This window comes from Methylobacterium sp. NEAU K (assembly GCF_030700285.1).
Taxonomy (GTDB): Bacteria; Pseudomonadota; Alphaproteobacteria; order Rhizobiales; family Beijerinckiaceae; genus Methylobacterium.
Window position 1 is genome coordinate 55,906 of sequence record NZ_JAUYZJ010000019.1, and the last position, 53,183, is coordinate 109,088.

Genomic DNA, 53,183 nt, shown 5'->3' on the forward strand with positions numbered 1-53,183 from the left:
CAGGAGATCAGAGCCGCGAGGGCGTCGATGAACAGCACCACGGCGATGAGCCGCGCGCGGGTCGACCAGCCCGCCCACGGCCAATTGCGCGCGCGGCCGCCCGTCGGCGCGGACGTCGCCTCGGGAATCGGGAGCAGGGTCGGTCGGGTATCCACGCCGAGACGCATAGCGACCGCGCCGGCGAAGTCCATGCCGCGCCTTTGCGCCAGCACGACCGGCAGCCTTAGGTCGAGCGACTACGGAATCTTAAGCGCCCGCGTCTCATCTTGTGGATAGCCGAGCCACGACTGGCCGGGCGCGCAATTCGGACCGACATCTTTGCGCCGTATTGCGGTTTCTCTATCGCCGACAGAGTCGAACCACCTCCGGATCATCGGGGGGAGGCGGCCGGTCGTGGGGAGCCCGGTCGCGCGCGTCGTGCATCGTGTCAGAGACCCCAGACCATGATCGATCTCGCCCTGGACCCGTCCGATACCAGACCAGCTCGGGCGCCGGACACGCAGCCTGGGCGTGTGCTCAACCTGCGTGTCGTCCTGTTCAGCGTGGTCGGAGCAGGCGCGCTCGTTGGGTTCGGCGTCGCCGCAACGACTTTGATGGCTGGGATCGCGGCACCACAGCCCGCCAAGATCGCCTCTTCGAGCCGCGCCGCCGACTGGCCCGAATTGAAGGACGGTCTTCCCGTCGTGGCCGGCACGAACCTGCCGGCGGCCCCGGCTGCAAAGCCGGCGGAACCTGAATTGCCGGCCCCGCGCATGGCGGCCCTGCCCGATGGGATGTCGGCCTTCACCGCTCCGTCCAAGAGCGCGCCGGCGCCCGCGAAGGTCGTGGCTGCGCCGGAGGCACCGACCAAGCGCATTCCGACGCCTGTCCCGGTGGCGCTGGTCGCGCCCGGCCGGCAGGTCGTGCCCCTGCCGCCGGCCCGCACGGCCGCACTGCTTCCGCCGCGCGCATCCGAGACGGTGCGGGCGCGCGAGCTGGCCGAACCAGCCGCACTTCCCGCGGCCAAGCCGGTCGCTTCGGCACCCGGAGCCCCGGCCGCCCTGCTTGAAAGGACCGAGAAGGCGCGCAAGGCTGCGGCGGCGCGCAAGATCCCGGCAGCGGCGAAGATTGCGGAGAACGGCAAGGCTGCCTCGGCCGTCGCGCAGGCCGAAGCGCCGGACGCTGAGGAGACAGAGGTGCTCGGGATCAAGCTGCCGTCGCTGGCCCCCGCCGGACGGAAGCTGAAGGAGAGTGTCGACGCGCTCGGCGACGCGGTCAAAAAGGTGTTCTGATCGCCGTCCGGGGGCGCCGCTGACGCCCCCGTCGGTGCCGATCAGCCGCGGCCCGTGTTCCGGCCCGGCTTGTTCTCGGGCCTGGGACCGGACCGCTCGACCTGGCGCTGATGCTTACCGGCGCGAGGGCTGGCAAACCCCTTCGGACTGTCAGGACGGCCCTTGCGCTCGGCCGGGGGCGCGTCACCCGAGATCGCCTCGATCTGGATCTCCGGCGAGCCGTTGCGGGCGAAGGCCTCGGCGAAGCGCGCCGCAGCGTTGCCCCGTACCTCGAACTTGGTCTCCCGGTCGAAGATCCGGATCGCCCCGATCTCCTGCCGGCCGATGCCGCCCCGGCGGGTGAGCATCGGCAGGAGGCGGCGCGGATCGGCGTTGTCGCGGCGGCCGAGATTGAGCCGGAACCAAACCGCCGGCCCCATGGCGGCGATCTTCTCGGGATCCATCGGGTCGTAAGGCGGCCGCTCGCCACGCGGGGCCCGCCCCTCGCCGGGGTCGCTGACCTCCTCCGGCGCCGGCAGGCGGGTGCGATAGACCCGGGCCAGCAAAGCGGCGAGTTCCTCGGGGGCCTTGCTGGCCAGCAGCGCTCCAGCGAGGGCGACATCCTCTTCGGCCGGGGGCTCGGAGAAGAGCGGGTCGGAGAGCATGCGCTCGCCGTCGAGCCGCCGGATCTCGTCGGCCGAGGGCGGCCCCGACCAGTCCGGGCTGACCTTGGCGATGGCGAACATCTGCTCGGCGCGGCGGCGGCGGGAATTCGGGATCAGGAGCACGGACGTGCCTTTGCGGCCCGCGCGGCCGGTGCGGCCGCTGCGGTGCTGGAGCACCTCGGCATCGTGCGGCAGGTCCGCGTGGATCACGAGGCTCAAGCTGGGCAGATCGATGCCGCGGGCGGCCACGTCGGTGGCGACGCAGACCCGGGCCCGGCCGTCGCGCAGGGCCTGGAGCGCGGCGTTGCGCTCGCCCTGGCCGAGCTCACCAGAGAGCGCCACCACGGAGAACCCGCGCTCGGTCAGGCTTGCCTGAAGATGGCGCACCGCGTTCCGGGTGTTGCAGAATACGATGGCGGTCGGCGCATCCGCCTCGCGCAGGAGGTTGAGCACGACGTGCTCGGTCTCCCGGGGCATGATCCGCACCGCCCGGTAGGCGATGTCGGCGTGCCCCTTGCTCTCGCCCTTGATCGCCAGCCGGAGGGCGCCGCGCTGGTAGCGCTCGGCCAGTGCCTCGATCGCTTTCGGCAGGGTCGCGGAGAACAGGTAGGTCGCCCGCTCCGCTGGGGTCCCCGAGAGGATGAACTCGATGTCCTCGCGGAAGCCGAGATCGAGCATCTCGTCGGCCTCGTCGAGCACCACGGCGCGCAGGGCGGTCGGGTCGAGGTTGCGCCGCTCGAGGTGGTCGCGCAACCGTCCCGGCGTGCCCACCACGATATGTGTGCCGTCGGCCAGCATCCGGGCCTCGCGCCGGGGGTCCATGCCGCCGACGCAGGCGGTCACTCGGCCGCCGGCCGAGGCGTAGAGCCACAACAGCTCGCGCTGGACCTGGAGCGCCAGTTCGCGGGTCGGGGCGATCACCAGGGCGAGCGGCGCGCCGGGGGCTGGGAGCATCTCCCCGTCGCCGAAGAACATGCCCGCCATCGCAAGACCGTACGCTACGGTCTTGCCCGAGCCGGTCTGGGCGGAGACGAGGAGGTCGCGGGCGCCGGCAGCCGCCTCAAGCACCGCGGCCTGCACCGGGGTGGGATCAGCGTAGCCGCGCTCGGACAGGGCCCGCGCGAGGGGGGCGGGCAAGGTCGGGAAAGGCAAGTGACGGGAACTCTCAACAGCCGCGCCGCGCCCGGCAGCGCGCCATCGCGCGGCGGAGGAATCAGGCACCGGACTTTATTCGGGTGCCTTGAAAATAGCGCTAACCAGGCCGACTGACTACTCCCACCACGGCATGGGCCGGTTGCGCGCGCTCACACCGGCGCACCAAGAGACAATCCTGCCTCCTGCCGGTGCCATCCACCTCAAATTGCCCAGTCCAACGCGGCGACCCCGGCCTTGCCACTTGGCCGAACCACGTGCACCTCACAAGGCTCCCGCTGCGCCGTCGCGCTCAGGGTGAGAACTCCCGGTGATCGGGAGTTTTGTGCAGGGCTCGAAGAGTTGCCCGAGTTCTGCGCAGCGTCAACGCGATCCGACCGGAGACGACCACGAACATGATGGGAGCCCTGCGGTTGGCGGTGGTGTGGGCGACGGTTCTCGCCTTCGCGTGGTTCGGCAAGACGTGGCTCGGCGACCTGTCGCATCCGCTCTTGGCAGGGGGGCTGTTCGCGTGGCTGCTCGCGGTCATCGTCTGGGCGGCCTTCGGCGTCGTGCACGAGGCGGAGGACCTGGCCCACCGGCTGGGCGAACCGCTCGGCACGCTGGTGCTGACGCTGTCGATCGTGATCATCGAGGTGGCCCTGATCTCCGCTGTCATGCTGTCGGCCAAGGACGCACCGACGCTCGGACGGGACACGATGTTCGCCGTGCTGATGATCGTGCTGAACGGCGTGGTCGGTCTCGGGCTCCTGGTCGGCGGGCTGCGCCACAATCAGCAGCGCTACAACCTGCAGGGCGCCTCGGCCTTCCTGTCGGTGATCATCCCGCTCACCACCGTCGCGCTGATCATCCCGAACTTCACCAGTTCGACCAGCGACGGCACCCTGACGAAGGTCCAGGCGGTGACGTTCTCGGCGTTCACACTGGCCCTCTACGGCGTGTTTCTGCTGATCCAGACCGGCCGGCACAGCGAGTTCTTCCAGGACGCGGAGACCGTGACCGCACCGGAGCCCGCCTCCGGCACGGCTCCGGTCACGGGCGGCGGCATCGCCACGCACATCGCCCTGCTGCTGGCCAACGTCGTGCCGATTGTGCTGCTGGCGAAAAGCCTCGCGGTGATCCTCGACCACGGCATCGCGGCGCTCGGCGCTCCATCGGCGCTCGGCGGCGTGCTGATCGCCGCGATCGTATTCACCCCGGAGGGGATTTCGGCCCTCAAGGCGGTCGCCCGCAACGAGCTTCAGCGGGCGATTAACCTGTGCCTGGGAGCCGTCACCTCCACGGTCGGCCTCACCGTGCCGGCGGTTCTCACCATCGGCCTGCTCACGGATCAGACCGTGGTGCTCGGCCTGAAGCCGACCGAGATGACACTGCTCGCCGTGACCCTGATCCTGAGTGCACAGACCTTCTCGGGCCTGCGCACGACGGTGCTGGAGGGCGCGGTGCACCTCGTGGTGTTCTTCGTCTACCTCGTCCTGATCTTCAGCCCCTGAACGGTCGCGGGGTTCAGCCGCCGAAGCGCTCGGTACGGATCACGCCCGGGGCGATGCCCGCCGCCACGATCAGGTCCGAGGCGGCGCCGACGAAGCGGTTCGAGCCGCAGATGAAGACCTTCTCCGGCCGCCCAAGCCGCAACAGCGCACCTGCCACCAGGGCGGCGTCGATGCGCCGGCCGCCGGTCTCGCGCGTCGTCGCGAGATGCAGGTCGAAGCCGGCGCCCTCGCGGTCGAGGCGTTCCAGTTCGGGGAGCGCGATGGCCTCCTGACGTGTGCGGACGGAGTAGATCAGCGCCGCAGGGATTTCCGGCCACGCCTGCACGCGCCGCCGCAGCATCGCCAGCAAGGGCACCACGCCGGAGCCGCCGGCCGCCAGCAGCAGCGGTCCGCCATCGGAGCCATCCCAGGAGAACGAGCCGCCGATCGGCCCGCGGAGCTCGACCCGGTCGCCAACCTCGGCACAGAGCGAGAACCACCCCGAGACCTCACCATCGGGCAGCGCCTCGACCATCAGCTCGAGGGTGCCGCTGCCATCCTGGACCGAAGCGATCGAATAGCTGCGCTGGGCCTGATAGCCGTCTTCGGCCGTCAGGCGCACGTCGACGTGCTGGCCGGCGCGATAGTTGTGCGCGAGGTCGCAGCGCAGCCGAAAACTCTTCACCCAAGGGGTGACGGGCGCGATCGCGATGATCTCGGCGGGCTGCCAGCGGAAGACGATCGGCTCAGTCACCGAGATAGCGCTGCTCACGCCAGGGATCCCCGTACATGTGATAGCCGCGCAGCTCCCAGAAGCCGGCGGTGTCGGTCTGGGTGAAGCGCAGGCCCTTCAGCCACTTGGCGCTCTTCCAGAAATAGAGATGCGGCACGAGGAGGCGGGCCGGGCCGCCGTGATCCGGGTGGATCGGCTCACCCGCATAGCGGGTCGCCACCATGGCGCGTCCGCCGACGAGGTCGGCCACCGGCACGTTCGTGGTGTAGTCGTCGTAGGATTCCGCGAGCAGGTAGCCGGTCGGCGCCGCGGTGGCGGCATCCGCCAGCAGGTCGTCGAAGCTCACGCCCTCCCAGCCCGTGTCGAACTTCGACCACTTGGTGACGCAGTGAATGTCCCCGTGCCACGCGGTGCGGGGCAGCGCCTCGAATTCCTGCCAGCTCCACGACTTGATCGGCCGCGCGCCCTCGCGCAGCGTGAAGCGCCAGGTCGACAGATCGACCGTCGGGTTGGGGCCTATCTGCAGGATTGGGAAGTCGTCGGTCAGGTACTGACCGGGCGGAAGGCGCGCCCCGGTCTCGGGCGGCTGCCTGCGCCCGACGAAGCCCCGTGTCACCATGCCGGCCTCCGATTCAACCCGTTGTGCGGGTTTGGTGCGTCGGAACACCCCACGTCAAGGCGTCCTGCGCGGTCGAACAAACGCCCCAAAGCTGAGATGGTGTCGCCCGCCCAGGCCGGCCCGACCGGCGCGAACCGTATCCATCAGGGGGATTCCATGAAGTACCTTCTCGCGACGAGCCTTGTCGTCGGGAGTCTCGCCACCCTCGCGCCGGCCGCCCAGGCCCGCGACGGGATCGGCGCCGGCGGCGCGGCCGCCCTCGGCGTGCTCGGCGGCCTCGCGGTCGGCGGCGCCATCGCGTCGGCCAACAACGGCTACTATCCCGGCCGCCCGGTCTACCGCGCGCCGCCGCCGGTCTACGTGGAAGAGGATTACGGTCCGGTCTGCCACTTCGAGCGGCGCCGCACCATCGACGCCTATGGCGACGTCTACGTCCGCCGCGTCCGCGTCTGCGAGTAGGCGCCCTCCGGCGTCGCCTCCACGGCCAGCGCCGGCTTCAGGCGCTCGGCACAGGCGATGCCCGCGAGCACCAGCGCCAGGGCGATGCCTTCCGTCGCCCCGAACGGCTCGCCGACCAGCAGGACGGCGAGGATCGCGCCGAAGATCGGCACGAGATTCACGAACAGGCCAGCGCGGTTCGGGCCGATCTGCTCGACGCCGCGCATGAAGAACAGCTGTGCCAGCAGCGAGGGTCCCAGGCCGACGAAAGCCACCATCGCCCAGCCCTCAGGCCCCGGCCAGACGGCGTGACCCGCCGCCCATTCGACGGCGAGCGGCGGCAGCGACGTCACGAAGGCGGCGACCGCCATGGCGGCGAAGAAGGCCAGGGCCGACACCTTCGGCCGCGTCGGCAGGAAGATCGTGTAGCCCGCGTAGAGCAGGCAGGCCCCGAAGACGAGGACGTCTCCGCGGTTGAAGGCGAGATGCGTCAGCACGGCCCAATCGCCACGGGTCGCGGCCACGCCTGCCCCGACGAGCGTCAGGACCACGCCGATCACCTGCCCTTGTGTCACCGCCACCCGGTAGGCCAGACGGTTGAGCAGGATCACCAAGACCGGGATCGCCCCCTGAAACAGGGCCAGGTTGACGGCACCGGTATAGACGCCGGCCGCGTAGAACAGGCAGTTGAAGGCGGTGTAGCCGAGGCCGCCCATCAGCAGGATGCGCAGCCAGTGGGGGCGCAGCAGAGGCCATTCCGCGGCGAGGCGGCGGGCCGCGAACGGCGTGAGCACCGCGCAGGCCACCGCCCAGCGCAGTGTCGTGATGACCTGAGGCGAGACGTGTCCCGGCGCCCAGCGACTGGTGACTGCGTTACCGGCCCAGAGGAGCGCGGTGACGGTGAGCAGCAGGTAGGCCGGCGCGGCCGAGGGAGCCCGCGCCGCGCGCTCGGCCCTCAACGTCGGCGGAACTGTCCGCCCCGCACGGGGGGCCGCGGACCGGAGGAGCGCTCGTCCTTGTGGCGGAACACGAGACGGCCCTTTTCCAGATCGTAGGGCGACATCTCGACCGTGACGCGGTCACCCGCCAGCGTCTTGATGCGGTTCTTCTTCATCTTGCCGGCCGTGTAGGCCACGATCTCGTGGCCCTGGTCCAGCTGCACGCGGTAGCGCGCGTCCGGCAGGATCTCGATCACGAGACCGTCGAACTGCATCAATTCTTCTTTCGCCATGCACCTTCTCCAGTCGGACCGTCCGGCAGCAGGCGTTCCGGCAAATCTATTTCGGCTGTCATCGAGCTCGGGAAACGCCGAAAGGCGCGGATCCGATCCGGCGGATGGTCCGCGCCAACAACGACGCAGCTCGCATTTAGTCGCCGCATGAACGCGCCGCAAGTCGCGTACGGGGCGTCCACGGATTCATCGACACGATTCGTCGCGTTTCACCGTGAGTAACCGTCATTGCCGGCATAATCGAGACGGCCTTCGGGCGTCCGTCGCCAGATCCGCAGCGTGACGGCATCGGCGGACCGGTCGCCGCGGGCGTCGAAGCCCATGGGGCCGAGAACCGTGCGCAGCGGCTCTGCGCCGCGCAGAGACTCCGCCACCTTCCGAGCATCGGCGATCCGGCCTGTCTTCGGGTCCGCCGCGTGGGCATGCTCCACCGCCTGGGCCAGCAGCTCGACAGCCGCGTAGCCTGCGGCGGACACGCTCGCGGCCTCTGCGCTTCGCGCCGCGGGCTTCCCGCCCTTTGGATCGGGCAAGCGCGGTAGATCGGGCGCCAGGGTCATCACGGTCCCCTCCCCGGCCGCGCCGGCAGCGGCCGCGAACGCGGGATCGAGGATGCCGTCGCTGGCGACCAGGGTCGCGCCGAGCCCGGCCTCGCGCATCGCCCGCACCAAGGACGCGGCCTCCGGTGCAAGGCCCCCGAAATACACGGCCTCGACCCGGGCCGCCTTCAGCCGGCCGACGAGATCGGAGAGGTCCTGGGTCCCCCGGGGGAAACTGTCGAACAGCACGTCCGGCGCACCCAACTCCTTGAGCCGCGCCGCCACCGCATCGGCGAGACCGCGGCCGAAGGTCGAGCGGTCGTTGAGGATTCCGACGCGGCGCCCGGCGAAGACCTTCGCGAGATACGCTCCCGCGGCCACGCCTTGCTGCGCGTCGCTCGGGCAAAGCCGGAACAGGTTCCAGTGGCCCCGCGCGGTCAAGGGTGGGTAGGTCGCGCCCGGCGTCACCAGCACGGTGCCCGACTCCTCGTAGGCCGGTGCCGCGGCCGAGACCGCGACGGACTCGAAGGGACCGACGACGAGGCGCACACCATCCGCGGCAAATTTCCTGGCCACCGCGACAGCCTGCCTGGCGTCGCCGGCATCGTCGGCCGGCACCAGGACGAATTTCGTCCGTACGCCACCAGCCCGGTTGAGGTCGGCCACCGCCTGCTCGGCGCCCTGCTGCAGCCCCTGGCCGAAAGCGGCATCCGGCCCTGACAGCGGCGCCGAGAGGCCGATCCGGACCGGCGCCTGCGCGGCGGCCGGTGCGGCGGCGAGGAGGAATACGAGGAATGGGGCGAGTCGGCGGATCATGGCGACAGGTTATCGCTCACAGTGCTGCCTCGGGAAACTCGCATCGGCGCGCTGACGCAGCATCAGATCACATCCATCGTTGAGCGGATCGGGACGCTGATGCGCGCGCAAGCGCTGGCGGGCGGGCGCGATGTGCGGAATAAGGGCGTCGGCCCGATCACCAACGGTCAAATGAACCGCCGGTCGCGCCACATTGAAGACCCTCTGGGACGATTGACGATCATGACCTCGCTGTTCGCCGGCATCCAGGACGCGCCGCTCGACCCGATCATGCGGCTGTTCGAGGCCTTCAACGCAGACCCGAGCACCAAGAAGCTCAACCTCGTGGTCGGCGTCTACACGGACGCGGACGGCAAGGTGCCGCGCCTGCGCGCCGTGCAGATTGCGGAGAAGCGCTGGATCGAGAAGGGCCTGCCGAAGACCTACCGGCCCATAGAGGGCACCAAGCCGTTCCGCGACGCGGTCCAGGCCCTGCTGTTCGGCGCGGGCGCCCCGATCCTCAAGGAGAACCGGGCGGCGACGCTTCAGAGCATCGGCGGCACCGGCGCTCTGAAGACCGGCGCGGACGTGCTGGCCAAGCTCAATCCGGGGGCCACCGTGGCGGTGAGTAACCCGAGCTGGGAGAACCACAAGGCTCTGTTCATGCAGGCCGGCTTCACCGTGGTCGATTATCCCTATTTCTCGGCCGAGACCGGTGGCGTCGACTACCCGGCCATGCGCGCCTATCTGCAGCACCTGCCCAAGGGCTCGATCGTGGTGCTGCACGCCTGCTGCCACAACCCGACCGGCGCCGATCTCAGCCCAGAGGCCTGGCGCGACCTCGTGCCTCTGATGGCCGAGCGCGGGCTGATCCCCTTCCTCGACATCGCCTACCAGGGCTTCGGCGAGGGCCTCGATGCCGATGCCGCGCCGGTGCGGCTGTTCGCGGAATCGGGCCAGGAATTCCTGGTCGCCTCCTCGTTCTCGAAATCGTTCTCGCTCTACGGCGAGCGCGTCGGCGCCCTCACCATCGTGGCCGAGAACCCAGCCATGAAGGCCAAGGTCGAGTCGCTGGCCAAGCGGCTGGTGCGGGCGAGCTACTCGAACCCGCACACCCACGGGGCGGCCATCGTCGAGCTCGTGCTCACCGATCCGGAGCTGCGCGCCGACTGGGAGCGGGAACTCGCCGAGATGCGCGAGCGGATCCGCGCCATGCGCGTGCGCATGGCCGACAGCCTGCAGCAGCGCCATCCGGAGCGCGGCTTCGACGCGATCAAGGCGCAGAAGGGCATGTTCTCCTATACGGGCCTGACGCCCGAGGAGGCTACGCGCCTGCGCGAGGAGCACGAGGTCTACGCCCTTGAGACCGGCCGGATCTGCGTGGCGGCGGTCAACACCCACAACATCGACCACGTCATCGACGCGATCGACGCGGTGGTTAAGGGCTGACCGCGGCGGCGCCCTCGAGCGCGTCTGCCGGCTGGATCCCCGGATCCGACCAGTCTCCGAAGCGCGGCTCGCGCGTGCGCCGCCGAAGCGGAGACCGGTTCGGAGAAAGAGCGCAGAACCAGCAATCGCCATGCGGGCCAGCGCCGCGCATTGCGATTGCGGGATCGTGCCTCTTGCCGACGAAGGATCAATCCAGGGCTTCGCGACCGCAAAAAAGTCCTTATGCTCGTGCTGTCCGGGCGCCCAATCCCGTCCGAACGGATCGCTCAGTTCATGCTGAAGACAGCCTTCGTTGCCGCCCGCGACCGTCAGAGGCTGTCGGAGATCGCGACCATCCTGATCGGCTTCGGCGTCACGCGCGTCGTAGACCGTCTCGGCCTGCGCTACCTGCCCCTGCTGCCGCGCCGGCAGCCCCGGGTCGACGTCACCCGCCTGTCCGAGCCCGAACGCCTGCGCCGGGCGATCGAGGCGCTCGGCCCGACCTTCATCAAGTTCGGGCAGGTGCTGGCCAGCCGGCCGGACCTGCTGTCGCCAGCCTGGACCGAGGAGTTGCAGAAGCTCCACAGCCAGGTCGTGCCGGTGCCGTGGGAGCAGATCGGCCCGCAACTCGAGCAGGATCTCGGCGGGCCGCCCACGGAAGTGTTCGCCGAGTTCAACACGAACCCGATCGCCTCGGCGTCGATCGCTCAGGTCTACCGGGCGCGTCTTCACTCGGGCGAAGACGTGATCGTCAAAGTCCTGCGGCCGAACCTGCGCAAGATCATCGAGGCGGACCTTCGCCTGATGGCGCACGGCGCCCGCATCGTCGAGAACGAGTGGCCGGACATGGCCCGCTACCAGCCGCGCGAGCAGATGCGCCACCTCGCCGAGGGGCTGAACGGCGAGCTCGACCTCCTCAACGAGGCACGCAACTGCGAGCTGCTGGCCCAGATCTTCGAGGACCGTGACGACATCGTGTTCCCGAAGATCCATTGGGAATACTGTTCCGAGCGGGTGCTGGTGCAGGACTTCATCCATGGCATCCCGCCCAACGACGAGGCGGCTTTGCGCGCCGCGGGAGTCGACAAGAAGCTGCTCGCCCAGAAGGGGACCGACGCCTTCCTGCAGATGGCGCTGATCGAGGGCGTGTTCCACGCCGATCCGCATCCGGGCAACATGCTGGCGATGCCGGGCAACCGCATCGGCTTCATCGATTTCGGGATCATCGGCCGGCTGTCGCAGCGGCGGCGCTCGCAGCTCCTCGTGCTGATCGGCGCGATGCTGAAGCAGGATGCGGACGGCCTGATGGCCGTGTTGCTCGATTGGACCGGCACCAGCAACCCGGACCTGACCCGCCTTCAGGTCTCGGCCCAGTCGTTCGTGGAGAGCCACTCCTCGATCCCGCTCAATCTCGGGTTGGTACTCACCGACTTCATGAACATGGCCCGCGAGAACGACCTCGCGATGCCCACCGACCTCGCGATCCTGTTCAAGGGCTTGGTCACGGCCGACGGTGTGATGCGCCACCTCGATCCGAATTTCGACCTGTTTGCGGCCGCCGGCCCCACCGTCCGGGCGAGCATGCAGACGCAGTTCTCGCTCAGCGCCCTCAAGCAGAAGGCCGAAGCCCTGGGCGTCGGGCTCTACGGCGCGGCCTCGGAACTTCCGACGCTGATCCACCTGATGTTGGTGCGGCTCAAGCAGGGCCGCGTCACCGTCGAGATCGAGGTGAAGGGCCTCGACAAGGTAACCCGCGGCATCGAGCGGGCTGCCGCCCGGGTCGCAGTGGCCCTGGTGGTTGCGGCCTTCGCCACCCAGCTCGCGCCGCGACTGATCGACCTCGGCACGCCGGTCTTCGTCTCGATCGGCCTGATCATCTTCATCCTCGGCATCGGCTGGCTCGTGCTGCTGATGCGAAACAAGTGACACAGTCCGTAAACTTGCCGCGTGACGCCTGTAGTCAAACCGCCTCGGCGAATACACACTTCGTTTGATTATTCCCAATAACATGCTAGCTTGACGCATCCCTCGATTCGCAAGGCTGCGAGCCGGGGCGCGTGACCAGAAGCGGTTCGAACCGCCGGTGCGCCTCGGCTTCGACATCGCGTCGCCGCGCCTCGTCTTCGGCGGGTCTTCTGCGGCACTCGCCCGGCGCGAGCGCTCCGGAAGCATGAGGCTGAGCTGGGGGGGGCGGGCGATGGATGCGGGCATCGTGTTGCCGCGTGCGGACGGGGCGGATCGCCGACTCGGTGCGCTCGAAGCGGAGAATATCCATCTGCGCGCCCTGCTGATGCAGGCGACCTGGCAGGCGGATTCGGAGCGGCAGCGCAGCCGGCGTCTTGGCCGCATCATCGAAGCCGCGAGCCGCGTGGAGGCCGAGCGCCTCGCCTCCGATCCGTGGCACGTCCATGGTCGTCTGTCGCTGCACGGGCGCGAATGCGCGAGCCCCGAGGCTTTGTCGGAAGCGCCGCAGCCTGACGAGGAGTCCGAAGCCGAGATTTTCCAGGCCGGCATGGATTTCCTGGAGGTGCTCGATCGCGACGGACGCCTGATCATGACGAGCGAGAACGGCCCGGCCCGCGTCGAGACACAGCATCCGACCGACATGATCGGCAACCCCTGGATCGATCTCTGGACCCGCGAGGAAGACCGCGAAACGGTAGCGTCGGCTCTCGACAAGGCGCGGCGGGGACAGGCGAGCCGCTTCCAGGCGAAACAGGAGAGGGGCCGGACGGCTATTTGGTGGGACATCGCCGTCACCCCGATCGGCGGGCGGCATGGCCGGCCCGAGCGCATCCTGGCCGCATCGCGGGACATCACCGATCTGAAGTTCACGGAGGCGCGCCAGACGCTGCTGATGCAGGAACTGGCGCACCGGATGAAGAACACCCTGACCATGGTCCAGGCCGTAGCGGCGCAGACCCTGCGCAACGCGGATTCACTGGAAGCGGCCGGCGAGGCGCTGGGCGCACGGCTGCTGGCCCTGTCCCAGGCCCACGACGTCCTGCTTCAGGGCTCGTTCGCCGAGGCGTCCCTGGCGGCCCTCGTCGAGGGAGCAATCTCCCTGCATGGCGACGGGGTGGCGGGCCGGTTCAGGACCGAGGGGCCCGACGTCACCCTGGGACCGCGCCACGGCATGATCCTGGCGCTCATGCTGCACGAACTAGGGACCAACGCGGCGAAGTACGGCGCGCTGTCCGTGGCCGCCGGGCACGTGGTCATCACCTGGGAAGTGGGGGACGGGGGCGGCGGCCAGGTCCTGCGGTTCCGATGGGAGGAGGTTGGCGGGCCGCCGGTCACGCCGCCCACCCGTACCGGGTTCGGCACGCGCCTGATCGCCCGCAGCCTCGCCCACAGCTTCGGCGGGATCGCGGAGCTCAGCTATCCGCCGGAGGGGGTGGTGCTGACCTTCGAGGCGCCGCTCGATGCGGTGACGGCGGCGTGACCGGAAGCCGGCCGCGGAGCGGATGCCGCCCCGGGGTCACAGGAAGACGCCGGTCTCCATCCTGAGGTCCCGCAACGCCGCGATGGTCCTGTCGCGCAGGCTTCGAACATCGACGAGCGGCCGCGTGAGATCGTCGCCAAGCGTGGCGGATTGTTCGAGGCCTCGGCAGGCCTGCGAGAGCGCCGCGCAGCCGAGCATGCCCGACATCGAGACCAGCGTGTGAGCTTCGCGGCCGAGATCGGAATCGGCGCGATCTGCGCCGTCGAAGGCCGTGGCGAGGCTTGCGATGAACCGGTCGAGCAGGCGCACGAGCTTATCGGTGCCGATCGCGGCTCCGAGTTCGTCGAGCGTGGCCCGATCGACGAGGGATTGTGACACCATCCGTCTCCGGCAGCGGATTCGCTTAGAGCGTGGAGAAAAGCGCGCAATCACCGCGACGTCCAGCGGTCGGGATAGGCCCGCTTCGATTGCGACGGCCTGTGCCAAGGTTTCAACAACCCGCGCGCCCGAATATCGGCCGCGCGGGCTCCGGGCCCGAGCATGCCACACCCGCCCGGAGCACGCTCTACATCATTGTTATCGCATGATATTTTCGGAAACCGGGTTTCCATTTTTCCGCATCATGCTCTATGGGCCGATGCATGGCGGCCAGGACAAGGCCGCAGGAGCCTGCCCCGTGCACGACCGGAACCCGCCGTGACGGCCTATAGCCTGCGCGCCCGGCTCTTGGCCCTATGGATCCTGTTGCTGGCTTCGGCGGCAGCCACGGCCTACCTGATGTTCGGCTTCTACAGCCAGTCCACGGCCGTCCAGGTCGCCCAGACGGAGGTTGCCGTCGGGCGGGCCTGCCGCGAGATCATCGACCGATACGCCGCGCGGGTCCGCGGCGGCCGCGGACACATCGCCGACAGCGACCTCGTCGACGTCGTCCGGGCGGCGCTGGCCGGCGCTGCCGGTATCGAGGGGGGAATCTGGCGCGCCGCAACCGGGCCGGTCGCCTACGCCTATCCGACCTACGAGGGCACGGGCCCGAAGACCGACCTCCCCGAGGCGGAACGCGACACGATCGCCACCGTGAACGCCGAGGCCTTGCGGGTCGACCATGCGATGTCCGTCCGCCGCCCGGGCCGCACGCAGGTGCTCCTGCTCCAGGGCTGCCCCCTGCACGGAACCGAATCGGGACTGACCGCCTGGACCATGGGTCGTGCGCACGTCAACGACGGCCCGGCCTACACGCGATTCCTGGCGGGGCTGGGCTTTCTCGCCGTGACCGTCCTCGGCTCGGCGGCCTTTCTGGGGTGGTTCCTGTACGGGTTCTCGGGGCGGATCGCCCGGCTGGAGGCCGCCCTGGCGGCGCCGCGCGCGGACGGCGAGGACCTTCCGCGCCTGGAGCGCACCGGCGAGCGCGAACTCGACCGGCTGGTGGATGCCCTCAACGCCGCAGGTGGAGGGCTGCGGGATGCCCGCGCCCGGGTGGTGGCCGCCGAGCGCCTCGCCGCGGTCGGGCGGCTGGCGGCCAGCGTCGCCCACGAGATCCGCAATCCGATCGCGGCGATGCGGCTCAAGGCGGAGAACGCCCTGGTCAGCGGCGACCCGAACCGCGCCGCGGTGGCGCTGGGGACCGTGCTCGTCCAGATCGCCCGGGTCGACCAACTGTTACGCGACCTCCTCAACCTGACGCAGGCGCGCACCCTGACCCGCGCGCCCACCGAGATCGCCCCGCTGCTGGCGGATTGCGCGCGCCTGCACGAGGATCTCGCGGCCGGCCACGCCGTCCAGCTCGATATCGAGGCCGACGCCTTGGCGGATGCGGAGCGTCCGCACATCGACCGCGCGCAGGTCGCCCGCGCCCTCGACAACCTGCTGCTCAACGCAATCCAGCACACGCCGCCGGGCGGGCGGGTCCGCCTCGTTGCCGCCCGGGTGACGATCGACGGCGTGGTGCGCCTGCACCTGCGGGTCACCGATACCGGCCCCGGGGTCGCCCCCGCGATCCGCGCCAGCCTGTTCGAGCCCTTCGTCACCGGGCGTTCGGACGGGACCGGCCTCGGTCTCGCGATTGTGCGCGAGATCGCCCTGGCGCATCGCGGCGCGGTGAGGCTCATCGACGGCGTGCCCGAGACCACCTTTGTCCTGGACCTGCCATGGCGACCATCCTGATCGTCGACGACGATTCTGCCTTGCGCGAAGGCCTGGCCGAGACCGTGGCCGATCTCGGCCACACGCCGCTTCCGGCCGCCTCCGGCCTGGAAGCCCTGGCACGCCTGGGCGAGGGATCGGTTGCCGCGGTGCTCCTCGACCTGCGCATGCCGGGCGATCTCGACGGAATGGCGACGCTTGCGCGGATCCGCGCGCTGCCGGACCGTCCGCCCGTGACGGTGCTCACCGCCTTCGCGAGCCCGGCCAACACAATCGAGGCGATGCGGCTCGGGGCACACGACCACCTCACCAAGCCGGTCGGGCGCTCCGACCTCGCAGCCGTCCTCGACACGATGCTGCTGGCAGTGCGGCCGGAACCGAACGGACCGGCCGTACAGGATGGTCATGCCGGCCTGATCGGGTCGAGTGCGGGCATGCGCAGGGTCCAGAAGACCATCGGGCTCGTCGCCGACACCGACTCCACCGTGCTGATCCATGGCGAGACCGGTACCGGCAAGGAAGAGGTAGCGCGGGCGCTGCACGCGTATTCCCGCCGCCGGGCGCGGCCGTTCATCCCGATCAACTGCGCGGCGATCCCGGCCCACCTATTGGAGAGCGAGCTGTTCGGACATGTCCGCGGCGCCTTCACGGGAGCGGTGTCGGACCGCGCCGGCGCCTTCCACGAGGCCGAGGGCGGCACGCTGTTCCTCGACGAGATCGGCGACATGCCCGCGGCCATGCAGGCCAAGATCCTGCGGGTGATCCAGGACCGCATGGTGACGCCTCTGGGCGGCCGGGCCGCGCGGGTCGATGCCCGCCTGATCGCAGCCACGCACCGCGACCTGCCGGCGCTGGTCGCCGAGGGTCGGTTCCGCGCCGACCTGTACTACCGGCTCAACGGGCTGCCGATCTGTCTCCCGCCCCTGCGCGAGCGTCTGGCCGACATCGTGCCCCTGGCGGAGTATTTTCTCGCCCGGTCCGGCAAGCGCCTGAGCGGAAGTGCCGCCTCCCGCCTGCTGGTCTACGGCTGGCCGGGCAACGTCCGCGAATTGCGCAACGTCGTAGAGCGGGCGGCCATGCTGATCCGCTGCGGCGTGATCGCCGCCGACGACATCGAGCTGCCGGCGGAGCGGCCGCCGCCGTCCGAGGATGGCGGTCTCCCGGCGGACTGGCTGGCCGGCGACTTGCCTGGAGCCGTAGCCCGCTTGGAGCGCACGATGATCGCCGCCGCGCTCCGCGAGGCGGACGGGAACAGGGCCCGGGCAGCCCGGCGGCTCGGCATCCAGCGGCAGCTTCTCTACGCCAAGATCGAGCGGTACGGCCTCACCGTCGCGGGCACGGATCTGTCCGCAGAAGCGACAGCCGATGTCGGGAATCCCGACGCTTTCGACCGTCCCGAGGGTAGTTAACCTGCTCAGCCACAAGGGAATCGCACCGGTCCGGGCTTGTTCGATCGCGTTGCGGGAACCGATGCGGCGGATGGGCGTCAAGCTCGTCGCGTGCCAAGCCTGCTAGGGCCCGGCCGCTTCGAGGCTCGCTCGGGGGACGGGGCAGGATGGACAGGAACGACACCGGAGCAACGGCGCGCGGCGCCTCCGTCCGGGCTCCCTCCACCAAGGCCCTGCGCGGCCTCGACGCCCTGAACTTCTTCCTGGCCGACGTGCGCGATGGCCTCGGTCCCTATCTCGCGATTTACCTGATCGCCGTGCGGGGCCCCGACCAAGGCTGGAACGAGGCGACCACCGGCCTCGTCATGACCATCGCGGGCATCCTGGGCCTCATCGCGCAGACGCCGGCCGGCGCCCTCATCGACGCCACCAACCACAAGCGGGCCGTGGTGATTGGCGGCGCCATCGCGGTCACGGTGAGCTGCCTGATCCTGCCGTTCATTTCGAATTTCTACCTCGTGACGGCGACGCAATCGATCGCCCACGTGGCCGGCACGATCTTCCCGCCGGCGCTGGCCGCGATCACTCTCGGGGTGGTCGGCCCAAAACTGTTCGCCAAGCGGATCGGCCGCAACGAGGGCTTCAACCATGCCGGCAACGCGGCCTCGGCCGCGATCGCGGGCGGCTCGGCCTATTTCTTCGGGCCGATCGTGGTGTTCTGGCTGATGGGCGTGCTCGCGGCTCTGTCAATCGGGGCGATGCTGATGGTGCCGGCCGATGCCATCGACGACGACCTCGCCCGGGGCATGACCGAGGCGGAGTCGAAGTCGCAGGAGAAGCCCTCGGGCCTCGCGACGCTTCTGCAGAACCGGGCGCTGCTGCTGTTTGCCGTGCTCTGCGCGATCTTCCACCTCGCCAACGCCGCGATGCTGACCTCGGTCGGCCAGCTCCTCACCCATCTCTCCGGCAAGGACCACGCGACCTCGCTGATCGCGGTCTGCATCGTCGCCGCCCAGTGCGTGATGGTGCCTGTGGCGATCTTCGTCGGTGCCAAGGCCGACGTGATCGGGCGCAAGCCGATCTTCCTGGCGGCCTTCGGCGTCTTGGCGCTGCGCGGTGCGCTCTATACGCTCTCGGACAACCCGTTCTGGCTGGTGGGCGTGCAGCTCCTCGACGGGGTCGGCGCCGGCGTCTATGGCGCCCTCTTCCCGATCGTGGTGGCCGACCTGACGCGGGGCGGCGGCCGCTTCAACGCGGCTCAGGGCGCCGTCGCCACGGCGCAGGGGATCGGCGCCTCGTTGAGCGCCACGCTGGCCGGGTTGATTATCGTGTCGGCCGGGTATTCCACCGCTTTCCTCGCTCTGGCGGCGATCGCCGGGCTCGGCTTCGTCCTCTACCTCACGCTGATGCCCGAGACCCGCGGCGGGGCAGCGGCCACCGGCGAGGCCGGTAGCGGCGGCGGCCTGCCCCCGGCGATGCCGGCGCGCGCCTGACCCGATCCGAAGACGGAACTGCCCGATGTCCTACGCCGAACACCGCGCCGCGCCGATGCGCGAGCCGCTCGTCTTCCTGCATATCGGTGACTTGCACCTGCAGGATGCCGACGCCGCGAATGCCTGCGACCTGAACCTGATCCTCGACCAGATCGCGGCGATCTCTCCGCAAAGCCAGTTCGACTTCGTGTACCTGCCCGGCGACCTGGCGGAGAACGGCTACGCCTCCGAGTACCGCATCCTGCGGGAGGCGCTGGACCGGCATGAGAACCTGCCGCTGCGCCTGATCCCCGGCGACCACGACCGTCAGCACGGGAGCATGGAGGATTTTCACGCCTTCTCAGCAGCCCTGGCAGACCGCCTGCCGCCGCCGATCACCTGGGACCTGGAGCAGCCGCCTCACGGCTGCCCGGAGACGTGGCCGACGCGGCCGGTCCCGCATTACTGCGCCTGCGAGGACATCCGGGGCGTCCGCTGCCTGTTCGTCGACATGGTCAGCCCGGGCTTTGGCCGGAAAGGCATCGGGCTCGATTTCCGGCTCGGACGGCCCCAGACGCAGTGGCTGAGCGAGCGGCTCACGGACGCGGCGGCGCACAAAATTCCCTGCGCGGTGTTCATGCACGCCTATCCCGACGATCTGCGCGAGCCTGACGACCGGCTCGACATCGCCGGCCTGTTCTGGGCCACCTGCGTTCGCCTCGTGGAGATGGGCCACACCCATTACAACGAGCTCGCCCCGGACGGCCGTACACTGTATGCCGCCGCGCGCTCGGTGGGGCAGAACGAGGACGGATCGGTCGGCTACGGGGTCGCGGCGATCGACGGGCCGGTGACGAGTTGGCGGTTCCGCGCCCTCGACCGGGCCTGGCCGTTCGTGCTGATCACGAGCCCGGCCGACCGGCGCGTCGCCACGGTGCCGACGTCGCCCGAGAGCTGCGGCATGGCCGTTGACGTGCAGGGGCGGATCACCGTCCGGGCGGTCGTGCTGTCCGACGAGACGCCACGCTACGTCCATTGCCGGATCGATACCGGGCCCTGGGTGCTGATGGAACAGCGACCGGGCTCGCGCTGCTACGAGGCGGCCCTGCCGTGGGCCGGGGATGGCCGCAGCATCCAGGTCGAGGCGGTGCACGCGCGCTGGCCGGGCCACGGCCCGGACTATGTCGACACCGACGTGATTGAGCCGGTGGTCACCGCCACGGAGACGGCGGCATTGCCGCCGATGCCGGCGAAGCCCGGCAGCGACGCATTCCGGATCCCGGCATGGGTCCGGAAGGGCGTGCGCGGCGACCAGCTCGGGCCCAACCGCAACGGCCGAAAGTGGTGATGGTCACCACGCCTCCGGGGGGAGATTTCTAGACGTGTACGCTGGACTGAGCCTGACTCCGAACCTGGCGACCTGGGGCATTGCCGCCCTCGCCACCCTGGGCGTGATCGTGCGCCCGTTCTCCTGGCCGGAGGCGATCTGGGCGGTGCTCGGCGCCGCGCTGCTGGTCGTGCTCGGCCTGCTGCCCTGGCAGGTGGCGCTCGACGGCGTCGCCAAGGGCACCGACGTCTACCTGTTCCTCGTCGGCATGATGCTGCTCGCCGAGATCGCCCGGAAGGAGGGGCTGTTCGACTGGCTCGCGGGCCTCGCCGTCCGGGCCGCGAAAGGGTCGCCCACTCGGCTGTTCCTGCTGATCTACTGCGTCGGCACCGTGGTGACGGTGTTCCTGTCCAACGATGCCTGCGCGGTGGTGCTGACACCGGCCGTCTACGCGGCCGCCAAGGCCGCCGATGCGGAGCCTCTGCCCTACCTGTTCATCTGCGCCTTCATCGCGAACGCGGCGAGCTTCGTGCTGCCGATCTCGAACCCGGCCAACCTGGTGGTGTTCGCCACCGACATGCCGCCGCTGGGCCAGTGGCTGGCGACCTTCGCGCTGCCCTCGGCGCTCGCCATCGTGGCCACCTACGCGGTGCTGCGCCTCACCCAGAACGGCCGGCTGAAGGGCCAGACGATCAAAGCGGAGGTCGAGACCCCGAGCCTGGGTCTCGGCGGCAAGGTCGCCGGGCTGGGCATCATCGCCACCGCGGGCGCGCTGATCTGGGCCTCGGCGGCGGGTATCGAGCTGGGCCTGCCGACCTTCGTGGCCGGCCTCGCCACGACCCTTCTGGTGGTGGCGCTCAACCGCGGCGGCCTCGTCGAGGTCGCCAAGGACGTCTCCTGGGCGGTTCTGCCGCTGGTGGCCGGCCTGTTCGTGCTGGTGGAGGCCCTGGAGAAGACCGGCGTGCTCGCGATGCTGGCCGGGGCCCTGAAGGGCTACGCGAACGCGGACCCTGCCGTCACGGCCTGGTCCGGGGGCGCCCTGGTCGCCTTTGGGACGAACCTCGTGAACAACCTGCCGGCGGGGCTGCTCGCCGGCGCCGCGGTCCAGGCCGCCGAGGTTTCCCACAAGGTGGCCGGCGCGATCCTGATCGGTGTCGATCTCGGGCCGAACCTGTCGGTGACCGGGTCGCTCGCCACGATCCTGTGGCTCACGGCGATCCGGCGCGAGGGCGAGGACGTGTCCGCGTGGCAGTTCCTCAAGCTCGGCATTCTGGTGATGCCGCCCGCACTCGCACTCGCACTCGGCGCCCTGCTGCTCGTCTGAGGCCTCGTTCCGAACGGTGGTTCCCGTTCGGAACACGACGATGCGCAACGATACCGTCTGGCCCCCACTCACCCGGAGACCACGCCCTTGAACGCCGCCCTGCTCTATCCCTTCATCCTCGTGGCCGGGGCGCTTCAGGCGCTGGGCAACTCGATGAATGCGCGCCTGAGGGATGCGCTGGTCAATCCCTGGCTGGCGGCGACCTATTCCTTCGTACCGATCGTGATCGTGTTCGTCGTCCTGTTCTTCACGATGCCGACGCCGCTGCCGACGCTCCAGACCCTGGGATCGATGCCCTGGTACGCGCCGCTGGGCGGCGTGGCCGGCGCGGTGGCGGTGTTCGGCGGCCTCGCCTTCGTCGACAAGGTCGGGGCGGGCCCGTTCAACGGCCTGACGATCACCGCGAACATCCTGACCTCGCTGGCCCTCGACAGCCTGGGGCTGTTCGGCCTCAAGGCCGGCGGGTTCAAGCCGATGCCCTGGCTCGGAGGCCTCCTGATGGTCGTCGGCATCGTGTTCATCGCGCGGGCCAGCGGCGGCGAGACCGACGATGGGACAGCCGAGGACAGCGGCGGCTGGATGGCCAAGCTGCTCTACCCGTTCATCCTGGTCGCGGGCTCCCTCCAGGCGGTCGGCGTGGTGCTCAACGCGCAGCTGCGCGGGGCACTGGTGAACCCATGGCTCGCCGCCACGGTCTCGTTCATCCCCGTGGCGCTGGTGTTTCTGTTCGTCTTCCTGATCCGCCCGACGCCGCTACCGATCCGGGCGGACGTGGCCCGCGTGCCGTGGTGGGGGGCGCTCGGCGGCATCGCCGGAGCGGTGGCCGTGTTCGCCGGACTGCTGTTCGTCGACAAGGTCGGCGCCGGGGCCTTCAACGGCCTGCTGATCACCGCGAACCTGTTCACCTCCATCGCCATCGATCATTTCGGCTGGCTCGGGATGAAGCGCTGCCGCGCCGGGATCGGCCGCCTGATCGGCGCCGTCCTGATGGCCGGAGGCATCGTGCTGATCTCGGTGTTCTGACGGCGCAGGGCCATGGCGCCCGTGGGCGGAGGAGGCTCGCTTCACCGCGGTGAGCCTCCTCCGCGATCGCGTATTCGGATATGGAAATTTTAGGTCTAACCTTCGATTTCAAATTGCAGAATTCGAACTATACGCCTTTCGAGACGACCGAAGCCTGGAAAAACGTATTCTACGCCTTATTGGTATCTCGGTGATCCGATGGCGCCCGACCCTTAGAGTCTCACGACACAGAGCTCGACAGGCGTCTCATGCCACCCCGTCACCTCCCGGTTCTCGATGGCTGGCGCGGCTGCGCGATCCTGCTGGTGCTCGTCGGCCATTTCGGGACGACCCGGTGGATCAACCTGGGCCGCTTCGGCGTGGAGCTGTTCTTCGTCCTGAGCGGGCGATTGATGGCCGAAATCCTGTTCGAGCGCGCAACACCGATCAAGACGTTTTTTATTCGCCGAGCCGCGCGAATCTATCCGGCGCTGATCTTTTTCATACTGTCGATGATTGCGCTCCACTTCGCTCAGGGCGACGGGCAGCATATCTATGGCTACGTCTCGGCCCTGTCATTGACTTACAACTACTACCACATCTGGTTTCCAGAGGTCCCGATCGTCGACCACGTCTGGTCTCTGTGCGTCGAAGAGCATACTTACATCCTGCTCGGGATCGTCGCTTTGCTCTGGCGGCGGTTTCAGTTTCCCGTGTTCCAGGTGATCGCCGGACTGGCCGCATTGGCCTGCCTCGACGGGCTCGTTTCCAGCGCGATCGGGCAGGACTATACAATCGTGTATTGGCGAAGCGATGTGCGAGCAGCATCGATCCTCTTCGGTGCGGCAGCCTACTTACGCATCCGCCAAAGTGAAGCGACAGGGAGATATCCGGCTTTCTTGCCCGCACTCCTCTTGCCGATCAGCTTGCTCTTGAACTTGAACGTGGTGCCCGATCAGCTGAAATACAGCCTCGGCTCACTGCTTCTGGCGGTCTCAGTGGCGTTGATACCCAGCGCTCCGGCGTTCCTGCGCAAGCGTCTCGTCTCGACCCCACTCGTTTTGTTCGGGCTCTGGTCGTATTCGATCTATTTGTGGCAGCAACCGTTCTACGTTCTGCACGAGAGCCTGAACGACGGCATCAGCAAGGCCCTCGTCGTACCGGCCATCACGACGGGAATTCTGAGCCTTCTCCTGATCGAGCGCCCCCTGCGAGAATACCTGAACCGCATATTGGCCGGATCGATGACGAACCGGAAGGAGGGCGTATCCAAATCGTACGCGACGCCCTGAGACGCCATAGCGATTGAACGCGAGCGATCGAAGGCGAACAGCTCACGGGAATGCAAGACGCTCCTTCGAGCAGTACCTTGGGCGACAGCTATGCCGCGCCTTCCGACCTCTCGAAAGATCTGCGATCACACGGATCGCCCCCACCCCGGTGGTCTGGCTGCCGCCGAGTGCTTTGTCTATGCCATTTCGACTGATCTAATATCGGCACAGAACTGTCGCAAAATATTCTGATTTATCTGAGTGTCTTTTTTCCGATCTCTCGCTTGCGGAGAACCTCGGAACAACCGCACCAGTGCCCAAGACAACCTATTATTCCGGCTACGACCAAGCCCTATGTACATGGGCGCGCGGCGATCGCCAAATCTACTGGCATCGACGCGCCGAGCTTCGTCGCCGGTACGGCCTCAGGAGGCGCCTTGCGCGAGGCGTAATAGAGGTCCACCGCGTGCCAGAACGCGCTCCGCTCCTCGACCGAGCGGCGTGCCAGGGATTGCTCAAGGATCGACATAGCGGCTCGAGCAGGCTCACTCCGCTCAAGCTCCTCAATGAGGCCGGTAAGATGCAGCATGGAGGCTCACCTCTGAACGGACACCAACACGAAGAACGGCTTGGCTCGCGGAAAGGATCCCGTTTGGCTCCGACTATGCCGCACGAAACTTGCCTGAGGCGGAAGCGCGGCTACGATCTCCGCGGCGAGCCCGACTCGCGGCCCACCTCCTGACCCCAAGGATTCCCGATGTTCTCCTGCCGAATCGGCGCGGTCTTGTCGTTGCGCGGAACGACCTTGGCGCTGGCCCTCGCCAGCGCGTTGGGAGCGACACCACTCCTCGCCCGCGAGATGCCCGAGGCCGGCACGGCAGCGGCGGTGAAAAAGCCCAACGTCGTGATCCTCGCCACAGGCGGCACGATCGCGGGTGCGGGGGCCGATGCGGCCAACAGCGCCACTTACACGGCCGCCAAGGTGCCCGTGGACAAGCTGATCGCGGCCGTGCCGCAGATGAGCACCATCGCCAATGTGCGCGGCGAACAGGTCTTCCAGATCGCCTCGGAGAGCTTCACGGATGCGCAGCTGGTCCAGCTCGCCAAGCGCGTCTCCCAGCTCCTGAAGCAGGACGATGTCGACGGTGTCGTCGTGACTCACGGCACCGACACCCTGGAGGAGACCTCGTTCTTCCTCGATCTCGTGGTCAAGAGCGACAAGCCCATCGTGGTCGTCGGGTCGATGCGGCCGTCCACGGCGATCTCGGCCGACGGTGCCCTCAACCTCCTCGATGCGGTCACGGTCGCGGCCAGCAAGGAGTCGGTCGGCAAGGGTGTCACGGTGACTATGAACGACTACATCCAGTCCGGCCGCGACGTGAACAAGCGGACCAACGTCGTCCCGAGCGCTTTCTACAGTCAGTGGGGCCCGCTCGGCATGGTGGTCGAGGGCAAGACCTACTTCTTCCGGTCGCTGGCGAAGCGGCACAACATGACGTCCGAGTTCGACATCGACCAGATCGACAGCCTGCCGCTGGTTGGCATCGTCTACGGCTCCGGCAACATGATCCCCGGCGTCTACGATGCCGAGGTTCAGGCGGGGGCGAAGGCGATCGTCAATGGCGGCACCGGCAACGGCTCGGTACCGGGCTACTTGGTGGAGAAGCTGAAGGACATCCGCGCGAAGGGCACGATCGTCATCCGCTCTTCGCGCGTGCCCGACGGTTTCGTCCTGCGCAATGCCGAGCAGCCCGACGACACATATGACTGGGTTGTCGCCCACGACCTCAACCCGGCCAAAGCCAAGATCCTGGCGGCGGTAGCACTGACCAAGACCAGCGATACCAAGGATCTGCAGCGTATTTTCTGGGAGTACTGAGCCGGGCTGGGCTTGGGATTTCCCGTTCTCGACGTCAGCCCGCGGCTCCGATGTTCACACGTCAGCGCTGGATAAGGCTCGACGCCAGAGACAAGTGCGTCTCCCTCCCCGGTCTGCGGGCGAGGGAGTCCCCCCGAAGAGGGTCGGGAGCAGGATGTGACGGTGCAGAATGAAGTTCTGGTCTGTTCGACTGCTGCGCCCCTTCCGGACGCCGAGCTCCCCTCTCCCGATCCCTGCCGACGCAGGGCGGAGGGAGGGCGCACTTCGGGTCTGGCTGGAGTTTCCTATCCGCGGCGGATGATCCGGGACGTGAGGTCGACATCCGCCGCGCATGCGTGGGCGATTTCGAGATCCGTCGATCGCGAAAATCCTTCGCCTGCGAGCCCAACGCAAACGGGCGCCGCGCCCGACCGCCCTGCGCGGCGGCCGGGTTACAACGTCCCGAGCACCCCCTAGATAGCCGGGTGCGACGCGCTCGCGACCGGGATCGACCGCGGTGTCGGCCCTGCGACCCGTCGGCAACCTGGACGGAGGAACGAGCATGACCGAGCTTCATCCCGAGGTCGCGGCGGTCACAGAGCGCGTGGTGTCGCGCTCCCGCGAGACCCGGCGTGCCTATCTCGATCTGATCGCCCGGGAGCGCGATTCCGGGGTGCACCGGCCGATGCTCGCCTGCGGCAACCTCGCCCACGGTTTCGCCGCCTCCGGGGAGGACAAGCCGGCGCTGCGGGACGGCCGGACGGTCATGAACATCGGCATCTTGACCGCATACAACGACATGCTCTCGGCGCATCAGCCCTACGGGCGCTATCCCGAGCAGATCAAGGTGTTCGCCCGGGAGCGCGGCGCCACCGCCCAGGTGGCGGGAGGCACCCCGGCCATGTGCGACGGGGTCACGCAGGGCCAGCGCGGCATGGAGCTGTCCCTGTTCTCGCGCGATACGATCGCGCTCTCCGCGGCCGTCGGCCTGAGCCACGGCATGTTCGACGGCGCCGCCCTGCTCGGCATCTGCGACAAGATCGTGCCGGGCCTGCTCATCGGGGCCCTCCGCTTCGGCCACCTGCCGACGATCCTGATCCCGGCCGGGCCGATGCCCTCCGGGCTCGCCAACAAGGAGAAGCAGCGAATCCGCCAGCTCTACGCGGAGGGCAAGGTCGGCCGCGCCGAGCTGCTCGAATCCGAGTCCGCCTCCTACCACGGGGCCGGCACCTGCACGTTCTATGGAACCGCCAACTCGAACCAGATGATGATGGACATGATGGGCCTGCACATGCCGGGCGCGTCGTTCATTAACCCTGGCACCAAGCTGCGCCAGGCTGTGACCCGGGCGGCAATCCACCGGCTCACCGAGATCGGGGCCGCCGGCAACGATTACCGGCCGCTCGGCCTGTGCGTCGACGAGAAGGCGATCGTCAACGCGGCAGTGGGCCTGCTCGCCACCGGCGGCTCGACCAACCACGCGATCCACCTGCCGGCTATCGCCCGCGCCGCCGGCATCGTGATCGACTGGGAGGACCTCGACCGCCTGTCGGGCGCCGTACCGCTCATCGCCCGGGTCTACCCGAACGGCTCGGGCGACGTGAACCACTTCCACGCCTCCGGGGGCATGAGTTTCGTCATGGCCGCGCTCCTCGATGCCGGCCTCCTCCACGACGACATCCTGACTGTGGCGGGTCAGAGCCTGCGCGATCATGCCCGTGACCCGAGGCTCGCCGGGGAGGAGCTGGTGCTCGAGGATGCGGTGCCGGAGAGCCTGGACGACACCATGATCCGCCGGCCCGAGAACCCGTTCCAGCCGGACGGCGGCATGCGGCTGGTCAAGGGCAACCTCGGCCGAGCGACGTTCAAGACCAGCGCCGTGGAGGAACATCGCCGCACCATAGAGGCGCCGGCCCGGGTCTTCTCCGATCAGGACGATGTGCTCAAGGCATTCAAGGCCGGCGAGCTGGAGCGCGACGTCGTCGTGGTGGTCCGGTTCCAGGGTCCGCGCGCGAACGGCATGCCCGAGCTGCACAAGCTGACCCCACCGCTCGGCGTTCTCCAAGACCGCGGCCATAAGGTCGCTTTGGTTACAGATGGGCGCATGTCGGGGGCGTCGGGCAAGGTGCCGGCCGCCATCCACCTGAGCCCGGAGGCCTTGGGCGGCGGTGCCATCGGGCGGATCCGTGACGGCGACATTGTCCGCCTGAGCGCCGCCGAGGGTCTGCTGCAGGTGATGGTCGACGATTCCGAGCTGGCCGCTCGCGAGGAGGCCGTGCCGCCGCCGCCGGCAGAGGGCACCGGCCGGGAACTGTTCGCCTTCATGCGCCACGGAGCCGACACGGCCGAGCGCGGCGCCTCGGCGATGCTCGCAACCGCCGGGCTTTGAACCCAGAACGGGAGGTATCGCGCATGAACGACCTGACCAACATCGACGCGCTGATGCGCTCCGTGCCCGTCATCCCGGTCCTGGTGATCGAGGAGGTGGCCCATGCCCGGCCGATCGCCGAGGCGCTCGTCCGAGGTGGCCTGACAGCCCTGGAGGTTACCTTGCGTACGCCCGCCGCCCTGGAGGTGATCCGCGAGATGGCCCAGGTCGAGGGCGCCGTCGTCGGAGCCGGCACAGTCCTCAACCCCCGGGACCTCGGCGCGGCCCTGGCGGCGGGGGCCGAATTCATCGTCTCTCCGGGGCTCACTGCGCCGCTCACGGAGGCGGCCAGGGCCAACGGCGTGCCCTACCTCCCAGGTGTTGCCACGGCTGCCGACATCATGCGTGGGCTCGACCACGGCTTGGACCGGTTCAAGTTCTTCCCGGCCGAGGCAGCGGGCGGCATCAAAGCACTCAAGGCGCTCGCCGCAGTGTTCGGCCAAGTGCGGTTCTGTCCAACCGGCGGGATTACCGAAGCGACGGCCCCGGATTGGCTTGCCATCCCGTCGGTGCTCTGCGTCGGCGGCAGCTGGGTGGTGAAGGCCGGCGTGCCCGACGGCGCGGCGATCGAGCACGCGGCGCGGGCGGCATCCGGCCTTCGCAAAGCCGCGTAGCCGCCCGCACAAACGAGAACGCCCGCCGCGGCAGAGCCTGGCGGGCGTTCATCGATCCTAGGTGGCGCCGATCAGCAGTCGTTGCCGCCCTTGGCCATCTGGCCGGCGGTAGGCTTGCCGTTCGACTGGCTCTGCACGTCGGCAGGCGAGGTCGCAGTGCTGCCGGCGGTGCCGGCATTGTTCATGGCGCCAACCGTACCGGGAGACTCGGACTTGGCGCCGGGCGAGGTCTTGGCCGTGGCGCTCGGATCGACGGTCGAGGACTTGCTGGCATCCTTGTCACGGGTCACAGTCGTTCCGGTCGAGCAAGGAGCCGCGAAGGCGGCAGTCGACATCAGGATGAGAGCGCCCGCGCCGGCGAGTGTTTTGAACTTGGTCATGCGTTCCTCCGATTTATTGATCGCATGACAAACGGACCCCACCGTCTCAGGTTCCTTAATATTTGTAATCCGCACTTATCGCGGGCGATGCACGACGTCCGCGTTGTGGATATTAATCCTACTCGGCCGGCAACGCTTCCCGCGACTCCCGCGGTGTGAAGCCGCCGCCCTGAGGCTCCAATACGATGCGCCTGTCGTGGAAGGCGCCCAGGGTGGAGCGGTGGCCGATCGACACGATCGTGGTGTCGGGCAGACGCTCGCGGAGCATCCGGTAGATCTTCGCCTCGGAGGGCTCGTCGAGCGAGGCGGTCGATTCGTCGAGGAACAGCCATTCCGGCTTGGCCAGCAGCGCGCGGGCGATCGCGAGCCGCTGCTGCTCGCCGCCAGACAGACGCCGCTCCCAGGTGTCGGTCTCGTCGAGGCGATCGATGAGGTGCGGCAGCTGGGCCGCGGTCAGGGCCTCCCTGATCGCCGCATCGGAGAACTGGTCGGTGGTGTTCGGGTAGACGACGGCGCCTCGCAGGGTCCCCTGCGGGATGTAGGGCCGCTGCGGCAGCACCAGCGCCGACTGGCCGGCGGGCACGTCGATCCGCCCCTTGCCGAATGGCCAGATCCCGGCGATCGCCCGGAACAGCGTGGACTTGCCGGCGCCCGAGGGGCCGGTGACCAGTGTTGCACGGCCCTTGGCCAGGGTCAGGGCGTCGGCCGAGAGGATCTCGCGCCCGTCCGGGAGCGCCAGGGCGAGTCCCCGGGCGGTCACGTCGCCGGCGGTGCCGTTGCCCTGGACCAATCCGTAGCCCGCCGCCTCCAGCGCCTCGGCCTTGGTCATCGCCCGGCGGAAGGAGCCGAGGCGGTTGGTGTTGGCCTTGTAGGCGGCCAGCGTCGTGTAGGAATCCACGAAGAACGACAGGGAACTCTGCACCTGTCCGAAAGCCTGCGAGGTCTGCTGGAGGGCACCCAGGGTGATCTTCTTGGCGAAGAACGACGGCGCGGCGATCACCATCGGGAAGATCACGCTCGCCTGGCGATAACTGAACGTGAAGGCGATCAGCTTGATGCGGCGATAGATGATGCCGACGTAGTTCTCGATCACCATGTGGAACAGCGACGCGAGCCGGGAGGCTTCTGCGCGCTCGCCGCGCAAGAGCGCGATCTGCTCCGAGTAGATCCGGTTGCGGGCGAGCGAGAAGCGGAAATCGGCCTCGACCTGCTCCTGCCGGAAATTCAGCCCGATCAGCGGCCGGCCGATCAGGTGAGTGAGCCACGTGCCAACCACCGCGTAGGCGATCACCAGCCAGACTAGGAAGCCCGGCACCACCGTGTCGGTGAACGGCAGGACGAAGTCGCGCGAGAGGGTCCAAAGGATCACGATGAATGAGACGAGCTGCGCGGCCTGCGACAGCAGCCGGATCGACAGGCTAGCCGTCTGCTGGATGAAGGCGTTGACGTCGGCCTGGATACGCTGATCCGGGTTGTCGGCTTCCTCGTCTGTGAAGGGGATGCGATAGTGCGTGCCGCTGCCGAGCCAGCGCTCATACAGGCTGTGGGTCAGCCATGTGCGCCAGCGGATGTGCAGCGAGGAATCGACGAACAGGTCGAACATGCCGATGGCGATGTTGAGCGTGGCCAGCGGCACGAAGATCCAGAGCAGCTGGTACCAGAACCCGGCCGCGTCGTATTCCTGCAGCGCATTGTAGATGTCGCGGTAGAAGAAGTTGAACCGCAGGGTCAGCGCCACGTCTGCGAAGTTGACGAAGATCGACAGGGCGACGAGGTTCCGCCCAATTCGACCTTCGGTGCTCCCGAACCAGCGGAACAGGCCGATCTCCTTCGTCGGCTTGTCGCGGTTGGCGAAATACGGGTCGGCGATGTTGGTGATCGCACGGATCGGCTCGAGATACGAGACGCCCAGCACGATGCCGCCGAACACCACCGCACCGGTCGCCGCGAAGGCAGGCGGCAGGAGGGCGGCCAGGACCGGAGGCAGCAGGCCCATCGCAGCGATCGTCTTCGACCCGGCGAGCAGCAGGTAGCCGATGCCGTAGACCGAGACGAAGACCTTCAGATAGGCCGAGATGCCGTTGGAGGCGACCAGGATGCCGGCCATCACGAAGCCGGCGAGCGAGACGTAGAGCGGCGGGCTCGGGATTCCCGGGACAGCAAGCAGGATCAGCGCGGCCGCGGCCGTGAGCACGGCCTGGATTCCGAGCCCGGTCCTGAGTGCAGCCACGCGTTTCTCCCGCCTGATGTGAGCGCCCGCGAGGAGCGCAACCCCGCGGCCTTGGCCCTGGGTCATGGCGAGATAGTGGCACTTGCCCCGTGCTGTCGCGTGAAACTTTGGTCACGATCGGGCGGGTGCGGCGATTTACGCCGCACCCGCGGCTACCAGTTCCACTCCTCGAAGCCGGGTTCGCGGCAGCGATAGCCGATCGGGCATTGCGGATTGTCGCGGGTCGGCACGAAGCGCAGTTCGGCGATCTCCGAGCCGCTGCACTGGCCGGGTCCGCTGACGAAGCGCTCGGGCGCCGCCCCGGCGGCAATGACCACGTCGCCCTCACTCTTGATCAGCGCCATCGCATCCGCGCAGGTCATCCGCGCAGTGGCGGAGGTGCGCGGCGGTCGCGACTGGGCAAACGCCCCCGCCCCGGTCGCGACGGTGACGAGGTGAATGCACAGCAAGGCGAGGACCAGCGGCCTCATCGCGTATGGATTCCAGGTACGCCCCCGAGAAAACAGCCCTCGGGCATCGCGCCATCCTGCACGGCCGGACCGCCTGCGACTGTCACCGGAATGCGCCACCGGACCGCTTTCGCCGTTGGACTGCCGCAATCGGCGGATTATGGGATTTCGGGGCCGCGGAGAGAGCTTAAGACTTTGTGACCGAGGACGCCCGCGCAGGCGAGCCCGGCACAAGCTTCCCGACCGGCCCTCCGGCACGCGTCTCCGGCGTGCCGGCCGTCGAGCGCCGGAGCCAAGGGACCCAAAGATGTCCGCCCTTTCGATCCTGGATGTTTCCGCGGTGCGCGCGGCCCCGGTGGCCCGCGAGCCCTACCCGTACACGCTCGGCAGCAACGTCCTGAAGCCCGACGCCATCGACGAGATCCGTCGCGACTTCCCGGACATCGCAAAGCCCGGCTATCTGACCGTCGACGAGGTCGCCCTGAAGGGCCGTTTCAAGGCATTGATCGACGAGCTGGAGAGCGACGAGTTCTCAGCGCTGCTCGGCGAGAAGTTCGGCATCGACCTCGTCTCCTGCCCGCGTCTCACCACCATCATGCGGCGGAGCCAGCTGAAATACGGCTCGATCCATACCGACGGCCCGTCAAAGGTACTGACGCTCCTCGTCTATATGAACGACGCCTGGGACGCTCCGGCCGCCGGCCGCCTGCGGGTCCTCTACGATGGCCGCAACTACGAGCCCTTCGCGGTGGAGGTCCCGCCGACCATGGGCACGATGTTCGCGTTCCTGCGCGCCGACAATTCCTGGCACGGCCACGAGCCGTTCGAGGGCGAGCGGCGGGTGGTGCAGGTCGCCTGGCTCAAGGATGCCGCGGAGTTGGAGCGCAAGCGCAAGCGCAACCGCACCGCGCAGTTCCTGAAGGGGATCTTCGGACGCTGACCTAAACGACGGGGGAGAACAATGGGGGCGGTCGTGCTGGCCGATCCGGGCGACGAGGCCCGAACCGATGCCAAGCGTCGCTACACCGTGCCGGTGATCCTCGTCCTCGGCTGGGCCGGGCTGTTCGCCTACAGCGCCGCCTATCTCAGCGAGGATCTGCCGTTCCGGCAGCAGCCGGCCGATGCACCGCAGCCGGCCGATGCCCGGAGGGCGGATACGCGCGGGCGCCGGCTCGTGATGCTCGACATGCCCGAAAACGTTGTCCCGGAGACGCCCCGCCAGGATGAACCGCCAGTAGCGCCGAGTTCGGCGACTCCGAGCGCACAGACCGCCGCCCCCGCGGTGACGCTCCCGGCGACCCGGCCGCAGCCACCGACGGTTGCCAGCGCCGAGTATGTCGGCGTCTGGGGACCGACCGCCTTTGCCTGCGGGGCACCGTCCCGCCGCCGCGGCTACATTCCCGCCACGATCATGCAGGACCGCGCCCGGGCGGGGCGGACGCATTGCAGCTTCCACGACAGCCACCGCGTCGGCAACGCCTGGATCATGGCTGCGGAATGTAGCGACCGCGGCCGGCACTGGTCCTCGCAGGTCCGCCTCGTCGTCGATGGCGACCGCCTCACCTGGTCGAGCAGCCGCGGCACCGCGACCTATATCCGCTGCGGCCGACACGGCGGTTGAGGGCACCTCCCGGCGATCAGGCGAGGTTCCCTTCCGGCGGGGCGGCCGCGCGCAGCACGATCCGCGCGGCCGCCCGGCTCGGCGTGTCGTCGCCGGTGAGCCGCATCCGTCCGTCGATCCGGGTGAGCGCGGAAAGTTGCGCGTCGCGCGCCGCGCCGCCTTCCAAGAGCGGCACCAGGGCCCGGGCGAGTTGCTCGGGCGTGCAGTCGGCCTGGACGAATTCCGGCATCGCGTTGGCAGCCAGGATCAGATTCGGCAGCACGATGCTGGGGACCTGGATCAGTCGGCGGGCGACGAACGCCTCCGCGCGCGAGACCTTGTAGGCCACCACCATCGGCACGCCCGCGAGCGCCAGTTCAAGAGTCACGGTGCCTGAGGCCGCGAGCGCCGCCCGGGCTCCGCGGAAGGCCGCATATTTCGGTGCCTCGCCGGTGAGAACCCGCACCGGGACGGGCCAGTCCCCGGCCAACCGCTCGATCAGCGCCCGGTGGCGAGTCACCGCCGGCAGCACCGCCTCGACCGCGAGGATGCGGGATATGTGTTCCAGCGCCCGTCCGAACACCGGCATCAGCCGCTCGATCTCGGAACGGCGCGACCCGGGCAGAATAACGAGGCTGTACGGCACGGCCTCCCGGCGCCGGAGTTCGGGATCGGAGGGACGCAGCTCCGGGAACCGCTCGATCAGCGGGTGCCCGACATAAGTGCAGGGCGGCCCGCCGAGGCGCAGATGCGCTTCGGGCTCGAAGGGGAGCAGCGCCATCACGTGGTCGATGAAGCGGCGCATGCCCTTCGCCCGCCACGGGCGCCAGGCCCAGACGCTCGGCGAAACGTAGTCAACGATGGGGATGCCGGGCGCGGCCTTCCGGACCCGCTGGGCCACCGCATGGGTGAAGCCGGGGCTGTCGATGATCACCAGCACGTCGGGCCGGGCCCGCGCCACGGCCTGGGCGGTCTCGCGGATGCGGCGCAGGAGGGTCCGGGCGCGGGCGAGAACCGGCAGGTAGCCCATGACCGCCACATCATCGAGGGGAAACAGGGAGGTGAACCCCTCCTCGGCCATCGCCTCGCCGCCGACACCGCCGAAGACGGTATCGGGCGCCATCGTGCGCAACGCCCGCATCAGCTTGGCCCCGAGCTGATCGCCGGAATCCTCTCCCGCCACGAGCCAGATCCTCCTGGCCGCTGCCTTGCGCTGGGTCATCGCATCGCCTCCCGTGACCCGGTGATCACGGTGCCGCTCCATAGCCGACGACGAACAGGCCGAGGCGATCGGCCTCCACCGCAGTGGCGGCACGGTCGATCACCAGGGTTCCGCCGGCCTCGAGGGCGAGGCCGACGCAGCCGGCCCTAGCCGCGTTGCGCACCGTCCGGGGGCCGACCGCCGGGAGGTCGACCCGCAGGTCCTGGCCGAGCTTGGGCGCCTTCACCAGTACCGTTGCCGGGAGTGCCCGGCCCAATCCGAACGGCTTGCGTCCGAGGGCCCGGGCGCGGGAAAGCATGCGGTCGGTCCCCTCCGGCCCCTCGACGGCGAGCACCCGGTCGCCCGAGACCGCCACTGCCTGTCCGAGATCGTACGGGGACAGGGCAGCGAGCACTCCGCGCCCGGTGCGGATCGAGGCGGCGGCCGCCTGGTCCGGTCCCAGCCCCCCGAGGCGGCCTTCCGGGCAGAGCAGGTCCGGCGCCGCCTCGTGGACGCCGAGGACGCGGTGTCCCTCTTCCTCGACGAGAGCGAGCGCGGCGCGCAGCAGCCGGTCGTCGCCCCCGCCCGCGATGGCCCGCAAGGTCTCTCGGTTGCGCAGGGCTGCAGCCGCGTTGAAGATCGCGGCTGGGCTTGGCCGGGCGACGCCGCCAGCCGGAACAACCACGGCCGGCCCCCAGCGCCGAAGCAGCTTCAGGGTGGCGGCGAGATCGAGGAGGTCGACGGTTGCGTCGGCCCGGGCGCGCAGGGACCTGTCGGTGAAGCCGCGCAGGGCGATCAGCCGGAAGGGTCGGCGCGCGCGGTTCAGGGAGTCGGCGACCAGCATCGGCAGGCGCCCGGCGCCAGCTATGAGAACGAGGGCGCCCTCGGGGACGGGATCGGCCGCGGCCATCGCGCGGGATCAGGCGGCGCCGATTGGGGTCGGGATCTCGCGCGGTGTGCAGATCGAGCGTTTGCCGCCGGCGCGGATGAAATCGAGGATCTCGCGAACGGCGGTGTGGGATTCGAAAGTCGCGGCCACGTCCTCGACGCGCTCCATCAGCGTGCCCTCGGGGGCGAAGAGCAGCCGGTAGGCCCGCCGGAGCGCGTGGATATCCTCCCGGGCGAAGCCCCGACGCTGCAGGCCGATGATGTTGAGCCCCGATAGGTAGGCCCGGTTGCCCAGCACCATGCCGTACGGGATACAGTCGTTCTCCAGGCCCGAGAGACCACCCACGAAGGCGTGCGCCCCGACCCGAGCGAACTGGATCACGGCGGCGCCGCCGCCGAGGATGGCGTAGTCGCCGACGCTGCAATGGCCAGCCAGCATCACGTTGTTGGAGAAAATCACGTGCGCGCCGACCCGGCAATCGTGGCCGACATGCGAATTGGCCAGGAAGGTGCAGTGATCGCCGACCACGGTCTCGAGGCCGCCCCCGCTGGTTCCGGGGTTCATGGTCACTCCCTCGCGGATCAGGCAATCGGAGCCGATCGTGAGCGTCGAGGCCTCGCCGCGGTATTTCAGGTCCTGAGGCTGGTGGCCGATGGAGGCGAAGGGGAAGATCCGGGTCCGGGGACCGATCGTGGTGCGGCCCGCCAGCACCACGTGGCTGACGAGTTCGCAATCGCCGCCCAGCACGACCTCGGGCCCGACATGGCAGAACGGACCGATCCGGGTCCCCGCGCCGATCTCGGCGCCGGCCTCGATCACGGCGCTCGGGTGAATGAGAGGGCCGCTCACTCCGTCACCAGCATCGCGCCGATCTCTGCCTCCGCGACCAAGGTGCCTTCAACCCGGGCCTCCCCGCGGAACCACCACATTGTGCGGCGGTGATTCATCTTCTTCATGTGGAAGCGCACTTGGTCGCCGGGCGTGACGGGCTTGCGGAACTTGCACTTGTCGATCGTCATGAAGAACACCTGCTTGGTCCGCAGCTCGTCCGTCTGGATGTGACGGCAGCAGATCGCGCCGGCTGTCTGCGCCATGCCCTCGATCAGGAGCACGCCGGGGAAGACCGGCAGGCCTGGGAAATGCCCCATGAATTGCGGCTCGTTCACCGTGACGTTCTTGATACCGACGCAGGATTCGTCGCGATCGATCTCGACGATGCGGTCGATCATCAAGAACGGGTAGCGGTGCGGCAGCAGCTCCAGCAGCTTCTGGATATCGGCTGTGCCCAGCTCTCCGTTGGTGTCGCGCGCCGCCTCGCTCATCAATTCCCGTACCTCGACTCGCCGCCCCCGAGGCGGCCCAGCATCCGCACCCCCGGGGAGGACGGAGCGTCCTCTTCGGAAGAAATCGGCACGAGCGCAAGGCCTCCCGGACGGTGCGGTCGATAACGGCGGCGGACGCCGCCGGTTGTGCCACGCAGACCGGGATCACTCGGCGTCGGAAGCCGCGTCCTTGCCCGAGCGCTCGGCGAGACGTGCCAGCGTCGTCAATTCGCGGAACCACGCGCGCACAGGTTTGGCCGGCGTGCCGCCCCAGCGGCTGCCCGGAGGCACGTCGCGATTAACGTTCGAGGAGCCGGCGATCTGGGCGCCGCGCCCGATGCGCAGATGGCCGACCACGCCGACCTGGCCGCCGAGCACGACGTAATCCTCCAGCGTTGTCGAACCCGAGATGCCGACGCCCGACACGATCACGCAGTGGCGGCCGATCACAACGTTGTGGGCGATCTGCACGAGGTTATCGATCTTGGTGCCCTCGCCGATCACCGTGTCGCGCGAGGCGCCCCGATCGACCGTCGTGTTGGCGCCGATCTCCACGTCGTCCTGGACGATCACCCGGCCGACCTGGGGCACCTTGAGATGCGTGAGGCCCATGGCGAAGCCGAAACCGTCCTGTCCGAGACGGGCGCCCGGATGCAGGATTACCCGGTTGCCGATGAGTGCGTGGCTGAGTGTCGTGCCGGCCCCGATGGAGCAATCGCGCCCGATCCGCACGCCGGGACCGATCACTGCGTTCGAGCCCACCACCGTGCCAGCGCCGATCTCGGCGCCGGGACCGATCACCGCCCCGGGATCGACTGTGACCCCCTCCTCCAGCCGGGCCTCCGGATGGACATGGGCGCCCGGCGCGACGCCGCGGGCGCCGAACTGCGAGCCGGGGCGCAGCGACTCCGGGTGCAGTCGGCCGAGCAAAGCCGCGTAGGCGCGGTACGGATCACGACTGACGAGAGAAACAGTCCCCGGCGGGCAGCGCGCCGCGAAGCGGGAGCCGAGGAGGCAGGCACCGGCCCGAGTGACGGCGAGCGCGTCGCCGTAGCGGGCATTGTCCATGTAGGCCAAGTGTTCCGGCCCTGCGCTCTCCAGGGGAGCGGCACCGATCAGCCGATGGTCCGGATCCGCGCCCTCGGGCAGTGTCGCGCCGGCGGCAGCCGCGATCTCGGCGAGGGTTAGGCCGCAAGCGGCGGAGAAGAAGACGGGATCTGCCATGCTCGACAACGCGCCGGCCGGATTGAATCCGGCCGGCGCGCGAGGATTTTATCAGAACCGCGAGCCGCCGGAGAAGCGGAACGCCTGCATCTGGTCCCTGCCGATATGGCCGAACTTGCCGAGCAGCGGCACGTAGACCTTGACTCCCTCGTCCTTCGTGAGCGCGTAGGCGTAGTCGAAGCGGATCGGGCCGAGCGGCGAGTTCCAGAGGAGGGACGCGCCGACCGAAGAACGGATCGTTGCAGAGTCGCGGACGTTCACGCACTCGGGCTCGACGCCGATGTTGAACGAGGAGAAGTTGCACCGACCCGTCTGCGGCGCGATGCCGTTGATGAAGCCATCGCCGTTCACGTCGAAGTACCGCTGGCTGTGATAGCCGAACAGCGTACCGGCGTCGGCGAAGAGCGCGCCCTTCAGGCCCAGGTCGCGCGGCACGCCGGGCAGCGGGAACTGCACTTCGAGGGTGCCGCCGATATAGGTCGAGCCGCCGATCGCGTTCGAGCGGGCATCGGCGATGCCGACGTCGCGCGGACCGATGCCGTTCGGCGCGAAGCCGCGGACCAGGGACGGCCCGAGGAAGAACTCGTCGGTGACACGCAGCGGCTTCCCGTCGAGGGCCTCAATGTGACCGCCCTGGAAGCGGACGAAGCCGACCACGTCCTCGAAGATCTCCTTGTAGTACCGCGCATCGGCGGTCACGCGGAAGAACTTGGAGTCGCCGCCTAGGCCCGCGATATCGGGCTTCAGCTCGGCGTAGAGGCCGTTATGCGGCGCCCCGACCACGTCGAGGGTCGAGTAGGCGAGCGTCAGGCCGGCGAGTGACGTGAGCGTGTTGCCTTGCGAACCCTTGATGGCGATCGAGGCTTCGCCGTCATAGGCGCAGTTCGGGTAGATCGCCTGCCCGGCGATGCTGCGGCCCGTGTTCGGGTCGATCGCGTTCGCCCCGTAGGTCGCGGTGTAGCCGGGGATCGGATTCGAGCAATCGCCATAGGGGCGCTTGAGGGTGTTCGGGACCTTCAGCTCGGTGTTGTACAGCGAGTAGCGAAGGGTGACGCCGAATTCCTCGGTAATCGGCAAGCCGAGGCGGAGCTGGCCACCATAGACCGTCGTTTCGTAGCGCGAGTACTGGGTCAGGTCGGAGTACTTGTAGAAAGCGTCAAATCCAGCCGCCAGTCGATAGCCCAGGAAGTACGGCTCGGTGAACGAGAAGTCGACACCGCGCGAGTACTGGCCACCCGTGCCGGCGAGGCGGACATACTGGCCGCGGCCAAGGAAGTTTGACTCGGAGACCGAGACCTCGCCGATGATGCCGTCGTAGGTGGAGTAGCCGCCTGCCACCGAGAACGAGCCCGTGGGCTGATCCTCGACATCGATGTTGATGACCACCCGGTCGGGCGCCGATCCCGGCTCGTTGGAGAACCGGACCTTCTTGAAGAAGCCGAGGCCATTCAGGCGCCGCTCGGCACGGTCTGTGAGCACACGGTTGTAGGCGTCGCCTTCGGCGATATCGAGCTCGCGACGGATGACGTAATCGCGGGTGCGGGTGTTGCCGCGGATGTTGATGCGCTCGACGTAGACGTGCGGGCCGTCCTCGACCACGAAGCCGAGGGAGACCTGGTGGCTGGCCGGATCGCGCTGGCCGGTCGGGCGGACCTGCGCGAAGGGATATCCCGCGCGGTTGACCTCCCGGGTGACGTTGTTAAGCGACCGCTCCACGTCGTCCGCGTTGTAGATATCCCCCACTGCGGCGGTGATGCCGCCGTCGAGCCGGGCGGTGTCGAGCCCGGGCAGGCGGGAATCGACTGCGACCGCACCGACCTTGTACTGCTCGCCTTCGCTCACCGTGACGGTGATGACGTAGCCCGAGTTGTCGCCCTCGACGTAACGCGCGTCGGCGCTGACCACCTGGAAGTCGGCATAGCCGTTCTTCAGGTAGTAGCGGCGAACCTGGTCGAGGTCGTTGGTGATGCGGTCGGGATCGTAGACGTCCGAGGTCTTGATGAACGATAGAAAGTTCATCTCGGAGGAGCTCATCAGCCCCTTGAGGGTGCGATCCGAGTAGGCGTTGTTGCCGACGAAATTGATCGAGATGATGCCGGTCTTGTCGCCTTCGTCGATCTGATAGATCACGTCGACGCGGCCGTTGGGCAGATCGACGGTGCGGTAGGTGACCTTGGCAGTGGAGCGACCGAAGCGCTTGTAGACGTCGCGGATGCGGGCGAGGTCAGCGTTGATGATCGCCTCGCTGTAGGGCCCGCGCGCCTTGGCTTCGACTACGCCCTCGAGCGTCGCCTTCTCGATCTTCTTATTGCCCTCGAAGACCACCCGGTTGATCAGGTTGTTCTCGCGGACGGTGACCACCGTGCGGCCGCCGGACTGCGCGACGCGCACGTCCGAGAACATGCCGCTGGCGAGCAGGTTGCGCCGCGCCTCCTCGGGGGAGCCGGAAGCGGTGCCGGTCACGTAGGACCGGATGGTGTCGGCGTCGACGCGCTGGTTGCCCTGGACGACGATCTGCTGCGCCTGGGCGGCGCCGCTCAGGACGAGGCCCGCACCCGCTGCGACTAGGACGATGGTCTTCCGCACCGACTTACGTCGGGGCTTCCCCGTCAACGACATCATGCAATCGCCCGTTTCTGTTCTGGTCGCGGGGGTTAGCCCGTCACAGGCAACCGTTGACCGGTCGTCCCGTTACCCTGGTCCAAGCGTGGCTTCGGTCCAAGCGTAGCTCTTAGCGGGATTCCCCTGCCAAGCAAACGCGTGGGAGGCCAACGTCAGGGGATTTTGGGGGGTCGTGGCCTTCGCGCCACTTAACGGCCCGCTCATCATCTGGGCTAACCCAGGATCGTGGTGAACGGCACGTAAACGCCTGCAGAGACGAAGGTTTTCGCGACGGCCGGCGGCAGCCTTAAAACCGGGTTAACCAGTCTTCAGGGCCCGCGCGCGGCCTGTTGAAGGCAGCGCTCGAGCCGGATCGCGGCAGGATTGGGGCACCCTTTCCGGTGGATGCCGGGTCGGGTGTCCGAGGCCGATCCTCGACCCGTGCCGGCGCACGAGATCCGGGGATCAGGTGTTCCGCAGGGATGCGCCGAGGTTGAGGATGTCGTTCCAGGCCGCGAACAGCATCAGCATCAGAACGAGCGCCAGACCGATGCGGAATCCGATCTCCTGGGCACGCTCGCTGAGCGGACGACCGCGGACCACCTCGAAGGCGTAGAAGAGAAGGTGGCCGCCATCGAGCAAGGGCACGGGGAAGAGGTTCAGCAGGCCGATCGAGACCGAGAGCAGTGCGATCAGACCGACGAGACCGCCCACGCCGCCGGTCTTGGCGACCTCGCCGGAGACGCGGGCGATGCCGATCGGTCCCGAGAGCTGGTCGGCGGATTCCCGGCCGGTGGCGAGCTTGCCGAGGTAGGAGAAGGTGCGCTCGACCACGAAGTAGGTCTCACGCACGCCGAGATCCAGGGAATCGACAGCACCGTAATGGACGAGCTTGGCCTCGGATCCAGCGGGGGAGCGGATGCCGAGCCGGCCGATCCGATGGCGACCGAACGGCGTCTTCTCCTCGTAGGTGGCGGGGGTCGCCTGGATGGTGATCGGATGGTCGTCGCGCTCGACCGCGAAGGTCAGCGGCGTGCCGGCGCTGCCCGTCACGGTGCGGTACATCGCGTTGAAATCGCCGATCTTCTCGCCGTCGATGGCGGTGATCACATCGCCCGGCTGGAAGCCGGCCTGGGCGGCAACACTGCCGGGCTCCACCGACGACACCCGTGCCGGCAACTCGTACCGGCCACCGAGCCAGATCGCGCCGGCGAACAGCAGGATCGCCAGGATGAAATTCGCCACCGGGCCGGCGGCGACGATCGCAGCGCGCTTGGCCACGGGCTGCGTCGGGAAGCTGATCGCCCGCTCCTGTGGAGACATCCGCGCGATGGTCTCCGGATCAGGCATGCTGGCGCCGTTAGCGTCGCCGTGGAATTTGACGTAGCCGCCGAGGGGAATGGCGCAGAGCTTCCAGCGGGTGCCGCGGCGGTCGTTGAAGCCGATCAGCTCCGGGCCGAAGCCGAGGGAGAAGGCGTGCACGCCGACACCGCACCAGCGGCCGACCAGGAAGTGCCCCATCTCGTGGACGAACACCACGACGGTGAGCACGAACAGGAACGGGATTACGGCGCCGAAGAAGCCGCCTGCAGTCCCGCCCATCGCGTTGAGGAAATCCATGAGCCGGTCCCTGGCCGTCAGTGCGCCGGCATCTCGGGCCGGCCATTCGATCGGTCTAGCAGATCGGTGCGGCGTATCGCCAACGCAATCCTGCGCGGCAATCTCGGAAGGTGGCACACCCCGACGTGCGTAGTGCGGTCTTGAGATATCCCGCACCGAAGAGTTCGCATTCCGGCGCCGGAACATAGGCAGAGACGTGAGACGCGAGCGCTGTTCAGGATTCCGAAATACTCGACAGAACGCGCGCCGGTTTCCCCGCTATCCCGAGTATGCCGAGACCTAAAATCCGTTCAGTGTCCCCCGCCGCCGCTGATTCCGGCGGCCGGTCGGCGGACCAATGGCACGGCGCAGGCCATCGCCAGGAACAGCACTGTGAGGGCGAGGAACAGGTCCTCGAAGGCCATCACGAGCCCCTGGATCCGTACCGTGCTGGTCATAGCCTGGAGGGCCATGCCCGGCGCGGCACTGCCGTAGGAGTCGAAGCCGCGCTGCAACGCGTCGAGGCGCTCCAGCGCCGCCGTGTTGCTCCAGGTGAATCGCTCGTGAAGCCGGGCGAGATGGAGGTCCCACCGGTCGTTCAGCACCGTGTTGATCAGCGCGAGGCCGACCGCGCCACCGAGATTGCGGGTCAGATTGTACAGGCCGGAGGCGTTCTTCATCCGGGCCGGCGGCAGCGTGCCGAGCGCGATGTTGTTGATCGGGATCATGCACAGCATCAACGAGCAGCCGCGCAGCACCTGGGGCAGCAGCAGCTCCCAGAAATCCCAATCCTTGGTGACACCGGTGACGATCCAGGTGCCGCAGGCGAAGCCCACGAAGCCGACGCCCATCAAGAGCCGCGGGTCGACCTTGCCGGAGAGACGGCCGGCGATGGGGGCCGTGACGAACATGAACAACCCCGAGACGAACATCGTCTCGCCGATCATCAGAGCCGAGTAGCCGCGAACCCGGGCGAGATAGACCGGGTAGACGTAGGTCAGCCCGTAGAGCCCGATGCCGAGCACGAAGCTTGCCACGCAGCCGCTGGCGAAGTTGCGGTCGGAGAAGGCGCGCAGGTCGACGATGGGCTGTCTGGCCGTGAAGGCGCGCCGGAAGAACAGCAGCGCCGAGATCCCGCAGACGACGGCGCAGGCGAGGACCGCCTCGTCCTGCAGCCAGTCATGGTTCGGTCCCTCTTCGAGCACGTATTCGAGGCAGCCCAGGAAACCCGCCATGAAGGCGAGGCCCGCCCAATCGAAGGACTTCAGCAGACTGAGATTCGGCTTGTCGAAATCGACCAGCAGCCACGTCGAGACGGTCACGCAGATGCCCGGCACGACGTTGATCAGGAACAGCCAGTGCCACGACATCAGGTCGGTGAGATAGCCGCCGACCGTGGGGCCGATCGTGGGCGCGAGGGTCGCCACCAGACCGATCATCGGCGACACGATGGTCCGCTTCGAGGGCGGAAAGATCGTGAACGCGGCGGCGAAGACGGTCGGGATCATCCCGCCGCCGATGAAGCCCTGCGCGGCCCGCCAGACGATCATCTCGGAGATCGACGAGGAGGTCGCACACATCAGGCTCATGGCGGTGAAGCCGCCGGCCGAGATCGAGAACATCCAGCGCGTCGACAGCACCCGCGACAAGGTGCCCGAGAGCGGGATCGAGATGACCTCGGCGATGAGGTAGCTAGTCTGGACCCAGGGGATCTCGTCGCCCGAGGCCGAGAGGCCGGCCTGGATCTCGTTGAGGGAGGCCGAGACGATCTGAATGTCCAGGATCGCCATGAACATCCCGAACACCATGCAGAGGAACGCCACCAAGCGGCGGCGGTCCATCGGCGGGTCGGCTGCCGGGACGGCGACCGCGGGAGAGAGAGCGATGGCGGCCACGGCTCGCCTCAGCGGCTCGCGGTGCCGACCGGCGGCTCGCCGGCGGCCCGGTCGAGCGCGGAGCGGTCCGTGCCCGCGCGAGTGTCGACCCGCACGAGCGCCGACAGCCCCGGACGCAGCAGGCCCTCGCGGGCGACTTCCTCTGAAACGCGCACCCGCACTGGCAGGCGCTGGACGATCTTAGTGAAATTGCCGGTGGCGTTGTCGGGCGGCAGCAGGCTGAACACCGATCCGGAGGCCGGCGAGAACGATTCCACCACGCCCTGGATCTCACGGTCCGGATAGGCATCGACCGTGATGATGACCGCTTGGCCCGGGCGCATGCGCTGAACCTGCGTCTCCTTGAAGTTCGCGTCGATCCGCACGCTCTGGAGCGGCACGAGGGCGGCGATCCGGGTGCCGGGCGAGACGTAGGCGCCGGCCTCGACCGCCTTGTTGCCGACGACACCGTCGAAGGGCGCGCGGATCACCGTGAAGTCGAGGTCGCGCCGGGCCCGGTCGACCGCGGTGCGTAGCTCGGCCGCAAGGCTTTCGGCCTCGCGCTTCTGCGCCTGAAGGACGTCGACGTTGGCGCGGGCCGCGATGAGGGCGGCTTCCATGCCCTTCACCGAGGCCTCGGTCCGGTCACGGTCGGCGCGTGCCTGATCGATGCGCGACTTGGCGACGTAATCCGCCTGCATCTGCGTCGCGCGATTGAAGTCGGCCTGGGCGCGCACGGCATCTGCGCGGGTCGCATCGATCTGTGCGGCGGCCTGGGTGACCTGAGCCCGCGCCGCCTCGACCTGGCGGGCGATCCGCACGATGGTGCTATCCTGCGTGGCGAGCTTGTCCTGCGCCGCTTGGAGCGCGAGGCGATAATCGCCGTCATCGAGCTTGGCGATCACGTCGCCCTTCTTGACCGAGAGTCCGTTCACCACCGGCGCCGAATCGAGATAGCCGGAGACTTTCGCGGCCAGCACCGAGATGTCGGCCTGCACGTAGGCGTCGTCCGTCGAGACGAAGAAACGCCCGACACGCCACCATTGCCAGCCCTGGTAGGCTCCGCCACCGAGCGCCACCGCCAGGAAGCCGAGCAGCAATAGCCTCTTGATCGGCCGTTTCCGGCCGGGGCCGGGCTCGACCGGAGCGGCGGGCGATACGGCCGGCGGCGATAGCGACGCAGGCACGTGTACAGCAGGGCTCTCTGCGCGCTCTTCGTCCGTGGACTCGACACTTGAACCGGACCGGTCGGCGTCCTCGCGTAGGGACATGACAGCGCCTCTGACCTTATGACCGAACCGTTCGGTCAACGGTTGGGACGCGCCTTGACGCGCGTCGGAAGAGGCTTCAGGCTAATTTGACCGAACGGTTCGGTCAAGCGCAGCCAAGTCTCGGACGCGGAGCAGGGTGATGATGCAGGGCGTAATGCTGCAGCGGGAGACGTCGCAGCACGAGGGCGATAAGCGGCGGCAAATCCTGGAGGGCGCGCGCACCGTGTTCCTGTCGGCGGGGTTCGACGGGGCCAGCATGGGCGAGATCGCCCGGGCGGCGGGCGTCTCCAAAGGGACGCTCTACGTCTACTTTGACAGCAAGGAGGATCTGTTCGAGGCACTGATCATCCTGGAGAAGAGTGGTTTGGCCGAGGCGCTGTTCGCCCTCGACGCGGATGATCCCGACGTGCCGGCGGTCCTGACGCGGCTCGGCGCAAGCTTCTTGGCCGAAATGTGCCGGCCGGAGCACGTGTCGGTGGTGCGCATGGTGATCGGCGCCTGCGAGAAGTTTCCGCGCTTCGGGCATGCGTTCTACGAGGCCGGGCCGGCCTGCGGCGTGGGGCGGCTGTCGGGCTACCTCGACGCGCAGGTGCGGGCCGGCCGCCTCCGGATCACCGATGCCGAACTCGCCGCCCGGCATTTCCTGCATCTCTGTCAGGCGGGCCAGATGACACGCCTGCTCTTCGCAGCGGGCGACGCCCCAAGCGAGGCCGACATCCGGTATCAGGTCGATGGCGCCGTCCGGGTATTCCTGGCCGGCTACGGGCCAGGGCGCTGAGGCCGCTGGCGCTCAGCCGGCCGCGCGCAGCTGCGGCAGGGCCTCGGCGCTCCAGACCCGGACATGGGCGTCGATGGCGAGCGCCTCGTCCACGTCGGCCGGCGCACTCCGGTAAGGGCCGGCGAAGTGCGCACAGGCGCGCTCGACCAGATCGCTGATCCCGTAGAAGCCGATCCGGCCGGCGATGAAAGCCGCCACCGCCACTTCGTTGGCCGCGTTCATGACTGTCGGGGCCGCGCCGCCCGCGCTCAGGGCCGCCCGGGCGATCCGCAGACACGGGAAACGGCCCTCGTCCGCCGCCTCGAAGGTGAGCGAACCGAGTTGCACGAGGTCGAGGGGCCGGCCCCTCGCGATGGTGAGCCGGTCACCCAGCCCAAGGCAATGCGAGATCGGCACGCGCATGTCGGGCAGCGCCAGCTCCGCGGTCACGGCCCCGTCCAGCCAGTAAACCAGGCCATGGATCACCGATTGCGGGTGCACGACCACGTCGAGGCGCTCGGGCCCGATGCCGAACAGATGGTGCGCCTCGATCAGTTCCAGACCCTTGTTCATCAGGCTAGCCGAATCGATGTTGATCTTCATCCCCATGGACCAGGTCGGATGAGCCGCGGCCTCGGCCGCGGAGGCGGCGGCGATCCGCTCCTGGGCCCAGGTCCGGAACGGGCCGCCGGAAGCGGTGATCATCATGGTGCGCACGTCCGCCAGCGGCCGGCCGGCCAGCGCCTGGCTGAGGGCATCGTGCTCGGAATCCATCGGCAGGATCGTGGCGCCGTAGCGCGCGGCATCGCGCATGAAAGCGTCGCCGGCGCAGACAAGGCTCTCCTTGTTGGCGAGCGCCACCTTGCGACCGAGTCGGAGCGCGGCGTGGGTGGATTTCAGGCCGGCCGCGCCGCTCACTGCGGCGACCACGATATCCGCGTCCCGGGCCGCCGCCTCCATGACGGCGCTGTGGCCGGCCCCATTGGGGATGCCGCTGCCTGACAGAGCCTCGGCCAGAGCGGGGCCGGCGGCTTCGTCGGCCAGGGCCGCGAAGGAGGCGCCCAGTTCCCGAGCGACTTTCGCCAACGCCACCGGGTCGCGGCCACCGACCAGAGCCCCCACCCGGAATCTGTCGGTGTGCTGCGCGAGCAGGTCGGCGGTGGAACGACCGATCGAGCCGGTCGCGCCGAAGACGGCGACGGTCTGGGTCACGGGTGAAACTCCCTCATCGTCACGTGATCAGACCGCCCCCGCGCAGCGCGAGATAGAGCCCCGCCAGCACGGCGACCGCGAAAAATCCGTCGAGCCGGTCCATGACGCCGCCATGGCCCGGGATGATCTTGCCCGAATCCTTCACCCCGTAGCGACGTTTGAGCCCGGATTCGAACAGGTCGCCGGCCTGGCTCAGCACCGAGGCCAACGCACTGGCGCCGGCCACCACAGGCAGGGAGGCGGCGCTCGGCAGGCTCATCCCGGCGAGGTCGGCGGCAACGGCCACCAACGTGCCGGCGGCGACCGCACCGACGAGGCCTCCGATCGCGCCGGACCAAGTCTTGTTCGGCGAGACCCGGGGCATCAGCTTCGGGCCGCCGATCTTCCGGCCCGCGAAGAAAGCGGCGATGTCGGTGGACCAGACCACAGCGAACATCCAGGCCGGCCCGACAAGGCCGATCGCGGGATCGTCGCGCAACGCGACCGGCACGGAAGCGACCGCACCCGCGCCGAGCACGCCGGCGAGCGCCCGCATCCGCCCGCCGGGGGTCCGCGCGACGGTGGCGCAGGCCGCGGCGCCGAGGAGCAGGACGGCGATGCAGGCGAGCGCCGGGGCGCCACCGCGCTGGCAGAGCAGCAGGGCGGCAAGGGTCGCCGCGCCGAGCGCAATCAGAACCTCGCGGGGCTCAGTGCGGCTCATCACCACCCACTCGGCGAAGCCGATGATGCCGGCGGCAAGCCAGATCCCGGCGAACGGCCAGCCGCCATAGACCAGCGCGGCGATGATGCCGGCCCCGAGCACGACGCCCGAGGCGACGCGCAGCCAGAGTTCGCGCCGCCCGGAGGGGCGGGCGCCGGGAACGGCCGGGGGGGTCACGCGCGTCTCGCCGACCACCTCAGACGTGCATGATCTCCTTCTCCTTGGAGGCCAGCACCGCGTCGATCTCGGCGATGTACTGGTCGGTCGCCTTCTGCACGTCGGCGGCCTGGCGCTTCTCGTCGTCCTCCGAGATGGCGCTGTCCTTCAGGAGCTTCTTCAGGTGGTCGAGGCCATCCCGGCGGACGTGGCGCACGGCGACGCGCGCCTCCTCGGTGTACTTGTGAGCGACCTTGACCATCTCCTTGCGGCGCTGCTCGTTCATCTCGGGGATGCGGAGCCGGATGGTCTGCCCCTCGGTCTGCGGGTTGAGGCCGAGATCGGATTCGCGGATCGCCTTCTCGACGGCCGTGACCATGCTGCGGTCCCAGACCGAGATCGACAGGAGCCGCGGCTCCGGCACGCTCACGGTGGCGACCTGGGCCATCGGCATGGACGACCCGTAGGCATCGACCTGGATCGGGTCGAGCAGCGACGGCGTGGCGCGCCCGGTGCGCAGCGAGCCGAGATCCTTCGAGAGCGAAGCGACCGCGCCCTGCATCCGGCGCTTGATGTCGTTGAGGTCGAATTCCGGTGTGGCCATGATGGTCGTCCCGACACGTCTGACGTTGTCTTGAGCCCGGCACGGGCAGTCGCGGCCTCAATGGCCGAATTTTCCCGGTGCCGCAAACCTCTAGACCGCATGAATCCGGCGGGCGACCCGCCGTCAGGGCGCCACGAGTGTCGAGGGCGCGGCCCCGGACAGGATCGCGGCGATCGAGCTCGGCGCATGCAGGGAGCCGACGATGATCGACAACCGGCTCTCCCGGGCCAGCGCGAAGGCCGCGGTATCCATCACCTTGAGGTCGCGGGCGATCGCCTCGTCATGGGTGAGGCGGTCGTAGCGCGTGGCATTCGGGTCCTTCTTCGGATCGGCGGAATAGACGCCGTCCACCTGCGTGGCCTTGAGCACGGCATCGCAGCGCAGCTCAGCGGCGCGCAGAACCGCCGCGGTGTCGGTGGTGAAGAACGGATTGCCGGTGCCGCCGGCGAGCACCACCACCTGACCCTTGTCGAGGTGGTGCAGGGCCGGCTGCCGGGCGTAGGTCTCGCAGATCGTCGGCATCGACACCGCCGACATGGTGCGCGCCTGGACGCCGGCGGCGTTGAGCGCGGTCTCGATGGCCAGCGAGTTCATCACCGTAGCCATCATGCCGAGGGAGTCGCCGGTGGCCCGGTCGATCCAGCCCGCCGCCGAGATCCGCGCCCCGCGGATCATGTTGCCGCCGCCGACCACAATGGCGATCTCGGCACCCGCCTCGATGGTGCGGGCGATGTCCTCGGCCAGCCCCGCGAGTGTCGGGGGGTGGAGCCAGTAGCCGTCCGGGGCGGCCAAGGCCTCGCCGGACAGCTTCAGGAGGATACGGCGAAACGGCGTCGTCTCCGGCATTTCGATCCCCGGCTCCATCCCGCGTCGCGCAAACCGTGAGGCTTCTACGTCAGGCGCGGGAGCGGCGTCGAGGGGCCGCGGTTGATCCGACGGGGATCATGGGGACGAATTGCCCGCGACACGCAGTCGAGGTGCGGTCCTGCCAAAAGTCCGCGGCTTTGCTGGGACTGAAAGCTCGGACGTCCCGGCGCGTCGCGCCGGTCATCAATGTCGCAGCCGGCGCCGTGGCGTCCGGGATCGCCCCGGAGTCAGTCCGGGGTGCACCGCTGCCCGCCCGAATCGCGGCAGCCGAATTCGACATCGATGCGGTCGTGGTTGCCGGCGGCGACGGCACGGTCGCCTGTGCGGCTGCGTCCCCGGCCGGCAAGGCGGTCCGGCTCCGGCACGGGCCGCGCCCGAACCGATGCAGCGCCGGCATGACGGACGTCCGCCACGCCGGCGCGCGTGTTCAGCTCCCGGCCAGCAGGCCGACGGAGCCCAGGAGGGTCATGATCAGACCGGACGCGAACACGCCGATCATCAGGTAGGAGAAGGATTTCAACGCCATGCCGCGTATCTAGTACGCCGGTCGGTTGGCCGGTGTGCGCTGCAGCACGAAGCGCGGCGCCGCAGGCCTCCCGACGCACAGGACCCCGCCCGGCTGGCGCCGGACGGGGTCCTGTCAGGATCCGGCCCGGAGAATCGGGCGGGAGGCAGGGCCGGTCAGCGGCCGGCCTGCTGGGCGACCTCGGTGGCGAAGTCCGGCCCATCCTCCTTCTCAATGCCCTCGCCCAGCGCGTAGCGGACGAAGCCCGTGAGCGTGACTGCACCGCCGACCTTGGCCGCAGCCTCCTTCAGCACCTGGCTCACAGACTTCGAGCCGTCGTGCACGAACGGCTGCTCCAGCAGGGTGACCTCCTTGTAGTAGGTCTTCAGGCCGCTCTCGACGATCTTGGCGAGCACATGGTCCGGCTTGCCGGCGTTCTTCTCGCGCAGGATGTTCGACTCGCGCTCCAGGGTCGCGGGATCCACGCCGGACGCGTCGAGGGCCACCGGGTTGGTGGCCGCGACGTGCATGGCGATCTGGCGGCCGAGCGCCGACAGGGCGTCGACGTCGCCCTCGGACTCGAGCGCCACGAGCACGCCGATCTTGCCGAGACCCTCGGAGACTTGGCTGTGGACGTAGCTGGCGATCACGCCCTTCTTGACGTCGAGCTTGGCGACCCGGCGCAGGTTCATGTTCTCGCCGATGGTGGCGATCAGGCTCTGCAGCTTCTCGGAGACGGTCTCGGTGGCGCCCGGGAAGTGGGCGGCCTGGAGACCCTCCAGCGTGCCGTCGGTATTGAGGGCGATCTTGGCGGCCTCGCGGGCGAACGCCTGGAAGGCGTCGTTGCGGGCGACGAAGTCGGTCTCGGAGTTCACCTCGACAATCGCGGCGTGATGGCCGGCGGACTCGACGGCGACGAGGCCCTCCGCGGCGACGCGGCCGGCCTTCTTGGCGGCCTTGGCGAGACCCTTCTTGCGCAGCCAGTCGACCGCGGCCTCGAGATCGCCCTGCGTCTCGTTGAGCGCGCCCTTGCAGTCCATCATGCCCGCGCCGGTCTTCTCCCGGAGCTCCTTCACCATCGCGGCGGTGATGTTGGCCATGGCGGTCCCTTTCGTGTGGTCTGGATGAGAGAGGCCCGGCGCGCGGGTGAGCGGCCGGGCCCGGTATGGCTGGATCCGCAACACCCCGATGACGGGAGCGCCGCGAAGTCCCGATGGATTACACCGCCGCGGCGGCCTCGACGAAGCCGCGGGCCTGCGCGACCCACGAATCACGGTCGATGCGCCCGTTGAGCTTCAGGTCGGAATCGACCTTGGCGACCTCCTCCGGCGTCATCGCGGCGATCTGCCAGTAATGGTAAATGCCGGCGTCGTTGAGCTTCTGCACGATCTGCGGGCCGGCGCCGTTGAGCTTGGTCAGGTCGTCCGGCGCGCCGCGCGGGGCGGCGAGCAGCTCGAAATGCTCGGTCGACTCGGCGAGCATCGCCACGTCGGCCGGATCGAGCGCATCGGACTCGACCGTGACGGCCGCGTCGTCGTTGGCCGGCAGCTCCTCGGCCATCGGCTCTTCGGAGGCGCCGAGATCCATGCCCGACGAGCCCTGGGCCCGCGAAATGCCGTCGATGGCGGCCTTGGCGATCAGGTCGCAGTAGAGCGCGATGGCGCGGCCGGCATCGTCGTTCGCCGGGACGATGTGGGTGATGCCGTCCGGGTTGCAGTTGGTGTCGACGATCGCGGCCACCGGGATCCCGAGGCGGTTCGCCTCCTTGATCGCCAGCTGCTCCTTGTTGGTATCGATCACGAACAGCAGGTCCGGCACGCCGCCCATGTCCTTGATGCCGCCGAGCGCCTTCTCAAGCTTCTCCTTCTCGCGGGAGAGCATCAGGCGCTCCTTCTTGGTCAGGCCCGGGCCGCCGGTCTCCAGCGTCTCGGTGACCTTGCGCAGGCGGGCGATCGAGCCAGAGATGGTCTTCCAGTTGGTGAGCATGCCGCCCAGCCAGCGGGAATTGACGTAGTATTGGGCCGAGCGCTTGGCCGCCTCGGCGATGGTGTCGGCCGCCTGGCGCTTGGTGCCGACGAACAGCACGCGGCCGCCCTTGGCGACGGTGTCGCTCACCGCCTGCAGCGCCGTGTGCATCGCCGGCACGGTCTGGGCGAGGTCGATGATGTGGATGTTGTTACGGGTGCCGAAGATGTACGGCTGCATCTTCGGGTTCCAGCGGTGGGCCTGGTGACCGAAATGGGCGCCCGCCTCGAGGAGCTGACGCATGGAAAAGTCGACGGCCATGTCTTTGTACTCTCCGGTTGGATCCGCCGCGGAGGGATGCAGCCGACCGAGATCTCGGCCGGCCACCGGAAGACGCCTCATTCAGGCATGAGGCCGGCTCCGCGTGTGGGATGGGCGGGCGCTTAGCAGAGCCCGGAGCCGTATGCAAGGATTCGGGCTGCGTTTGCCGGTGCCATGGCTTGGAGCAGTGCCCGCCGCCTCACGGCGCGCGGCCTCCTCGCGTCCTCGGCGGCGCGTCCAAGATGCGGGGCGGTGACGGCAGGGCCCCCGCCTCTGGGCACGCGCCATCGTCCCCGCGCGCCTGACGGCGCCGAGGGCATGGCCCAAGAGCAGCACGAGGGACGCGGGACGCCGCGGGAACCCTGGTGTCGGCCACAGACGCGCGGGATCCGATCCCCGCGGCGTCCCGCGGCATCGGACGGGCCTGGTCCCCGGCCGGTGCCGTCTTTCTCGTCGCGATGTCTTCGCGGCGCCCCGATCCTGCGACTCCGTGTTAGCGGTCTCGGACGAGGCTTTCGGCCTCCGGAACCCGCATCACCGCCGTGGCCTTCCAGCCGCCCCCCGCCTCGTAGTGGGCGGGTCCGCAGGTCGCTCAGGGTCGGCCCAGACCCGGGTCGGCGCGGGGGCATTTCCGCACCCCGCCGGGCAAAGGGCCGCCCGGTCTCACGCCCGCATCCGAGACACGCCCCGTACCGGCACGCCGCCCGGGGCGATGGCGGCTGAGAGCCACCGACGCGGGCACCGCCCTGTCGCCCCGAGCCCGCCCGGTCAGCCACCGGGACGGCCCCGAACCGAGCGCTGCGGGATCACCCCCGCGGCGCCGGGGAACAGGTGGCGGCTAATGAGCACAAAATAGGAACATTGTCAAG

46 protein-coding genes (1 of these 46 running past the window's edge) are annotated in these 53,183 nt (G+C 68.8%); 19 read left to right on the forward strand and 27 right to left on the reverse strand.

Going from position 1 to position 53,183, the window contains the following annotated elements; all coding sequences use genetic code 11:
• Positions 1-191, reverse strand: the 5' end (the start) of a protein-coding gene (locus Q8W67_RS16215) for an ATP-binding protein (RefSeq protein WP_305547311.1). Its footprint begins 1,291 nt before the window's first position; 191 of the gene's 1,482 nt are visible here — the first part of the coding sequence; its start codon is at positions 189-191; its stop codon lies beyond the left edge, outside the window.
• Positions 192-443: 252 nt separating this feature from the next.
• Between Q8W67_RS16215 and Q8W67_RS16220 the strand changes: the two genes are divergently transcribed.
• Positions 444-1,271, forward strand: a complete 828-nt coding sequence (locus Q8W67_RS16220) for a hypothetical protein (protein WP_305547312.1) — start codon at positions 444-446, stop codon at positions 1,269-1,271.
• A 41-nt stretch (positions 1,272-1,312) separates the two neighbouring features.
• On the opposite strand, the gene Q8W67_RS16225 is transcribed toward Q8W67_RS16220, so the two are convergent.
• A complete protein-coding gene (locus Q8W67_RS16225) occupies positions 1,313-3,067 on the reverse strand; it encodes a DEAD/DEAH box helicase (protein ID WP_305547314.1) in 1,755 nt (584 codons plus the stop codon).
• Positions 3,068-3,462: 395 nt separating this feature from the next.
• Between Q8W67_RS16225 and Q8W67_RS16230 the strand changes: the two genes are divergently transcribed.
• On the forward strand, positions 3,463-4,560 hold the full coding sequence (locus Q8W67_RS16230) for a calcium:proton antiporter (protein ID WP_305547316.1): 1,098 nt from the start codon (positions 3,463-3,465) through the stop codon (positions 4,558-4,560).
• Positions 4,561-4,573: 13 nt separating this feature from the next.
• Here Q8W67_RS16230 and Q8W67_RS16235 read toward each other — a convergent pair whose 3' ends face one another.
• Together Q8W67_RS16235 and Q8W67_RS16240 are read right to left on the reverse strand one after the other, a co-directional pair.
• Positions 4,574-5,311, reverse strand: a complete 738-nt coding sequence (locus tag Q8W67_RS16235; RefSeq protein ID WP_305547318.1) for an FAD-binding oxidoreductase — start codon at positions 5,309-5,311, stop codon at positions 4,574-4,576.
• A complete protein-coding gene (locus Q8W67_RS16240) occupies positions 5,286-5,891 on the reverse strand; it encodes a molybdopterin-dependent oxidoreductase (RefSeq protein WP_305547320.1) in 606 nt (201 codons plus the stop codon). Before Q8W67_RS16240 ends, Q8W67_RS16235 begins: the two co-directional genes overlap by 26 nt.
• 156 nt (positions 5,892-6,047) lie before the next feature.
• Here Q8W67_RS16240 and Q8W67_RS16245 point away from each other — a divergent pair, with 156 nt between their 5' ends.
• Entirely contained in the window at positions 6,048-6,350 is a 303-nt protein-coding gene (locus Q8W67_RS16245; protein WP_305547322.1) for a hypothetical protein, read from the forward strand.
• Here Q8W67_RS16245 and Q8W67_RS16250 read toward each other — a convergent pair.
• From Q8W67_RS16250 to Q8W67_RS16260, 3 genes are all read right to left on the reverse strand, one after another.
• Positions 6,320-7,288, reverse strand: a complete 969-nt coding sequence (locus Q8W67_RS16250; protein ID WP_305547324.1) for a DMT family transporter — start codon at positions 7,286-7,288, stop codon at positions 6,320-6,322. The genes Q8W67_RS16245 and Q8W67_RS16250 overlap by 31 nt on opposite strands.
• Entirely contained in the window at positions 7,285-7,560 is a 276-nt protein-coding gene (gene infA / locus Q8W67_RS16255; RefSeq protein ID WP_012320343.1) for a translation initiation factor IF-1, read from the reverse strand. Before infA ends, Q8W67_RS16250 begins: the two co-directional genes overlap by 4 nt.
• Before the next feature lie 209 nt (positions 7,561-7,769).
• Positions 7,770-8,912, reverse strand: coding sequence for a branched-chain amino acid ABC transporter substrate-binding protein (locus tag Q8W67_RS16260; protein ID WP_305547327.1), 1,143 nt, complete (start codon positions 8,910-8,912; stop codon positions 7,770-7,772).
• A gap of 222 nt (positions 8,913-9,134) precedes the next feature.
• Here Q8W67_RS16260 and Q8W67_RS16265 point away from each other — a divergent pair, with 222 nt between their 5' ends.
• The 3 genes from Q8W67_RS16265 (at position 9,135) to Q8W67_RS16275 (ending at position 13,764) form a co-directional block, all read left to right on the forward strand.
• A complete protein-coding gene (locus Q8W67_RS16265) occupies positions 9,135-10,340 on the forward strand; it encodes an amino acid aminotransferase (RefSeq protein WP_305547329.1) in 1,206 nt (401 codons plus the stop codon).
• Between the two features lie 273 nt (positions 10,341-10,613).
• On the forward strand, positions 10,614-12,245 hold the full coding sequence (locus Q8W67_RS16270; protein WP_305547331.1) for an AarF/ABC1/UbiB kinase family protein: 1,632 nt from the start codon (positions 10,614-10,616) through the stop codon (positions 12,243-12,245).
• 271 nt (positions 12,246-12,516) lie between these two features.
• Positions 12,517-13,764: a sensor histidine kinase gene (locus tag Q8W67_RS16275; protein ID WP_370693892.1), complete on the forward strand. Its 1,248-nt coding sequence runs from the start codon at positions 12,517-12,519 to the stop codon at positions 13,762-13,764.
• 36 nt (positions 13,765-13,800) lie between these two features.
• Here the strand turns inward: Q8W67_RS16275 and Q8W67_RS16280 are convergent, their stop codons facing one another.
• A complete protein-coding gene (locus Q8W67_RS16280; RefSeq protein ID WP_305547335.1) occupies positions 13,801-14,145 on the reverse strand; it encodes an Hpt domain-containing protein in 345 nt (114 codons plus the stop codon).
• Between the two features lie 315 nt (positions 14,146-14,460).
• On the opposite strand from Q8W67_RS16280, the gene Q8W67_RS16285 reads away from it, so the two are divergent.
• The 7 genes from Q8W67_RS16285 to Q8W67_RS16315 all read left to right on the forward strand — a co-directional run bounded on the left by Q8W67_RS16285 (position 14,461) and on the right by Q8W67_RS16315 (position 23,708).
• Positions 14,461-15,924, forward strand: a complete 1,464-nt coding sequence (locus Q8W67_RS16285; protein ID WP_305547337.1) for a PAS domain-containing sensor histidine kinase — start codon at positions 14,461-14,463, stop codon at positions 15,922-15,924.
• On the forward strand, positions 15,909-17,312 hold the full coding sequence (locus Q8W67_RS16290) for a sigma-54 dependent transcriptional regulator (protein WP_305547339.1): 1,404 nt from the start codon (positions 15,909-15,911) through the stop codon (positions 17,310-17,312). Before Q8W67_RS16285 ends, Q8W67_RS16290 begins: the two co-directional genes overlap by 16 nt.
• Positions 17,313-17,458: 146 nt before the next feature.
• A complete protein-coding gene (locus tag Q8W67_RS16295; RefSeq protein WP_305547341.1) occupies positions 17,459-18,784 on the forward strand; it encodes an MFS transporter in 1,326 nt (441 codons plus the stop codon).
• Between the two features lie 25 nt (positions 18,785-18,809).
• Entirely contained in the window at positions 18,810-20,111 is a 1,302-nt protein-coding gene (locus Q8W67_RS16300; RefSeq protein WP_305547343.1) for a metallophosphoesterase, read from the forward strand.
• Positions 20,112-20,145: 34 nt separating this feature from the next.
• Positions 20,146-21,414 (forward strand): arsenic transporter, encoded by a 1,269-nt coding sequence (locus Q8W67_RS16305; protein ID WP_305547345.1) that lies wholly within the window; start codon positions 20,146-20,148, stop codon positions 21,412-21,414.
• Positions 21,415-21,501: 87 nt separating this feature from the next.
• Positions 21,502-22,437, forward strand: coding sequence for a DMT family transporter (locus Q8W67_RS16310; protein ID WP_305547347.1), 936 nt, complete (start codon positions 21,502-21,504; stop codon positions 22,435-22,437).
• A 248-nt stretch (positions 22,438-22,685) separates the two neighbouring features.
• The gene (locus Q8W67_RS16315; protein WP_305547349.1) at positions 22,686-23,708 is read left to right on the forward strand and encodes an acyltransferase; all 1,023 of its coding nucleotides are present in this window, start codon (positions 22,686-22,688) and stop codon (positions 23,706-23,708) included.
• Between the two features lie 331 nt (positions 23,709-24,039).
• Here the strand turns inward: Q8W67_RS16315 and Q8W67_RS16320 are convergent, their stop codons facing one another.
• On the reverse strand, positions 24,040-24,216 hold the full coding sequence (locus Q8W67_RS16320) for a hypothetical protein (protein ID WP_305547351.1): 177 nt from the start codon (positions 24,214-24,216) through the stop codon (positions 24,040-24,042).
• 228 nt (positions 24,217-24,444) lie between these two features.
• On the opposite strand from Q8W67_RS16320, the gene Q8W67_RS16325 reads away from it, so the two are divergent.
• The 3 genes from Q8W67_RS16325 (at position 24,445) to eda (ending at position 28,587) form a co-directional block, all read left to right on the forward strand.
• Positions 24,445-25,566, forward strand: coding sequence for an asparaginase (locus tag Q8W67_RS16325; protein ID WP_305547353.1), 1,122 nt, complete (start codon positions 24,445-24,447; stop codon positions 25,564-25,566).
• Positions 25,567-26,107: 541 nt separating this feature from the next.
• Positions 26,108-27,934: a phosphogluconate dehydratase gene (gene edd, locus Q8W67_RS16330; protein WP_305547355.1), complete on the forward strand. Its 1,827-nt coding sequence runs from the start codon at positions 26,108-26,110 to the stop codon at positions 27,932-27,934.
• A 32-nt stretch (positions 27,935-27,966) separates the two neighbouring features.
• Entirely contained in the window at positions 27,967-28,587 is a 621-nt protein-coding gene (gene eda, locus Q8W67_RS16335; RefSeq protein ID WP_305547407.1) for a bifunctional 4-hydroxy-2-oxoglutarate aldolase/2-dehydro-3-deoxy-phosphogluconate aldolase, read from the forward strand.
• Positions 28,588-28,658: 71 nt separating this feature from the next.
• Here the strand turns inward: eda and Q8W67_RS16340 are convergent, their stop codons facing one another.
• The 3 genes from Q8W67_RS16340 to Q8W67_RS16350 all read right to left on the reverse strand — a co-directional run bounded on the left by Q8W67_RS16340 (position 28,659) and on the right by Q8W67_RS16350 (position 31,667).
• Complete coding sequence (locus Q8W67_RS16340; protein WP_305547357.1) at positions 28,659-28,967, reverse strand: hypothetical protein; 309 nt, start codon at positions 28,965-28,967, stop codon at positions 28,659-28,661.
• Between the two features lie 118 nt (positions 28,968-29,085).
• On the reverse strand, positions 29,086-31,197 hold the full coding sequence (locus tag Q8W67_RS16345; protein ID WP_305547359.1) for an ABC transporter ATP-binding protein/permease: 2,112 nt from the start codon (positions 31,195-31,197) through the stop codon (positions 29,086-29,088).
• A gap of 152 nt (positions 31,198-31,349) precedes the next feature.
• Positions 31,350-31,667, reverse strand: a complete 318-nt coding sequence (locus Q8W67_RS16350; RefSeq protein ID WP_305547361.1) for a hypothetical protein — start codon at positions 31,665-31,667, stop codon at positions 31,350-31,352.
• Positions 31,668-31,953: 286 nt separating this feature from the next.
• On the opposite strand from Q8W67_RS16350, the gene Q8W67_RS16355 reads away from it, so the two are divergent.
• Both Q8W67_RS16355 and Q8W67_RS16360 read left to right on the forward strand, forming a co-directional pair.
• Positions 31,954-32,586, forward strand: coding sequence for a 2OG-Fe(II) oxygenase (locus Q8W67_RS16355; RefSeq protein WP_305547363.1), 633 nt, complete (start codon positions 31,954-31,956; stop codon positions 32,584-32,586).
• Positions 32,587-32,607: 21 nt separating this feature from the next.
• The gene (locus Q8W67_RS16360; RefSeq protein ID WP_305547365.1) at positions 32,608-33,267 is read left to right on the forward strand and encodes a peptidase inhibitor family I36 protein; all 660 of its coding nucleotides are present in this window, start codon (positions 32,608-32,610) and stop codon (positions 33,265-33,267) included.
• Positions 33,268-33,283: 16 nt separating this feature from the next.
• Here the strand turns inward: Q8W67_RS16360 and lpxB are convergent, their stop codons facing one another.
• From lpxB to Q8W67_RS16405, 9 genes are all read right to left on the reverse strand, one after another.
• On the reverse strand, positions 33,284-34,468 hold the full coding sequence (lpxB, locus tag Q8W67_RS16365; RefSeq protein ID WP_305547367.1) for a lipid-A-disaccharide synthase: 1,185 nt from the start codon (positions 34,466-34,468) through the stop codon (positions 33,284-33,286).
• Positions 34,469-34,493: 25 nt separating this feature from the next.
• Positions 34,494-35,357 carry an LpxI family protein gene (locus Q8W67_RS16370; RefSeq protein WP_305547369.1) on the reverse strand — a complete coding sequence of 288 codons (864 nt, stop codon included), beginning with the start codon at positions 35,355-35,357 and terminating at the stop codon, positions 34,494-34,496.
• Between the two features lie 9 nt (positions 35,358-35,366).
• Positions 35,367-36,185 carry an acyl-ACP--UDP-N-acetylglucosamine O-acyltransferase gene (gene lpxA, locus Q8W67_RS16375; RefSeq protein WP_305547371.1) on the reverse strand — a complete coding sequence of 273 codons (819 nt, stop codon included), beginning with the start codon at positions 36,183-36,185 and terminating at the stop codon, positions 35,367-35,369.
• Positions 36,182-36,658 (reverse strand): 3-hydroxyacyl-ACP dehydratase FabZ, encoded by a 477-nt coding sequence (gene fabZ, locus Q8W67_RS16380; RefSeq protein WP_305547373.1) that lies wholly within the window; start codon positions 36,656-36,658, stop codon positions 36,182-36,184. The genes lpxA and fabZ overlap by 4 nt, the downstream gene beginning before the upstream one ends.
• A gap of 165 nt (positions 36,659-36,823) precedes the next feature.
• On the reverse strand, positions 36,824-37,882 hold the full coding sequence (gene lpxD / locus Q8W67_RS16385; RefSeq protein ID WP_305547375.1) for a UDP-3-O-(3-hydroxymyristoyl)glucosamine N-acyltransferase: 1,059 nt from the start codon (positions 37,880-37,882) through the stop codon (positions 36,824-36,826).
• A gap of 51 nt (positions 37,883-37,933) precedes the next feature.
• Positions 37,934-40,504, reverse strand: a complete 2,571-nt coding sequence (bamA, locus tag Q8W67_RS16390) for an outer membrane protein assembly factor BamA (RefSeq protein ID WP_305547377.1) — start codon at positions 40,502-40,504, stop codon at positions 37,934-37,936.
• 444 nt (positions 40,505-40,948) lie between these two features.
• Positions 40,949-42,103 (reverse strand): RIP metalloprotease, encoded by a 1,155-nt coding sequence (locus tag Q8W67_RS16395; RefSeq protein ID WP_305547379.1) that lies wholly within the window; start codon positions 42,101-42,103, stop codon positions 40,949-40,951.
• A gap of 290 nt (positions 42,104-42,393) precedes the next feature.
• Positions 42,394-43,923: a DHA2 family efflux MFS transporter permease subunit gene (locus Q8W67_RS16400; RefSeq protein WP_305547409.1), complete on the reverse strand. Its 1,530-nt coding sequence runs from the start codon at positions 43,921-43,923 to the stop codon at positions 42,394-42,396.
• A 62-nt stretch (positions 43,924-43,985) separates the two neighbouring features.
• Positions 43,986-45,227: an HlyD family secretion protein gene (locus Q8W67_RS16405; protein WP_305547381.1), complete on the reverse strand. Its 1,242-nt coding sequence runs from the start codon at positions 45,225-45,227 to the stop codon at positions 43,986-43,988.
• Positions 45,228-45,366: 139 nt separating this feature from the next.
• On the opposite strand from Q8W67_RS16405, the gene Q8W67_RS16410 reads away from it, so the two are divergent.
• Positions 45,367-46,005: a TetR/AcrR family transcriptional regulator gene (locus Q8W67_RS16410; RefSeq protein WP_305547383.1), complete on the forward strand. Its 639-nt coding sequence runs from the start codon at positions 45,367-45,369 to the stop codon at positions 46,003-46,005.
• Between the two features lie 12 nt (positions 46,006-46,017).
• Here Q8W67_RS16410 and dxr read toward each other — a convergent pair whose 3' ends face one another.
• From dxr to Q8W67_RS16440, 6 genes are all read right to left on the reverse strand, one after another.
• Positions 46,018-47,196 (reverse strand): 1-deoxy-D-xylulose-5-phosphate reductoisomerase, encoded by a 1,179-nt coding sequence (dxr, locus tag Q8W67_RS16415; RefSeq protein WP_305547385.1) that lies wholly within the window; start codon positions 47,194-47,196, stop codon positions 46,018-46,020.
• A gap of 19 nt (positions 47,197-47,215) precedes the next feature.
• Complete coding sequence (locus tag Q8W67_RS16420; RefSeq protein ID WP_305547387.1) at positions 47,216-48,073, reverse strand: phosphatidate cytidylyltransferase; 858 nt, start codon at positions 48,071-48,073, stop codon at positions 47,216-47,218.
• 19 nt (positions 48,074-48,092) lie between these two features.
• Positions 48,093-48,656 (reverse strand): ribosome recycling factor, encoded by a 564-nt coding sequence (frr, locus tag Q8W67_RS16425; protein ID WP_305547389.1) that lies wholly within the window; start codon positions 48,654-48,656, stop codon positions 48,093-48,095.
• Between the two features lie 123 nt (positions 48,657-48,779).
• Positions 48,780-49,502 carry a UMP kinase gene (gene pyrH, locus Q8W67_RS16430; RefSeq protein WP_305547391.1) on the reverse strand — a complete coding sequence of 241 codons (723 nt, stop codon included), beginning with the start codon at positions 49,500-49,502 and terminating at the stop codon, positions 48,780-48,782.
• Between the two features lie 702 nt (positions 49,503-50,204).
• Positions 50,205-51,128 carry a translation elongation factor Ts gene (gene tsf, locus Q8W67_RS16435; protein WP_305547393.1) on the reverse strand — a complete coding sequence of 308 codons (924 nt, stop codon included), beginning with the start codon at positions 51,126-51,128 and terminating at the stop codon, positions 50,205-50,207.
• Between the two features lie 118 nt (positions 51,129-51,246).
• Entirely contained in the window at positions 51,247-52,314 is a 1,068-nt protein-coding gene (locus Q8W67_RS16440) for a 30S ribosomal protein S2 (protein ID WP_305547395.1), read from the reverse strand.
• Positions 52,315-53,183: the final 869 nt, after the last annotated feature.

Excerpts from the sequence above, each read along its gene's own strand:
- Q8W67_RS16220 (WP_305547312.1), top strand. The coding sequence starts at position 444 with ATGATCGATCTCGCCCTGGACCCGTCCGATACCAGACCAGCTCGGGCG.
- Q8W67_RS16230 (WP_305547316.1), top strand. The coding sequence starts at position 3,463 with ATGATGGGAGCCCTGCGGTTGGCGGTGGTGTGGGCGACGGTTCTCGCC.
- Q8W67_RS16240 (WP_305547320.1), bottom strand. The coding sequence starts at position 5,891 with ATGGTGACACGGGGCTTCGTCGGGCGCAGGCAGCCGCCCGAGACCGGG.
- Q8W67_RS16245 (WP_305547322.1), top strand. The coding sequence starts at position 6,048 with ATGAAGTACCTTCTCGCGACGAGCCTTGTCGTCGGGAGTCTCGCCACC.
- infA (WP_012320343.1), bottom strand. The coding sequence starts at position 7,560 with ATGGCGAAAGAAGAATTGATGCAGTTCGACGGTCTCGTGATCGAGATC.
- Q8W67_RS16260 (WP_305547327.1), bottom strand. The coding sequence starts at position 8,912 with ATGATCCGCCGACTCGCCCCATTCCTCGTATTCCTCCTCGCCGCCGCA.
- Q8W67_RS16265 (WP_305547329.1), top strand. The coding sequence starts at position 9,135 with ATGACCTCGCTGTTCGCCGGCATCCAGGACGCGCCGCTCGACCCGATC.
- Q8W67_RS16270 (WP_305547331.1), top strand. The coding sequence starts at position 10,614 with ATGCTGAAGACAGCCTTCGTTGCCGCCCGCGACCGTCAGAGGCTGTCG.
- Q8W67_RS16275 (WP_370693892.1), top strand. The coding sequence starts at position 12,517 with ATGGATGCGGGCATCGTGTTGCCGCGTGCGGACGGGGCGGATCGCCGA.
- Q8W67_RS16280 (WP_305547335.1), bottom strand. The coding sequence starts at position 14,145 with ATGGTGTCACAATCCCTCGTCGATCGGGCCACGCTCGACGAACTCGGA.
- Q8W67_RS16290 (WP_305547339.1), top strand. The coding sequence starts at position 15,909 with ATGGCGACCATCCTGATCGTCGACGACGATTCTGCCTTGCGCGAAGGC.
- Q8W67_RS16295 (WP_305547341.1), top strand. The coding sequence starts at position 17,459 with ATGGACAGGAACGACACCGGAGCAACGGCGCGCGGCGCCTCCGTCCGG.
- Q8W67_RS16300 (WP_305547343.1), top strand. The coding sequence starts at position 18,810 with ATGTCCTACGCCGAACACCGCGCCGCGCCGATGCGCGAGCCGCTCGTC.
- Q8W67_RS16315 (WP_305547349.1), top strand. The coding sequence starts at position 22,686 with ATGCCACCCCGTCACCTCCCGGTTCTCGATGGCTGGCGCGGCTGCGCG.
- Q8W67_RS16320 (WP_305547351.1), bottom strand. The coding sequence starts at position 24,216 with ATGTCGATCCTTGAGCAATCCCTGGCACGCCGCTCGGTCGAGGAGCGG.
- Q8W67_RS16325 (WP_305547353.1), top strand. The coding sequence starts at position 24,445 with ATGTTCTCCTGCCGAATCGGCGCGGTCTTGTCGTTGCGCGGAACGACC.
- edd (WP_305547355.1), top strand. The coding sequence starts at position 26,108 with ATGACCGAGCTTCATCCCGAGGTCGCGGCGGTCACAGAGCGCGTGGTG.
- Q8W67_RS16340 (WP_305547357.1), bottom strand. The coding sequence starts at position 28,967 with ATGACCAAGTTCAAAACACTCGCCGGCGCGGGCGCTCTCATCCTGATG.
- Q8W67_RS16350 (WP_305547361.1), bottom strand. The coding sequence starts at position 31,667 with ATGAGGCCGCTGGTCCTCGCCTTGCTGTGCATTCACCTCGTCACCGTC.
- Q8W67_RS16355 (WP_305547363.1), top strand. The coding sequence starts at position 31,954 with ATGTCCGCCCTTTCGATCCTGGATGTTTCCGCGGTGCGCGCGGCCCCG.
- Q8W67_RS16360 (WP_305547365.1), top strand. The coding sequence starts at position 32,608 with ATGGGGGCGGTCGTGCTGGCCGATCCGGGCGACGAGGCCCGAACCGAT.
- lpxB (WP_305547367.1), bottom strand. The coding sequence starts at position 34,468 with ATGACCCAGCGCAAGGCAGCGGCCAGGAGGATCTGGCTCGTGGCGGGA.
- Q8W67_RS16370 (WP_305547369.1), bottom strand. The coding sequence starts at position 35,357 with ATGGCCGCGGCCGATCCCGTCCCCGAGGGCGCCCTCGTTCTCATAGCT.
- fabZ (WP_305547373.1), bottom strand. The coding sequence starts at position 36,658 with ATGAGCGAGGCGGCGCGCGACACCAACGGAGAGCTGGGCACAGCCGAT.
- lpxD (WP_305547375.1), bottom strand. The coding sequence starts at position 37,882 with ATGGCAGATCCCGTCTTCTTCTCCGCCGCTTGCGGCCTAACCCTCGCC.
- bamA (WP_305547377.1), bottom strand. The coding sequence starts at position 40,504 with ATGATGTCGTTGACGGGGAAGCCCCGACGTAAGTCGGTGCGGAAGACC.
- Q8W67_RS16395 (WP_305547379.1), bottom strand. The coding sequence starts at position 42,103 with ATGGATTTCCTCAACGCGATGGGCGGGACTGCAGGCGGCTTCTTCGGC.
- Q8W67_RS16400 (WP_305547409.1), bottom strand. The coding sequence starts at position 43,923 with ATGGACCGCCGCCGCTTGGTGGCGTTCCTCTGCATGGTGTTCGGGATG.
- Q8W67_RS16405 (WP_305547381.1), bottom strand. The coding sequence starts at position 45,227 with ATGTCCCTACGCGAGGACGCCGACCGGTCCGGTTCAAGTGTCGAGTCC.
- Q8W67_RS16410 (WP_305547383.1), top strand. The coding sequence starts at position 45,367 with ATGATGCAGGGCGTAATGCTGCAGCGGGAGACGTCGCAGCACGAGGGC.
- frr (WP_305547389.1), bottom strand. The coding sequence starts at position 48,656 with ATGGCCACACCGGAATTCGACCTCAACGACATCAAGCGCCGGATGCAG.
- pyrH (WP_305547391.1), bottom strand. The coding sequence starts at position 49,502 with ATGCCGGAGACGACGCCGTTTCGCCGTATCCTCCTGAAGCTGTCCGGC.
- tsf (WP_305547393.1), bottom strand. The coding sequence starts at position 51,128 with ATGGCCAACATCACCGCCGCGATGGTGAAGGAGCTCCGGGAGAAGACC.
- Q8W67_RS16440 (WP_305547395.1), bottom strand. The coding sequence starts at position 52,314 with ATGGCCGTCGACTTTTCCATGCGTCAGCTCCTCGAGGCGGGCGCCCAT.